This is a genomic window from Phyllobacterium sp. CCNWLW109, from assembly GCF_037203905.1.
GTDB classification, from domain to species: domain Bacteria; phylum Pseudomonadota; class Alphaproteobacteria; order Rhizobiales; family Rhizobiaceae; genus Phyllobacterium; species Phyllobacterium ifriqiyense.
In genome coordinates, this window is record NZ_JBBCBK010000002.1 from 630,375 (window position 1) to 687,606 (window position 57,232).

52 protein-coding genes, 1 tRNA gene and 1 pseudogene are annotated in these 57,232 nt (G+C 53.3%); 25 read left to right on the top strand and 29 right to left on the bottom strand.

Annotated features, from left to right (window positions below):
- The 6 genes from V9K92_RS08295 to V9K92_RS08320 form a co-directional block, all read left to right on the top strand.
- Positions 1–516, top strand: a 516-nt coding sequence (locus tag V9K92_RS08295; protein ID WP_337353757.1) for a hypothetical protein, incomplete at its 5' end; no start/stop codon positions are given.
- Positions 494–982, top strand: coding sequence for an invasion associated locus B family protein (locus V9K92_RS08300; protein WP_337353758.1), 489 nt, complete (start codon positions 494–496; stop codon positions 980–982). The genes V9K92_RS08295 and V9K92_RS08300, both read left to right, overlap by 23 nt.
- Before the next feature lie 261 nt (positions 983–1,243).
- A complete protein-coding gene (locus V9K92_RS08305) occupies positions 1,244–2,779 on the top strand; it encodes a Do family serine endopeptidase (RefSeq protein ID WP_336440944.1) in 1,536 nt (511 codons plus the stop codon).
- A 128-nt stretch (positions 2,780–2,907) separates the two neighbouring features.
- The gene (locus tag V9K92_RS08310) at positions 2,908–3,612 is read left to right on the top strand and encodes a response regulator transcription factor (RefSeq protein WP_115051928.1); all 705 of its coding nucleotides are present in this window, start codon (positions 2,908–2,910) and stop codon (positions 3,610–3,612) included.
- Positions 3,609–5,006 (top strand): sensor histidine kinase, encoded by a 1,398-nt coding sequence (locus tag V9K92_RS08315; RefSeq protein ID WP_337353759.1) that lies wholly within the window; start codon positions 3,609–3,611, stop codon positions 5,004–5,006. Before V9K92_RS08310 ends, V9K92_RS08315 begins: the two co-directional genes overlap by 4 nt.
- Positions 5,003–7,978, top strand: a complete 2,976-nt coding sequence (locus tag V9K92_RS08320) for a bifunctional [glutamine synthetase] adenylyltransferase/[glutamine synthetase]-adenylyl-L-tyrosine phosphorylase (protein WP_337353760.1) — start codon at positions 5,003–5,005, stop codon at positions 7,976–7,978. Before V9K92_RS08315 ends, V9K92_RS08320 begins: the two co-directional genes overlap by 4 nt.
- Positions 7,979–7,988: 10 nt before the next feature.
- Here V9K92_RS08320 and V9K92_RS08325 read toward each other — a convergent pair whose 3' ends face one another.
- Positions 7,989–10,322 (bottom strand): ATP-binding protein, encoded by a 2,334-nt coding sequence (locus V9K92_RS08325; RefSeq protein ID WP_115051925.1) that lies wholly within the window; start codon positions 10,320–10,322, stop codon positions 7,989–7,991.
- Between the two features lie 250 nt (positions 10,323–10,572).
- A complete protein-coding gene (pepN, locus tag V9K92_RS08330; protein ID WP_337353761.1) occupies positions 10,573–13,218 on the bottom strand; it encodes an aminopeptidase N in 2,646 nt (881 codons plus the stop codon).
- Between the two features lie 369 nt (positions 13,219–13,587).
- Here pepN and V9K92_RS08335 point away from each other — a divergent pair, with 369 nt between their 5' ends.
- Positions 13,588–14,511 (top strand): DMT family transporter, encoded by a 924-nt coding sequence (locus V9K92_RS08335; protein ID WP_162802441.1) that lies wholly within the window; start codon positions 13,588–13,590, stop codon positions 14,509–14,511.
- A 3-nt stretch (positions 14,512–14,514) separates the two neighbouring features.
- Here the strand turns inward: V9K92_RS08335 and V9K92_RS08340 are convergent, their stop codons facing one another.
- The 3 genes from V9K92_RS08340 to V9K92_RS08350 form a co-directional block, all read right to left on the bottom strand.
- Positions 14,515–15,762: an MFS transporter gene (locus tag V9K92_RS08340; RefSeq protein WP_115051922.1), complete on the bottom strand. Its 1,248-nt coding sequence runs from the start codon at positions 15,760–15,762 to the stop codon at positions 14,515–14,517.
- 91 nt (positions 15,763–15,853) lie between these two features.
- A complete protein-coding gene (locus V9K92_RS08345; RefSeq protein ID WP_337353762.1) occupies positions 15,854–16,738 on the bottom strand; it encodes a uracil-DNA glycosylase in 885 nt (294 codons plus the stop codon).
- Between the two features lie 16 nt (positions 16,739–16,754).
- The gene (locus V9K92_RS08350; RefSeq protein ID WP_307283687.1) at positions 16,755–17,348 is read right to left on the bottom strand and encodes a hypothetical protein; all 594 of its coding nucleotides are present in this window, start codon (positions 17,346–17,348) and stop codon (positions 16,755–16,757) included.
- 300 nt (positions 17,349–17,648) lie between these two features.
- On the opposite strand from V9K92_RS08350, the gene V9K92_RS08355 reads away from it, so the two are divergent.
- Complete coding sequence (locus V9K92_RS08355) at positions 17,649–19,316, top strand: electron transfer flavoprotein-ubiquinone oxidoreductase (RefSeq protein WP_337353763.1); 1,668 nt, start codon at positions 17,649–17,651, stop codon at positions 19,314–19,316.
- A gap of 36 nt (positions 19,317–19,352) precedes the next feature.
- On the opposite strand, the gene V9K92_RS08360 is transcribed toward V9K92_RS08355, so the two are convergent.
- A complete protein-coding gene (locus V9K92_RS08360) occupies positions 19,353–20,360 on the bottom strand; it encodes an endonuclease/exonuclease/phosphatase family protein (RefSeq protein ID WP_337353764.1) in 1,008 nt (335 codons plus the stop codon).
- 468 nt (positions 20,361–20,828) lie between these two features.
- Between V9K92_RS08360 and V9K92_RS08365 the strand changes: the two genes are divergently transcribed.
- Entirely contained in the window at positions 20,829–21,179 is a 351-nt protein-coding gene (locus V9K92_RS08365) for a VOC family protein (protein ID WP_307283696.1), read from the top strand.
- Positions 21,180–21,193: 14 nt separating this feature from the next.
- On the opposite strand, the gene V9K92_RS08370 is transcribed toward V9K92_RS08365, so the two are convergent.
- Entirely contained in the window at positions 21,194–21,640 is a 447-nt protein-coding gene (locus V9K92_RS08370; protein WP_307283700.1) for a MarR family winged helix-turn-helix transcriptional regulator, read from the bottom strand.
- A 68-nt stretch (positions 21,641–21,708) separates the two neighbouring features.
- Here V9K92_RS08370 and V9K92_RS08375 point away from each other — a divergent pair, with 68 nt between their 5' ends.
- On the top strand, positions 21,709–22,470 hold the full coding sequence (locus tag V9K92_RS08375; RefSeq protein WP_337353765.1) for a VOC family protein: 762 nt from the start codon (positions 21,709–21,711) through the stop codon (positions 22,468–22,470).
- Positions 22,471–22,473: 3 nt separating this feature from the next.
- Here the strand turns inward: V9K92_RS08375 and V9K92_RS08380 are convergent, their stop codons facing one another.
- The gene (locus tag V9K92_RS08380) at positions 22,474–23,982 is read right to left on the bottom strand and encodes an AMP nucleosidase (RefSeq protein WP_336440951.1); all 1,509 of its coding nucleotides are present in this window, start codon (positions 23,980–23,982) and stop codon (positions 22,474–22,476) included.
- Positions 23,983–24,026: 44 nt separating this feature from the next.
- Positions 24,027–24,191, bottom strand: coding sequence for a hypothetical protein (locus V9K92_RS08385; RefSeq protein WP_162802424.1), 165 nt, complete (start codon positions 24,189–24,191; stop codon positions 24,027–24,029).
- A gap of 180 nt (positions 24,192–24,371) precedes the next feature.
- Between V9K92_RS08385 and V9K92_RS08390 the strand changes: the two genes are divergently transcribed.
- Both V9K92_RS08390 and V9K92_RS08395 read left to right on the top strand, forming a co-directional pair.
- Positions 24,372–25,073, top strand: a complete 702-nt coding sequence (locus V9K92_RS08390; protein WP_337353766.1) for a glutathione S-transferase N-terminal domain-containing protein — start codon at positions 24,372–24,374, stop codon at positions 25,071–25,073.
- Positions 25,074–25,986: 913 nt separating this feature from the next.
- Positions 25,987–27,108 carry an ABC transporter substrate-binding protein gene (locus V9K92_RS08395; protein ID WP_337353767.1) on the top strand — a complete coding sequence of 374 codons (1,122 nt, stop codon included), beginning with the start codon at positions 25,987–25,989 and terminating at the stop codon, positions 27,106–27,108.
- 92 nt (positions 27,109–27,200) lie between these two features.
- Here V9K92_RS08395 and V9K92_RS08400 read toward each other — a convergent pair whose 3' ends face one another.
- On the bottom strand, positions 27,201–27,548 hold the full coding sequence (locus V9K92_RS08400) for a DUF2147 domain-containing protein (protein ID WP_115051910.1): 348 nt from the start codon (positions 27,546–27,548) through the stop codon (positions 27,201–27,203).
- 479 nt (positions 27,549–28,027) lie between these two features.
- Between V9K92_RS08400 and V9K92_RS08405 the strand changes: the two genes are divergently transcribed.
- Positions 28,028–28,294, top strand: a complete 267-nt coding sequence (locus tag V9K92_RS08405; RefSeq protein WP_115051908.1) for a tetratricopeptide repeat protein — start codon at positions 28,028–28,030, stop codon at positions 28,292–28,294.
- 248 nt (positions 28,295–28,542) lie between these two features.
- Positions 28,543–28,725 carry a hypothetical protein gene (locus tag V9K92_RS08410; protein ID WP_115051907.1) on the top strand — a complete coding sequence of 61 codons (183 nt, stop codon included), beginning with the start codon at positions 28,543–28,545 and terminating at the stop codon, positions 28,723–28,725.
- Between the two features lie 31 nt (positions 28,726–28,756).
- Here the strand turns inward: V9K92_RS08410 and V9K92_RS08415 are convergent, their stop codons facing one another.
- The 5 genes from V9K92_RS08415 to V9K92_RS08435 form a co-directional block, all read right to left on the bottom strand.
- Positions 28,757–30,745 carry an acetyl/propionyl/methylcrotonyl-CoA carboxylase subunit alpha gene (locus tag V9K92_RS08415; protein ID WP_337353943.1) on the bottom strand — a complete coding sequence of 663 codons (1,989 nt, stop codon included), beginning with the start codon at positions 30,743–30,745 and terminating at the stop codon, positions 28,757–28,759.
- A 207-nt stretch (positions 30,746–30,952) separates the two neighbouring features.
- A complete protein-coding gene (locus V9K92_RS08420; RefSeq protein WP_337353768.1) occupies positions 30,953–32,560 on the bottom strand; it encodes a carboxyl transferase domain-containing protein in 1,608 nt (535 codons plus the stop codon).
- Between the two features lie 17 nt (positions 32,561–32,577).
- A complete protein-coding gene (locus tag V9K92_RS08425; protein WP_337353769.1) occupies positions 32,578–33,450 on the bottom strand; it encodes a DUF1444 family protein in 873 nt (290 codons plus the stop codon).
- A gap of 194 nt (positions 33,451–33,644) precedes the next feature.
- Positions 33,645–34,808 (bottom strand): isovaleryl-CoA dehydrogenase, encoded by a 1,164-nt coding sequence (locus V9K92_RS08430; RefSeq protein ID WP_337353770.1) that lies wholly within the window; start codon positions 34,806–34,808, stop codon positions 33,645–33,647.
- Positions 34,774–35,430, bottom strand: coding sequence for a TetR/AcrR family transcriptional regulator (locus V9K92_RS08435; RefSeq protein ID WP_337353771.1), 657 nt, complete (start codon positions 35,428–35,430; stop codon positions 34,774–34,776). The genes V9K92_RS08430 and V9K92_RS08435 overlap by 35 nt, the downstream gene beginning before the upstream one ends.
- A 135-nt stretch (positions 35,431–35,565) precedes the next feature.
- Between V9K92_RS08435 and V9K92_RS08440 the strand changes: the two genes are divergently transcribed.
- Positions 35,566–36,048: a hypothetical protein gene (locus V9K92_RS08440; protein WP_307283735.1), complete on the top strand. Its 483-nt coding sequence runs from the start codon at positions 35,566–35,568 to the stop codon at positions 36,046–36,048.
- Positions 36,045–36,641 carry a hypothetical protein gene (locus V9K92_RS08445; protein WP_337353772.1) on the top strand — a complete coding sequence of 199 codons (597 nt, stop codon included), beginning with the start codon at positions 36,045–36,047 and terminating at the stop codon, positions 36,639–36,641. Before V9K92_RS08440 ends, V9K92_RS08445 begins: the two co-directional genes overlap by 4 nt.
- Positions 36,642–36,691: 50 nt before the next feature.
- On the opposite strand, the gene V9K92_RS08450 is transcribed toward V9K92_RS08445, so the two are convergent.
- Together V9K92_RS08450 and V9K92_RS08455 are read right to left on the bottom strand one after the other, a co-directional pair.
- Positions 36,692–37,057 (bottom strand): DUF423 domain-containing protein, encoded by a 366-nt coding sequence (locus V9K92_RS08450; protein ID WP_115051900.1) that lies wholly within the window; start codon positions 37,055–37,057, stop codon positions 36,692–36,694.
- A 14-nt stretch (positions 37,058–37,071) separates the two neighbouring features.
- Positions 37,072–38,172 (bottom strand): pyridoxal phosphate-dependent aminotransferase, encoded by a 1,101-nt coding sequence (locus tag V9K92_RS08455; protein ID WP_443094452.1) that lies wholly within the window; start codon positions 38,170–38,172, stop codon positions 37,072–37,074.
- A gap of 211 nt (positions 38,173–38,383) precedes the next feature.
- On the opposite strand from V9K92_RS08455, the gene V9K92_RS08460 reads away from it, so the two are divergent.
- Positions 38,384–38,902: a DUF1236 domain-containing protein gene (locus V9K92_RS08460; protein ID WP_115051898.1), complete on the top strand. Its 519-nt coding sequence runs from the start codon at positions 38,384–38,386 to the stop codon at positions 38,900–38,902.
- 54 nt (positions 38,903–38,956) lie between these two features.
- On the opposite strand, the gene V9K92_RS08465 is transcribed toward V9K92_RS08460, so the two are convergent.
- The 3 genes from V9K92_RS08465 to V9K92_RS08475 all read right to left on the bottom strand — a co-directional run bounded on the left by V9K92_RS08465 (position 38,957) and on the right by V9K92_RS08475 (position 44,353).
- Positions 38,957–39,220, bottom strand: a complete 264-nt coding sequence (locus tag V9K92_RS08465) for a hypothetical protein (RefSeq protein ID WP_337353774.1) — start codon at positions 39,218–39,220, stop codon at positions 38,957–38,959.
- 571 nt (positions 39,221–39,791) lie between these two features.
- Positions 39,792–43,010: an efflux RND transporter permease subunit gene (locus tag V9K92_RS08470; protein ID WP_115051896.1), complete on the bottom strand. Its 3,219-nt coding sequence runs from the start codon at positions 43,008–43,010 to the stop codon at positions 39,792–39,794.
- Positions 43,011–43,132: 122 nt separating this feature from the next.
- A complete protein-coding gene (locus V9K92_RS08475; RefSeq protein WP_307283750.1) occupies positions 43,133–44,353 on the bottom strand; it encodes an efflux RND transporter periplasmic adaptor subunit in 1,221 nt (406 codons plus the stop codon).
- A gap of 180 nt (positions 44,354–44,533) precedes the next feature.
- Between V9K92_RS08475 and V9K92_RS08480 the strand changes: the two genes are divergently transcribed.
- Positions 44,534–45,121 (top strand): TetR/AcrR family transcriptional regulator, encoded by a 588-nt coding sequence (locus tag V9K92_RS08480; protein WP_115051894.1) that lies wholly within the window; start codon positions 44,534–44,536, stop codon positions 45,119–45,121.
- 139 nt (positions 45,122–45,260) lie between these two features.
- Here V9K92_RS08480 and V9K92_RS08485 read toward each other — a convergent pair whose 3' ends face one another.
- Together V9K92_RS08485 and V9K92_RS08490 are read right to left on the bottom strand one after the other, a co-directional pair.
- Positions 45,261–45,425, bottom strand: a complete 165-nt coding sequence (locus V9K92_RS08485; protein WP_337353775.1) for a hypothetical protein — start codon at positions 45,423–45,425, stop codon at positions 45,261–45,263.
- A gap of 170 nt (positions 45,426–45,595) precedes the next feature.
- Positions 45,596–46,120: a hypothetical protein gene (locus V9K92_RS08490; protein WP_337353776.1), complete on the bottom strand. Its 525-nt coding sequence runs from the start codon at positions 46,118–46,120 to the stop codon at positions 45,596–45,598.
- Between the two features lie 17 nt (positions 46,121–46,137).
- Here V9K92_RS08490 and V9K92_RS08495 point away from each other — a divergent pair.
- Positions 46,138–46,229: transfer RNA gene (locus V9K92_RS08495), tRNA-Ser, on the top strand.
- A 43-nt stretch (positions 46,230–46,272) separates the two neighbouring features.
- Here the strand turns inward: V9K92_RS08495 and V9K92_RS08500 are convergent.
- Positions 46,273–47,679: an adenylate/guanylate cyclase domain-containing protein gene (locus tag V9K92_RS08500; RefSeq protein ID WP_337353777.1), complete on the bottom strand. Its 1,407-nt coding sequence runs from the start codon at positions 47,677–47,679 to the stop codon at positions 46,273–46,275.
- Between the two features lie 180 nt (positions 47,680–47,859).
- Between V9K92_RS08500 and V9K92_RS08505 the strand changes: the two genes are divergently transcribed.
- The gene (locus V9K92_RS08505) at positions 47,860–48,420 is read left to right on the top strand and encodes a helix-turn-helix domain-containing protein (protein WP_115051873.1); all 561 of its coding nucleotides are present in this window, start codon (positions 47,860–47,862) and stop codon (positions 48,418–48,420) included.
- An 11-nt stretch (positions 48,421–48,431) separates the two neighbouring features.
- A complete protein-coding gene (locus V9K92_RS08510) occupies positions 48,432–48,956 on the top strand; it encodes a GNAT family N-acetyltransferase (protein WP_307283766.1) in 525 nt (174 codons plus the stop codon).
- 114 nt (positions 48,957–49,070) lie between these two features.
- On the opposite strand, the gene V9K92_RS08515 is transcribed toward V9K92_RS08510, so the two are convergent.
- On the bottom strand, positions 49,071–49,940 hold the full coding sequence (locus tag V9K92_RS08515; protein ID WP_336440964.1) for a LysR family transcriptional regulator: 870 nt from the start codon (positions 49,938–49,940) through the stop codon (positions 49,071–49,073).
- Between the two features lie 110 nt (positions 49,941–50,050).
- On the opposite strand from V9K92_RS08515, the gene ampC reads away from it, so the two are divergent.
- Positions 50,051–51,214, top strand: coding sequence for a class C beta-lactamase (ampC, locus tag V9K92_RS08520; RefSeq protein ID WP_337353778.1), 1,164 nt, complete (start codon positions 50,051–50,053; stop codon positions 51,212–51,214).
- Here ampC and V9K92_RS08525 read toward each other — a convergent pair.
- On the bottom strand, positions 51,181–51,738 hold the full coding sequence (locus V9K92_RS08525) for an AAA family ATPase (RefSeq protein WP_337353779.1): 558 nt from the start codon (positions 51,736–51,738) through the stop codon (positions 51,181–51,183). The genes ampC and V9K92_RS08525 overlap by 34 nt on opposite strands.
- 183 nt (positions 51,739–51,921) lie before the next feature.
- Here V9K92_RS08525 and V9K92_RS08530 point away from each other — a divergent pair, with 183 nt between their 5' ends.
- The 3 genes from V9K92_RS08530 (at position 51,922) to V9K92_RS08540 (ending at position 53,911) form a co-directional block, all read left to right on the top strand.
- Complete coding sequence (locus V9K92_RS08530; protein ID WP_115051869.1) at positions 51,922–52,623, top strand: glycosyltransferase; 702 nt, start codon at positions 51,922–51,924, stop codon at positions 52,621–52,623.
- Between the two features lie 202 nt (positions 52,624–52,825).
- The gene (locus V9K92_RS08535; protein ID WP_307283780.1) at positions 52,826–52,996 is read left to right on the top strand and encodes a hypothetical protein; all 171 of its coding nucleotides are present in this window, start codon (positions 52,826–52,828) and stop codon (positions 52,994–52,996) included.
- 165 nt (positions 52,997–53,161) lie between these two features.
- A complete protein-coding gene (locus V9K92_RS08540; protein WP_115051868.1) occupies positions 53,162–53,911 on the top strand; it encodes a L,D-transpeptidase in 750 nt (249 codons plus the stop codon).
- Positions 53,912–54,142: 231 nt separating this feature from the next.
- On the opposite strand, the pseudogene V9K92_RS08545 reads toward V9K92_RS08540, so the two are convergent.
- The 4 genes and pseudogenes from V9K92_RS08545 to V9K92_RS08560 all read right to left on the bottom strand — a co-directional run.
- Positions 54,143–54,301: pseudogene (locus tag V9K92_RS08545) on the bottom strand (tyrosine-type recombinase/integrase); the annotation flags it as partial.
- 173 nt (positions 54,302–54,474) lie between these two features.
- Positions 54,475–55,419 carry a tyrosine-type recombinase/integrase gene (locus V9K92_RS08550; protein ID WP_115051867.1) on the bottom strand — a complete coding sequence of 315 codons (945 nt, stop codon included), beginning with the start codon at positions 55,417–55,419 and terminating at the stop codon, positions 54,475–54,477.
- 386 nt (positions 55,420–55,805) lie between these two features.
- Entirely contained in the window at positions 55,806–56,822 is a 1,017-nt protein-coding gene (locus V9K92_RS08555; RefSeq protein ID WP_336440968.1) for a porin, read from the bottom strand.
- 46 nt (positions 56,823–56,868) lie between these two features.
- Positions 56,869–57,198, bottom strand: coding sequence for a DMT family transporter (locus tag V9K92_RS08560; RefSeq protein ID WP_337353780.1), 330 nt, complete (start codon positions 57,196–57,198; stop codon positions 56,869–56,871).
- Positions 57,199–57,232 lie beyond the last annotated feature (34 nt).

Below are 57,232 nucleotides of genomic sequence, written 5' to 3' on the forward strand. Positions count from 1 at the left end.
ACGGTTGACCAGTCAGTCAAGACAGTCACCGGCAATCTTGCGACAGTAAAGACGACGGCGGATGCGGCCAAGGTTGGCGCGGATGCAGCAACGACGAAGCTTGCGGGCCTTTCGGATGCGACGGTTCAGGGGTCGATCAACACGGCTGCGACGAAGGTCGGGCAGTCTGTTGCCACAGCACTTGGTGAAGGCACGACGCTGGATAAGGATGGCAAGCTTGTTCTGCCCGACTTCGGTCTGACGAGCCTTGGCAAGGATGCCACTGGCAAGGACATTGCGCAGCCGGTGACAATGCTTGGCGGCTTGAAGGCGATTGATGGTGTTGTCAAAAGCCAGGGCGAGCGGCTGGTGACAGCCGAAGGTACGCTGAAGACGCAAGGCGAGACCCTTGCTGGTCAAGGCAAGCAGATCGGCACGCTACAGCAGGATGCGCTGCTATTTGACGGCACGACCTATAATGCCAACCACGGTGGAACGAAGAGCCGGATCAGCAATGTTGCCGAAGGTACTGGTTGATGCCGACCGTAGAGTCACTGGTGTTGGCGATGGTATTGCCAATAATGATGCGGTCAACAAGGGCCAGCTTGATGTTGTGAAGACGACGGCGGATGCAGCCAAGGTTGGTGCGGATGCAGCAACGACGAAGCTTGCGGGCCTTCTCGATGGCGAAAGCAACTTTGTATTTAGTTGGTCGCTGGCTGCCGACGATAAGGGCAATCCTGCCATGATCATGCGCGTGCCTGCTACGGTAGGCGAAGGCAAGGAGATTACCCTTGCATTTCCTTCGCGCAAAGAAAAAGTTTCCATGACGGTCAGGGGATGCACCCCCACAAATTGCCTTGCCTATCTTCCAGTGGGGCCAGTTCTGCGGCAGGAAATAAGCAAAGGCGGCGCAGCGCGCATTTCGTTTAAAACTGATGCGACGGCGGTAGACCTTCAACTGCCTTTAGATGGTCTCGGGAAGGCATTGGGTGCGATTTGAGGCGGCTCTAATATACCCGTCACGTGGTTTAGACGAAATATAACTGTCCATGATTTGTGGCAGTCACTTCATGCTGTGAACCAAAACAGCTAGAGGCTTTGCGCTATATAAAGCACCGAATAAGGGCACGGACCGGCGTTTCCACCGGGCAAACCTTAAATATTTGTCATGTTGCGGAAATGGTGGGGTAACCTTCTTATATGTATCACTGATGGTACGAACGATCATTAGCCGATCGCATTGCCTAAGGAGAACATCCCGATGTCTAACAATATCAAATCTTCCCGTTACCGTAAGGGTATTGCCGCGGCCCTATTGTCGTCGGCATTGGTCGGTGGCTTTTTGGCGACGGGCCCGCTCAGCGCTATTGTCCCGGCGCAGGCCGAAGCAGTTCGTGTTGAAACTGCCCAGCAGCCCGGTTTTGCTGACGTCGTCGAAAAGGTCAGCCCCGCAGTTGTCAGTGTTCGGGTGAAAAGCGCCGTGAAGGAAACTGCCGATAATGGCAATGGTTTCCCGGGCATGGATCAACTCCCGGATGACCACCCGCTCAAGCGCTTCTTTTACGAATTTGGCGGCCAAGACCAAGATGGTCGTCGCGGCATGGAGCCACGCAAATCCCCGCGTGACCAGAATCGCCCTGAACGAGTCCGCCCAACAGCGCAGGGATCCGGTTTCTTCATTTCCGAAGATGGCTATCTCGTCACCAATAATCACGTCGTTGAAGACGGCTCTGCCTATAGTGTCGTCCTTGATGACGGCACCGAGCTTGATGCGAAGCTGATAGGTAAGGACAAGCGGACCGATCTGGCCGTGCTTAAGGTCGATGACAAGCGCAAGTTCACCTATGTCAATTTCGGCGATGACAACAAAGTTCGCGTTGGCGAATGGGTTGTTGCAGTGGGTAATCCGTTCGGTCTCGGCGGAACTGTAACAGCGGGTATCGTCTCGGCTCGTGGCCGCGATATTGGCGCTGGACCTTATGATGACTTCCTGCAGATTGATGCGGCGGTTAATAAAGGGAATTCTGGTGGCCCGGCTTTCAACCTGAATGGTGAAGTGGTGGGTATCAATACAGCTATTTTCTCACCTTCTGGTGGCAGCGTGGGCATTGCCTTTGCTATCCCTGCACAGACTGCAAAGCAGGTCGTAGATCAACTGATCAAGAACGGTACAGTCTCGCGCGGCTGGATTGGCGTACAGATTCAGCCCGTCAGCAAGGAAATCGCCGAATCTCTTGGTCTTGCCGAAGAGAAGGGAGCGCTCGTTGCTGATCCGCAAGCGAACGGCCCTGCGGCAAAAGCCGGTATCGTGGCCGGTGACGTGATCACGGCTGTCAATGGCGAAAAGGTCAGTGATCCGCGCGATCTGGCGAAAAAGATTGCGGCTGTCGTACCTGGCAAGGATGTTGATCTGACCGTCTGGCATAAGGGCGAGGCGAAGTCCGTCAAAGTGTCGATCAAGGAAATGCCCGGTGATGAGAAGCTTGCTTCGGCAACACCACAGCAGGAAGACGAGCAAAAGTCATCCGCTCTTGATGACTATGGCCTGACTGTCATGCCCGCCGATGACGGCCAGGGTGTTGTTGTCACGGATGTTGATCGTCAGGGCGACGCTGCAGACAAGGGTATCAGCACAGGCGACATTATCGTCTCAGTCAACAACCAGCCGGTCAAGAGCGGCGGCGATATAGATGCGGCAATCGCAGATGCCACGAAAAGCGGCCGTAAAGCTGTGCTTTTGCAAGTGCAGACAAAGGACCAATCGCGGTTCGTCGCCCTACCTATCAGCCAAGGCTGACAGGTGGGAAGGAAATGCTGCGGCGCTGGACCCCACCCGTAAGCGCTGACGCATGGGCAACAGGTCTCTTCAACCTGTTGCCCCTTTTCTTTCTGGTTTCATCGAAGCAATCCGATTAGAGTAAGATCATGAAAATACTCGTTATTGAAGATGATCGCGAAGCTGCCCGCTATTTGGAAAAGGCCTTCAACGAGGCCGGACATTCCGCTGATATTGCAGGTGACGGAGAGACAGGCTATGCGCTCGCCGAACAGGGGGCGTATGATGCTCTTGTCGTTGACCGCATGCTGCCGCGCCGCGATGGGCTTTCCGTGGTGGCCGCACTGCGCGCCCAGGGAAACGATACGCCAGCGCTGATCCTTTCCGCTTTGGGACAGGTTGATGATCGCGTCACGGGCTTGCGGGCGGGCGGAGATGACTATCTCACCAAGCCCTATGCTTTTTCGGAATTGCTTGCCCGAATTGAAGTCCTGCAGCGGCGCTCCAGCCCAAAGGAAGCCGAGACTGTCTATCGCGTCGGTGATCTTGAACTGGACAGACTATCGCATACGGCAAAAAGGGCAGGGCAGACTATTATTTTGCAACCGCGCGAGTTTCGTCTGCTGGAATATCTCATGCGCAATTCCGGTCAGGTTGTCACCCGCACCATGTTGCTTGAGCATGTTTGGGATTATCATTTCGATCCCCAGACCAATGTGATCGATGTTCATGTGTCGCGCTTGCGTGGCAAGATCGAAAAAGGATTCGACACGCCCTTGCTGCACACGGTGCGTGGAGCCGGGTATATGTTAAAAGCCAGCCTCACTGAAGCTACAGCCGGAAGCCATGGATGAGCCGCTTTCGCTCCATGCTGAAAATGACAGCGGTGAGGCTGTCGGCACTCTACCTTCTACTCTTTACAATCTGCGCCCTTGGGCTGGTTTTCTATATGACCAGCTCCTCTGTGAAGCTGCTTACCAGTCAAACGGAAACAGCAATTAATGAGGAGGTCGAAGGGATTGGGCGAGCCTATCAGCGGGGCGGTATAGCCAGTCTCGTACGTGCGATTGATCGTCGGGGCCGTCAGCCGGGTGCTTTTCTCTATCTCGTGGCGGATCCGGCAGGACGCATTGTTGCCGGCAATGTGCAAAGTATCGAAGTTGGTGTCTTGCAAACCGATGGCTGGATATCCCGGCCCATAAGCTATGAGCGCTATAATGAGGGCACTGACCCGCAAACGCACACGGCAATAGCTCGCGTCATTGTATTGCCGAACGGAATTCGCGTTATGGTGGGGCGTGATCTCGGCGAGCCGGAGCAAGTGCGCCTTGTGGTAAGACGGGCGCTTTTCGCCGCGCTGGGTACGATGGGCATAGGCGCATGCCTGATCTGGTTCTTTGTTGGCCGGCGCGCGCTGCACCGGATAGATGAAGTTTCGGTCGCTTCACAACGCATCATGGGCGGCGATCTTGCGGGGCGGCTTCCGGTCAATGGTTCGGGAGACGAATTTGACCGCCTTTCCGAAAATCTCAATGGAATGCTGGCGCGCATACAGGAATTGAATGAAGGCGTCCGGCATGTCTCCGATAATATCGCCCATGACCTGAAGACGCCGCTGACGCGAATGCGAAACCGTGCTGAATCGGCTCTTTCCAACGCGAAAACCACAAAGGCCTATCGCGCTGCTATTGAGGACATGATAGCGGACTCCGATCTTCTGATCCGCACATTCAATGCCATTTTGATGATATCGCGTCTTGAGTCCGGTTACTCCAGCGAGACGATGGAGCCTTTGCCGCTGTCAGTGATCGTAGAAGACGTTTTTGAGCTTTACGAGCCGCTGGCCGAAGAGGCAGGAATTACCTTGTCTCTCGGTGCGATGGACGCAACGCCGGTCAAAGCCAATCGTGAGCTTATCGGGCAGACGATTTCAAACCTTGTGGACAACGCCATCAAATATGCGACCGGGGATAAGCCGGTCGAAGTCAGGCTCTCGGTCGAAAAGCACGATCGGGGGACCGCGATTGTCGTGAGCGATAATGGTCCGGGCATTCCCCCTGATCAGGTTGAACGCGCTACAGAGCGGTTTGTGCGCCTGGAGGAAAGCCGCTCTCAACCGGGCTCGGGACTTGGACTAAGCCTTGCCAAGGCGGTTATGAAATTGCACGGTGGTACATTGGAACTGCACGACAATGCGCCGGGCCTGCGTGCGGTGCTGGCGTTTCCAACGGGAGGGGATAATGGATGATTTTGAAAGATGCGGGCACTGCTGAAGAGCCGTTCTTTGATAGAAAACTTCGTGAACTGGCGCCACTCGACAAAAAGCAGGCTGCAGCATTTCTACTGGAGTTTGTGGAAAGTGCCGATGAAAAAACATGTAAGGCCGCCTCTGCTTTAAAGAAAAACAAGAAAGCAGCGGCTTTTTTATCATCGGTCCTCGATCTCTCGCCCTATTTGCGCAACGCTCTTTTGCGCTTGCCAGCAATAATTGACCCGCTTTTCGATCGTCCACTCGATGTTCGCCTGCAGGAACTCATGCGGGAAATTGCGAGGGTCACCGAAGTAGAAAATGCTACCGAAACGTCAATCATGACGGCTCTTCGTCAAAAGAAACTTGAGGGACACCTTTTAATCGCTTTGGGTGATCTGTCTGGTCAGTCTGACACCAAAGACACGACACTTTTTCTTTCTCAACTGGCCCAAGCTTGTGTCGAAGCCGCAGTGCGCTTTCTTCTGCGGGACGCGCATCATGCGGGCAAGCTAAAGTTGCCGGATGTTCAACATCCAGATAAAAATTGTGGCTGGATTATTCTGGCTATGGGCAAATTTGGCGCATTCGAGCTGAATTATTCGTCTGATATTGATCTGATCGTTTTCATCGACGAGCAAAGCCCCGCAATTACCGACCCTTATGAATGTGTCGAAACTTTCTCACGCTTGACGCGGCGGCTGGTGCGGATTCTGCAGGATCGCACCGCAGACGGCTATGTCTTCCGCACCGATTTGCGGCTGCGACCCGATCCAGGATCAACGCCGCTGGCTATCCCTGTTGGTGCAGCGCTGAATTATTATGAGGGGCGGGGTCAGAATTGGGAACGAGCCGCCATGATCAAAGCGCGCCCTGTGGCCGGAGATATTGAGGCTGGCAAGCAGGTCCTTGCGGAACTTGCTCCTTATGTCTGGCGCAAATATCTCGATTACGCTGCCATTGCCGATGTTCATTCTATCAAACGGCAGATCCATGCCCATAAGGGTCATGGCGAAGTCGCGGTGCGCGGTCACAATGTGAAGCTTGGTCGCGGCGGTATACGTGAGATCGAGTTTTTCGTGCAAACCCAACAATTAATTGCGGGCGGGCGATTTCCTCAGCTTCGAGGCTCGAGCACTGTGGCTATGCTTGGCGCATTGCAGGGCTTGGGCTGGATCAATGCTGAAGCACGCGACACGCTGGCACAGAAGTATGGCTTCCTTCGCGATGTCGAGCATCGCATCCAAATGATCGCCGACGAACAGACGCATATATTGCCCGAAGATGACGAAAACTTCCGGCGCGTCGCCTATATGATGGGCTACCGGGACACGGACACATTTACTGAAGATTTTCGAAAAACTCTTAAAACCGTCGAAACGCATTATGCAGCTTTGTTTGAGCAGGCGCAGGATTTGGCCGGGGAGGCCGGAAATCTTGTGTTTACCGGTGATGTCGACGATCCAGACACTCTGGAAACCTTGGCCAATTTCGGCTTTGAGCGGCCAAGCGATATTTGCCGTGTTATCCGCACATGGCATTTCGGGCGCTATCGTGCCACGCAGTCAGCAGAGTCACGGGAGAGGCTGACCGAGCTGACACCGGTCTTGCTCAAGGCATTTGGGGCAACGAGCCGTGCTGACGAAGCGCTGATGCGTTTTGACGAAATGATCAAGGGGTTGCCAGCCGGCATCCAGCTCTTCAGCCTGCTTCAATCCAATCCGCGCTTGCTCGATCTGCTGGTTCTGATCATGGGCGCTGCACCGCGGCTGGCGGATATCATCACGCGTAAGCCGCATATTTTCGACGGCATGCTTGATCCCGCGATTTTTGCCGATGTCCCGACGCGAGCCTATCTTGCGGAACGATTGACGAGTTTTCTCGGACCCTCAAAGGTCTATGAGGATGTACTGGACAGGCTGCGCATCTTTGCAGCGGAACATCGTTTTCTGATCGGAATAAGATTGCTCACTGGTGCCATCGACGGCGCACGTGCGGGCAAAGCTTTTTCCGATCTGGCTGATCTGGTTATTGATAGCGCGCTCCACGCCGTGATTGACGAGTTCAAAAGCAAACATGGTGAGATCGGCGGCGGACGCATCGCCATTCTGGGCATGGGCAAGCTTGGCAGCCGCGAATTGACCGCAGGCTCCGATATAGATCTCATTCTGCTTTACGATCATGATGTGGACGCCGATGAATCAGATGGTGCAAAGCCCCTGGCATCTTCGCAATATTATATGCGACTGACGCAACGTTTGATTGCCGCATTATCTGCTCCAACGGCCGAGGGCGTTCTTTACGAAGTTGATTTCCGCCTGCGACCGTCTGGCAATAAGGGCCCCGTTGCCACTCACATAGACTCGTTCCGCAAATATCAGCGGACCGAAGCATGGACCTGGGAACATATGGCTCTTAGCCGAGCGCGTCCTGTTGCTGGTGATCCCACTTTTTTCACCGAGATCGAAAAAGACATTTCAGAAATTTTGGCACTTCCCCGCGATATCTCCAAAATCGCCAAGGATGTTGCCGAGATGCGCGCGATGGTCGAAGCAGAAAAGCCGCCCCGTGATGACTGGGATTTGAAGCTGGTTCCAGGTGGCATTATCGATCTGGAATTTATCGCGCAATTTGCTGTACTGACCGGCAATGTAAAAGGCCCGGTCATCGCGCAGTCGACTGCGGAGGTGCTGGGTAAGATCAGCCCGGCTTTGGCTGAGCCTGCAACTGTCGACACTCTGATTGAAGCGGCAAATCTCTATACGGGTGTGACCCAGCTCATTCGCCTTTGCCTGAATGGTGATGTGAAGCGTGAAGACTTTCCGCCAGGACTGGTGGAGCAGCTTTGCCGATCCTGCGATCTGCCGGATTTGCAGCGCTTGGAAAGCCAGTTGCAAGACAGTGCAAAATCGGTGCGGAAGATTTTTGACGGCATTATGGGTGAAGCGCGTAAGCGATCCAGGCAGATTTAGCGTCTTCGTCTTACGCTGCCTCGGCAATATTACGCGTTGGTATACGCACGGACACAATTGTTCCAACGCCTTCCTGTGAGCGGATTTTCAGCGCGCCGCCATGCAACTGTGTCAGCGAGCGCGAAATGGCGAGGCCGAGTCCAGAGCCTGCATGGGATTTGGTGAATTGGTTTTCCACCTGCTCGAACGGCTGGCCGATCTTCTTCATGGCGGATTTCGGAATACCGCAACCTGTATCCTCAATGGTTAAAACCAGTGCCCCGGAAACCTTGCGGGCGCGCACGGAGATGCGCCCGCCCGTGCTGGTGAATTTCACCGCATTGGAGAGCAGGTTGATCAGGATTTGCTTGATGGCGCGGCGGTCAGCATCAAGTGTGACGCATTCGTCGATGCGTGTCTCCACCTTCACATTTTTTGCCTGCGCTTGCAGTGAAACAACGCGTACCGTCTCGCGGATAAGCGGGCAGAGATCGATTTCCTCACGGTCGAGTGTAAAGTGCCCGGCTTCGATCTTCGACATATCCAGAATATCGTTGATGACGTTCAGCAGATAATTGCCGCTGGTGTGGATATCCTGAACATATTCGACATAGCGGTCTGATCCCAGCGCTCCAAATGTTCCCGTATGCATGATTTCGGAGAAACCGATAATGGCATTCAGCGGGGTGCGAAGTTCGTGAGACATATTGGCGAGAAATTCGGATTTCGCGCGGTTGGCAGCCTCGGCCCGTTCCTTCTCCACGGCATATTTGCTGTTGAGTTCGGTCAATTCCAGCGTGCGTTCCACTTCCGATTTACGCGCAAGGCTCAAATCGTGGATCGTGGCCATCAAACGTCGTTCGCTGTCGATCAAGCGCTCTTCATGGACCTTCAGCTGAGTAATATCGGTGCCGACGGAAACCAGTCCCCCATCTTGCGTACGCCGCTCATTGACCTGCAGCCAGCGCCCATCCGCAAGTTGCCGCTCATAGGTAAGCGCGCCATTACGGCCATGTTCATTCGCCATACGCTTTTCAGATGCGACGGCGCGAATACGGGGTTCCAGTTCCTCTCGGCTGATACCAGGCAAGAGGCATTCATTGGCGAGACCTGAATATTCATTGAACTTGCCGTTCGACATGACAAGCCGGTTTTCGGCATCCCACAGCACGAAGGTTTCGGAGATGCTTTCAATTGCTTCGCGAATGCGTTGATCCGCTTGGGCAGTTGCCTGAACAAAGCGGTGCTGTTCGCTGACATCGACAGCTACGCCCACCAGATGAAGATCACCGAGATTGTCAGTATCGGCAACCTGAGCGCGAACGCGCATCCAGACCCAGTGACCCTCTGCATGCCGCATGCGGAAAACCCGGTCCATCTGGGTAATTTCCGCCGCTGCGACCTGTGCCGCGACGCTGTAGAGCTTGTCATCGTCCGGGTGAATGATTGCCGAAATGTCTCCGAGCGACAGAATGGAATCATAGGCCTCATAGCCCAGCATCTCATACATGGAGCGCGACCAGTACACGCGCCCTCGCGCCATATCCCAGTCCCACAAGCCGCTGCGTCCGCGTGCAAGCGCCGTGTCGACCCGCGCTTGCGCGTGTTGATAAAGCGCGTCGGCGTCCTGTGCCCGTGCCGATTGGCTGAAATATGCGTAGAGCACGATCAGCATGATGGTTGCCGTGCCTGCAAACATGGTGACATTCATGGAAACAGTGCTGCGCCATTCGGCGAAAATCGCTTCAACAGGATGCGCAGCCAAAACGGAATAGGCATTGTTTCCGGAGCGTGAAAAGGCGGCGAGGGAGGGCGTGCCTTCAACCTTCACCGGCATGACGCCCGCTCTTGCCCCAAAGAGGAAGAGCGGCTGCCCTTCTGTTATGAATGTTTCAAGGTTCCTGTTACGCCAGTGGTCGCCGCCGTCCGAAGCGGCAACGATATTGGCTTCCGGCGTCGCGATGGCGAACCACATTCCATCCGGAATAAGGTCGTTGGTACGCATATCGCTCAGTATATTCTGCAGGTCGCCCGTGCTGAGCGTCTCGCCCTTGTTCATCCGGTTATCGATGACACTGGCGACATGGCTGGCGGCAATTGACAATGTCGCGCGAGCCGTGCGCTCCGCATCGTCACGCCACGCCAGCAATGACATGGAACGGACGATCGCAAGTACAACAAGAAAAATAATAATGAGCGGTGGAATGGCGCGGCGCAGATAGGGCTCAGCTGCAAGGAGCTTACCATAGGCAGGGTCAGCGAGAAGTTTTATGTGCCCTGAAAGCTTGTTCGAGGACTGCACCCCAGACTTGCTTCCGGCATAATTCTTCCCCGTCGGCGCGCGATACGCGTCCGCATTTGCCATCGAATGGCCCCCTCATTTGCCTTTATATTCAGTGATTTGCTTCGACACGCCGCACATTCGAAGCACCCGTAGTGAATCAAAACTGATTCCGCGTGTCTAGTCCCTTTGTTAAATATTCATCAACACTTGTGGCAGCCGGAATCACAATCAAAAGAAGAGCTTATAAGCCTTTGATAAGACTCAAATTCCCTCCGGAGATTGTCCAGAGGGAATAAAGTGGTGGGCCGGTGGATAAGTTTTTCGCAACCGTTTAGGCCAGCGTGCGCTCGACAATATCGCGCACATCCGTCGAAAGACCGGCAACAGAGGCGATGCTGGCGAGGGCTTCCCGAGCATGTTCGCGGCGTTCCGGTTCGAAGGACCGCCATGAACGCATCGCAGTCAAAAGCCGGGCTGCAAGCTGGGCATTTTTCTTGTCGATTGTCAGGATTGTCTCTGCAAAAAACTGGTAGCCTTTGCCATCTGCACGGTTGAACCCTGTCTGGTTACCGCTCGAAAATGCGCCGATCAGCGAGCGTGTGCGGTTAGGGTTGTCGAGCGAAAAGAGCTGGTGCTTCATCAGTTCATTGACTTTGCCGAGCGCGCTTTCACCCGGTTGCATAGCCTGCACAACAAACCACTTATCCATCACCAGCGCATCATTTCCATATCGCGCTTCAAAGGCTTGCAAAGCGTCGTTGGTCGCAGTGCTTGTGCCAAAGCGCTGGACGAGAACGTTGAGCGCCGCAGCGCGGTCAGTCATATTGTTTGCTTGTTTAAACTGTTTGGATGCACGCTTCGGGTTACCATCGGCAACACTTAAATAATCCAGCAGGACATTGCGCAAGGAACGGCGACCCGCACCTGCCGCATCCGGATTGAACGCGCCGTGATGTTCCAGCTCATTATAAAGCCGTTCAAACTTCTCCCCATGGGCTTCAGCCACGGCAAGAATAAGTGCATCGCGACTGCCCAAAATGGCTTCCGGATCAATATTGGCGCCAAGCTCGCGCGCAATATCGCTTTCGGAAGGAACATTGAGACACAGGGCACGGAAGGCTTCGTCCAAGGCATTATTAAAGGCCAGTTCCCCCAGAAGCCGGATCGATGAGCTTTCAATAGTCGCTGGCTTACCGCCTCGAACGCGTTTCGAATTGCTGGTGAGCTTGGAATTGAGCAGTTGCGTCAGAGCCTGCCAACGCGTCACCTCATCACGGTCATTGCGTGCCAGGAAGGCAAGATCAGAACGTGTCAGCTCGCTGGTCATCGTCACAGGTGCGGAAAAACCGCGCAGCAGCGAGGGAACAGGACGCTCTGTAATCCCGGAAAAGGTAAAGCGCTCTTTGCGCTTGCGTAGATGAATAACATCGTCCTTGACCAATCCGCCCTTTGTTGCGCGTGGCCGAATCTCGCGGCCCTTGGTGCCCAACAGTCCAAATTGGATTGGAATGTGCATTGGTTTCTTGGAGGGCTGACCGGGTGTTGGCTTTAAAGATTGTTCTATCTCAATCTCGAAAGTCTTGGTTGCCTGATCGTAATCATAGGTGATTGCAAGATTCGGTGTTCCGGCTTGATCATACCAGAGCGCGAACTGGCTCAAATCTTCCCCCGAAGCGTCTTCAAATACCTTGATAAAGTCTTCGATGGTGGCCGCATCGCCGTCATGGCGTTCGAAATATAGATCCATGCCTTTACGGAAAGTCTCTGCACCAAGGATTGTACGGATCATCCGTACGACTTCCGAGCCTTTTTCATAGACAGTGGACGTGTAGAAATTATTGATCTCACGGAACTGGCGCGGGCGCACCGGATGGGCGAGGGGACCTGCATCTTCGGGAAACTGATGGGCCTTCAGGCCTTTGACTTCGGCAATACGTTTAACGGCGCGCGAGCGCATATCCGCAGAGAATTCATGATCGCGATAGACGGTCAGCCCTTCCTTGAGGCAAAGCTGGAACCAGTCGCGGCAAGTGATTCTGTTTCCTGTCCAATTGTGGAAATATTCATGGGCGATGACAGCTTCAATACCGGCATAATCGACGTCGGTCGCAGTGTCCGGCTCGGCAAGAACATATTTATCGTTGAAGACGTTAAGTCCCTTGTTCTCCATTGCGCCCATATTGAAATCCGAAACGGCAACAATGTTGAACACGTCGAGATCATATTCACGCCCGAATTTTTCCTCGTCCCATGCCATGGAACGCTTCAGCGCATCCATGGCATAAAGCGCACGGCTTTCCTTGCCATGCTCAACATAAATGCCAAGATTGACTGGTCGTCCGGACGCTGTGGTGAATGTGTCGGTTATAACGCCAAGGTCACCCGCAACGAGAGCGAAGAGATAGGCCGGCTTTGGATGCGGATCGTGCCAGATGGCGAAATGGCGGCCGCCGTCAAGCGTGCCTTTTTCACCCGGATTGCCGTTGGACAGCAGCAGTGGAGCTGCGCTTGTCTCGGCTTCGACGCGAACAGTGTAGACTGAAAGCAGATCAGGCCGGTCCAGATAATAGGTAATGCGACGGAAGCCTTCTGCTTCGCATTGCGTGCAGTAGACATTGCTTGAACGATAAAGCCCGGTAAGCTGCCGATTGGCAGTTGGGTTGATTTCGGTTGTAATTTCCAGCGTAAAAGTCTCGGCCTCAGGCAGTCCGCGAATTTCCAGTCTGTCGGGTGTAACCACATAGGTATTATCGCCCAACGCCACGCCATCGATGCAAATGGATTCGAGCTTTAACTCGTCGCCATCCAAAATGAGCGGCGTATCAAGTGCGACGCCTTCCCTGCGCTCGATTTTCAGCGTGGACTTAACGATTGTCCGCTCCGGGTGCAGACGAAAATCGAGATGTGTCTCAGGAATAAGAAAATCGGTTGGCTTATAGTCTTCCAGATGAAAAACCTGGCCGGTATCGGTACGCATAGATAACTGTCCTTCAAAAGCAATTCCAGGAAAAGTGGGAACCGGTTTTCCGTCCGGAGTTGCGTATAATAAAAAGATGGAACGGCACTGGGGCTTCAATGAAGAAACAGACCGTTTCATTGCGGCGGACCCTAACCGTGTTTTGCATCGCGCACAACAAATGCGGATGTTCACCCGATATATGGCGCAAAAACGCAACGTGATTGGTTTTTGTCTGGCGCCGCCTTGGAAACCGTCCTAAAGATATATCAGTTAAATTTCCATACCCTCGCTACAAATGCTCCAGCTCCCAAGGATTATTCCACTGTGTCCACGATAGTTCACCCTAAAGAAGGTGAACCGCTCAATGCGAACACCACCGTTCGCACAATGAATGTCATGCTCGGAATCGGCCTGAAGATCGCATCAGTATGCGTCTTCGTGGGCATGTCGAGCCTTCTTAAAGCCTCCGATGGTATTCCCGCGGGGCAGCTTGTCTTCTTTCGCTCCTTCTTTGCGATCTTTCCGGTCATCGCCTTCATCGCCTGGCAGGGGCAACTTGCTGTGGCGTTCAAAACCAAAGAGCCTTTCAGCCATTTTTGGCGTGGCTTTGTCGGCGTGAGTGCCATGAGTTTGAGCTTTTACGGTCTGACAAAATTGCCCCTGCCGGAAGCAATTGCCATCAGCTACGCGACGCCGCTTCTGACAGTCGTGTGCAGCGCGATCTTTTTGAAAGAAACAGTGCGCCTTTATCGCTGGTCGGCGGTTGGTGTCGGTCTCATTGGCGTACTCATTATTCTTTGGCCGCGCATGTCGTTCTTTACCGGGGAAAGCGAGTTTGGCGGGGATCAAGCCATAGGTGCCTTGGCAACTTTGGGTGGGGCGGGGCTCGCGGCTATCGCCATGTTGCTGGTGCGAAAGCTGGTACAGACAGAGCGAACGCCAACCATTGTTGTCTATTTTTCAATCGCTTCGAGCCTGATTGCTTTGGTTAGCTTTCCATTCGGCTGGGTGTGGCCTACTGGCTTGCAGGCAACTTATCTTATCATGGCGGGAATTGCCGGTGGCGTTGCGCAGATCCTTTTGACCGAGAGCTACCGCCATGCGGATATGTCGGCCATTGCGCCGTTCGAATATACATCAATGCTGCTCGGCCTTGCCATTGGGTATCTTCTGTTCGGCGATATTCCCACTTGGGAAATGATCATCGGCGCAACGATCGTCATCGGCGCTGGTATTTTCATCATCTACCGCGAGCATCGTCTTGGGCTTGCGCGCGCCCGGGCCAAAAAGGCATCGACGCCACAGGGTTGAGTGTCATTCGTCAGGAACGCCTTCACTAAGTGGATGAAGGTTGAATGTTTCTGGCGTTTGCGGTCTGTCATGGGCGCCTATGGCAAAGTCCGGGCGCTCGGAAGGAGCTTGCGGAGCACGGCGCAAACTGCGCCAGAACGCATAGCCGCCATAGGCAGCATAGGTGATTGCCATGGTGACGAAGAAGCCGGATGGACCGTTCATATCCATAAGGCGGCCGGCAATTTGCGGGCCGATCATGCTGCCAATGCCATAAACGATCAGCAGTCCGCTCGAAATCTTTACGAATTCGCTCGGCTCGGCAAAGTCATTGGCATGGGCGACGTTGAGCGAATAGATCGGAAATAGCACGGTCCCGAATGCAAACATCAGCGTGTAGATCACCCATGGGGTGTTGGGTTGGACAAGGATCATCGTAATTGAGATCAGCACGCCGCCAATTCCCGCCACAACCATGACATAACGCCGGTCAACGAAGTCAGATATCCGGCCAATCGGATATTGGAACAATGCGCCACCGATCATCGAACTTGCGATCATGGTTGCTATGCCGAATGTGGAAAGGCCGATATCCCGGCCATAGACCGCCGAAAGAAAGTTCCAAGCCCCGGCAATGATGCCAGCAAGCAAGGAGCCGACCATGGCAGCCGGAGATTTTCGGTAAAGACCGGGCAGATCAAGCGAAACTTGCGTTAGTGGACGAGGGGACTGTGCATTGGATAGGCCCGTGGGGACAAGCGCTGCTGCGTAGATCAGCGCACCGACCATAAAAAGCACATGGGTAGCGGGATTTCCGAAGGGCAGGATATATTGACCCACCAGCAACCCCAGCATGGATACGATCATATAGATGGAAAAAACCATGCCGCGTGTGGCGTTTGTCACGCGCTCATTGAGCCAGCTTTCGATGACCATGTAGCTTCCGGCCAGCGAAAAACCAGCCAGTGCCCGAAATAATGTCCAGGCCCATGGGTCCATGATCAGCCCATGCATCAGCATAGACATGCCCAGCAACGTCAATAGTACCGCAAAAACCCTGACATGGCCGACGCGCCGCACAAGGCGCGGCACAACGATACACCCACCGGTGAAGGCAAGCGCATAGCCCGTGCCCATCCAACCGATTGTCGTGGGCGACCAGCCCTCCATGCCGGCACGCAGCGGCAGAAGAATGCCTGCCAGCCCTCCTGCTGTCAGCATCAAGAACGTGCTGGTCAATAATGCCGTGATGGGCAAGAGCTGGCGAAACATGATGTTATCCTGATTACAATGAACCTTATCGCGCAGCACAGCTTGGTGCGCCGGAAATTACGACACTGCATCTCCGGTTTTGCGGCAGGTTTTAATCGGTAAGGGCACGTAGCCGTAATTTGACGCTGAGGAAATCCCGCCAAGCAAACTTTTTCTGCGCTGAATTGCGCAGCAGATAGGCCGGGTGGAGCGTTGGCATGACGGGAATTTGATTTCCTGACCCTGTCAAATGGGTTTTCCAATTTCCACGAAGGCGTAAAATGCCCTCAGGAGCATTGGTCAATGCCTTTGCCGCAGGACCACCGAGCGCCACAAGTAATTTCGGATTTGCCAGCTCGATTTGCCGCTCGAAAAAGGGGCGGCAAATTTCAGTTTCCAAAGGCGTTGGCGTTCTGTTTCCGGGCGGACGCCATGGAATTGTATTGGCGATATATACGCTTTGCCTGTCGAGACCGATTGCAGCCAACATGCGGTCGAGCAACTGGCCTGAGCGGCCAATGAAGGGTATGCCCTCCAGATCTTCTTCGCGGCCCGGCGCTTCACCGACAAACATGATCGCCGCTTGCGGATTGCCATCGGCAAAGACCAGATTCTTTGCTGTAAATTTAAGATTACAACCATCAAATGCTGCCAGCTGTTCGCGCAGTTCCTCCAATGTCGTCGCGTTCGCCGCCATCTGCCGGGCCATGGCAATCTTGGCATCATCGGGCACGGATGCCTTGCTGAGCGTTGATGGTGCGGAGGCGCTTGCATCGATGGGCGGTTTTAAGCCGGCGGGTGAGGGCGCATTTGAGCGAGTGGCAACAGGAGCCTGCTGAGTCTGTGCCCGCTTGGTATCAACCTGCGAAAACCTGTCGACAGGCGTGTCGACCAGCGGAGTATCGACTCCCGCCTCGGCATAATAGTGCAAGATTTCGCTTAACGTCGACAATGGATAATCCTTCTCATCCTTGAAGTCGCAAATTGCAGTGTGCATTGCAAGCTCAAGACGTTTAAGAGGAGGGAATGCGTGGGTCCTGCACAAGATAAAATGTACGTTTGGGCGTAAAGTCGGCTATCGGAAAGCCAAAGCTGGCATTCTCGCCGGGATCAATCTTTCCATCGCGGAATATCATCCGGTCATAGGGCTCGAAATCATCGCTGAAACTTGCATAGCCATATGAGTCGATAGCGTCCTTCTTGTCGCCCGGCTGATAGAAGGACAGCCCATCGCCATAGTCGCTTGGCACATTCAATTGCTCCTGCAACTCGAAGCCAAATTCTACCCAAGGGTGACCACTGCCATTGGTTACTTCGACACGCATGTGAAACAGGATGCCGATATCTTCGGCAGGATCTTTAAGATTGGTCTGTTCGGTTCGAATGATCAGGACTGTGGGCGTTGTCGAGTGAAACTCTTCGGTCAGGATAATTGGGTCTTGCCTTGTGCCTTTTCCGCTTACGCCGATAATCGTAAAGCCTCCCATTTCATCGGAAAAAGTATAGCGGCCTGCACTCCACAATTTTCCAGATTCAGCTTGGGCTGCGATGCTCGCGAAAAACAGAACGCAACCGGTTATCAGGCTTAAAGGCCAGCGCAGACTCATCCACCTCATCCGGCCCTCCCAAGCGATTGCGTTCAACGTGGTCGGCAATTTGATTGCAGGATTATGACGGAAAAGAGCGGGGGCGCAACAGCTGTAAGGAACTAGCGAGCGACCTCTCCTGTAGATATATTGACGTTTACGTTAAAGTAAGTATAAAAATATGCTGGCTAGTCGTGGAATGAGGGCAATTGGCCGCATCTGATAGGCGCGACTCATTGTGGCAAACAGTTATTGTTGCGCTACAAATCAAAAAAACGACGCGCCACCGGCGCATAAGGGAATTTACTGCAGGAGGAATGCATGAGCGAGACAATTGAACTTCCAGAGCGCGAGAGCATGGAGTTTGATGTCGTGATCGTCGGCGGCGGGCCTTCCGGCCTTTCTGCTGCCATCAGGCTCAAGCAAATCAACCCCGAGCTTTCAGTTGTCGTCCTTGAAAAGGGCGGCGAGGTGGGCGCACACATCCTTTCCGGTGCTGTCGTTGATCCGATCGGTGTCGATAAGCTCTTGCCGGGTTGGCGCGAAGAGGAGGGGCATCCCTTCAAGACGCCTGTGACCGCGGATCATTTTCTTGTGCTCGGACCAGCGGGCTCTGTGCGTTTACCGAATTTCGCCATGCCGCCGCTGATGAACAATCATGGCAATTTCATTGTTTCACTGGGCAATGTGTGCCGTTGGCTTGGCACAAAGGCCGAGGAGCTCGGCGTCGAAATTTACCCGGGCTTTGCCGCAACCGAAGTGCTCTACAATGATAGCGGTGCTGTCATTGGCGTTGCGACGGGCGATATGGGTATTGAAAAAGACGGTTCGCACGGCCCAGCCTATACGCGTGGCATGGAACTGCTGGGCAAGTACACGCTTATTGCTGAAGGCGCGCGGGGCTCTCTTGCCAAACAGCTTATCAACCAGTTCAAGCTCGATGAGGGCAAGGAGCCAGCCAAATACGGTATCGGCTTGAAGGAACTCTGGCAGATTGATCCTGCAAAGCACAAACTTGGACTTGTGCAACATTCATTCGGCTGGCCGCTTGACATGAAAACAGGTGGCGGATCGTTCCTCTATCATTTGGAGGACAACACGGTCGCGGTCGGGTTTGTCATGCATCTCAATTACAAGAACCCCTATCTGTCGCCATTCGAAGAATTTCAGCGTTTCAAAACCCACCCAGCCATTCGTGGTATTTTCGAAGGTGGAAAACGTCTTGGCTATGGTGCGCGTGCGATTACCGAAGGCGGCTGGCAATCTGTACCGAAGCTATCTTTCCCGGGCGGTGCGCTGCTTGGTTGCTCCGCCGGGTTCGTCAATGTTCCGCGTATCAAGGGTTCGCATAATGCAATGCTATCAGGCATGCTTGCCGCAGAACATGTTGCAGAAGCATTGGCGACAGGCCGGGCCAATGATGAACTGATTACTTACGAAAATGCCTGGCGCACCAGCGAAATCGGCAAGGACCTCAAGCGTGTCCGCAACGTCAAGCCGATGTGGTCAAAGCTTGGCACCATTGGCGGCGTCGCCCTCGGTGGTCTCGATATGTGGCTCAATACAATTTTTGGCGGCTGGTCGCCTTTTGGTACCTGGAAACACGGCAAGAATGATGCGGAATCGCTGGAGCCAGCGGCAAATTACAAGCCGATTGCCTATCCGAAACCAGATGGCGTCCTGACTTTTGATCGTCTTTCCTCAGTATTCCTCTCCAATACAAATCATGAAGAAAACGAACCAGCCCATCTGATCGTCAAGAACATGGCGCTTCAAAAGACTTCCGAGCACGATATTTATGCCGGACCATCAACACGCTATTGTCCGGCTGGTGTTTATGAGTGGGTTGAGGAACCAACCGGCCCGAAATTCGTGATCAATGCGCAGAACTGCGTTCACTGCAAGACTTGCGATATCAAGGACCCAAACCAGAATATCAATTGGGTACCGCCGCAGGGTGGCGAGGGTCCTGTCTACACCAATATGTAGAACTGCAACGACGCGCTACGGTGATGCTGAAAGCCGCTACTCAGACTTTTCAAGCATCACTGTCTGCTGCTCTGGCTCGTTGCCGTCATCGACACCGGCAATTGAAAAGCGCAGCAGAAGCGGCAGGTGGTCCGAGCCTACAGGTTCAAGAGTTTCGACCTGTGTCGAGACAACCCTGTCTGAGACCAGTATGTGGTCCAGCGGCAGGCCAATCCATTTGGCCGCGCGCGCCAGGGTTCCGTTGACCAGCCAGCTTGGGCGCAAGCCCTCTGCAATGCGTGTCTTGCTATATTGTGTGATGTTTCTTAGCGTTTGGCTCCATGGTACAGCATTAAAATCACCTGAAACAATCAACGGTCCTTCGAGATTTTCGAAATAGGGCCGGATTTCCTCGACATTCCAGTCCTGCGCGAAAGGCCATGGCCAATCCAGATGCAACGATGCAATTATGGCGCTGCGTCCGCCAAAGTCGATCCTCGCAATAGCGACGAGACTATCAATACAGATCGGAGTTGAGCCCAATGCGAAGGGACGCCGCGAAAGGATCGCTGCGCCTCCTATTGGGCTGCGATTAGAGCAGTAAAACGTATAAGGATAACGCGCTTCTATGGCTTTAAGTCGGGGGCGCCAATTGTCGGAAACCTCCTGCAAGGCAATGACATCGGGCGACTCTCTACCGATCAACCGGAAAACCTCCGCCTGCTGCTCATTGTCATAGCGCAGATTCAGTTGCAGCAGCTTGTACTGCGCAAGGGGTGTGGGCGTAGCCTCTGCGCCGGGGGCGGTCGGCGGTGTCAGTATTGTAGCCAGGGCAGTCATGCTTAAAACGATTGCCATTATTCCTTCGCGCCAAAGATGAAGAAACAGCGCTGGCAATGCAGACAGAGCCATGAGCACGGCAAGATGCATACGAAAATGCGAAAAAGAATCGAGCGCTGGATGTGCAGCACCGAAAAAACCAAGCACCAGAGGTATGGAAAACAGAACCGGTATCAATACGGCTGCGAGCTTGATCCAGGATTGCTTGTTCTTCGTCATCATCATTCCGCATTAACCCGGCAATTGCGACGCAATCAAGATGCGATTTTCGTTGGATAATAACAACCTGAGCACTGCTGACGGCACAAATTATACAACTGTGCGTTCGTTGTCCTCCATCGGGTTTCCAGCCAAATATCGGGTAGTTTTGAGGGCAGAAACAGTGTGGCCGAGCGAACCGGCCCATCGGGAAGATGGGCTTCCCGACTGGGCATCAGCCTTGCCGTTAAAACTGGAGGTAAACTATGCGGTACATGCCGTTTAGCGTTACTCTTACTGTGAAAAAGACCCGGACTAGCTGGTGGCTCAGCATCCGGGTCCATTTCAAATAGTAAGATATAGAGGGGTGGGCGGAAATCCGCCCCTCACTCCGCTTCCAAATATAGCATCATTGGAACTATTTCCAAGCAACTTGTGGTTGGACTTTCGCTCAGCAAACCTATCCATTAGGTCTTGCGATGATGGAGAATTGCCATGGCTGTAAAACGTATTGTTGCAAACCTGCCTGCGGAAGACCCGCAGGCCTTGCGCTCGTTCTACGAAACTTTGTTCGATCTGCAAGTTGTCATGGATCATGGTTGGATTTTGACTTTTGCCTCGCCGGAAGGAACAAAACCTCAATTGAGCGTGGCGAGCCAAGGCGGCTCCGGCACGATCGTCCCCCGGATATCAATAGAAGTCGACAATGTGGACAAGATCTACGATCTCGTCAAAGCTGCCGGTCATGAGATCGTTTACCAGATAACTGACGAACCATGGGGTGTTCGCCGCTTCTATGTTCGCGATCCATCCGGCGCGATCATAAATGTGCTGGAGCAGAGCTAGTCCCGCATTCTTCTCTAAAGCAACTTCCTCAGATCGTTGAGCAATCGCCCTTGTTCGCCGGGCGTCAAGACCTGTTCAAGTTCGCCATGCGTACTCACCCATATGGGCATCACGGCAGCGAGCAAATGCAATCCCTTATCCGTCAAAGTCAGGAGGCGGCTCCGCTTGTCGCTTGGGTCGACCATGGTCGTGATCAGACCACGTCTTTCCATTGGCTTTAGCGCGGCAGTAAGTGTCGTGCGGTCCATGGCAAGCAAAGAAGCAACAGAACTGAGATTTGGCGGCTCTGGCCGGTTCAATGACATCAGCAAGGAAAATTGGCCGTTGGTCAGCTCGTGGGGGCGAAGCGCTTCATCGAACATTCGCGCCAAAGAGCGAGCGGCCCGCTGAACGGTCAGGCACATGCAGTGATCGCGAACGTGAATAGTGGTTTCGAAAGTAACAGAGATCGTCTTTGACATGATTTATTTATGTTGATATCAACATATTTGTCAACATTCAGATACAGATCGTGGTGGGAGGAATTATCATGAGCGGAAACTTTATCTGGTACGAATTGCTGACGAGCGATACGCAGGCTGCCGAAGCTTTTTATAGCCATGTCGTAGGGTGGGGAGCGGAGGATTCTGCCAACTCTCCTGTGAAATATACATTGCTGACCGTCGACAAGGCTCCCGTAGCGGGACTGATGTCGGCAAAGGATGCGAAGGTGGAGGGCGTTCCGCCCATGTGGTCAGGTTACATCATGGTTGATGACGTGGCTGACTATGTGGAGCGTGTGAAGGAGGCCGGCGGCAAAGTTCACACCGATATTGTGGAGATTCCTGGCGTGGGGACATTCGCGGTTGTCGCCGACCCGCTGGGCGCTCCCTTCCAGCTATTCAAGCCATCCAAGCAGGCCCCCGATAATTATCCTGCGCTTTTTACAACTGGCACCATTGGCTGGCATGAACTTGTGTCGGGCGATGCTGACAAGGCTTTCACATTCTACTCCACGCTGTTTGGCTGGACCAAGGGTGAAGCCATGGATATGGGGCCAATGGGCACCTATCAGATATTCAATGTCGACGGCCAGATGTATGGCGGCATGATGACCAGCACCGACGCTGCCGATGTAAAGCTCTGGCGGTTCTACTTCATCGTCGACAATATCGACGCAGCGGTCGCGCGCATCAAGGAGAAAGGCGGCCAGGTGACAACCGAGCCCATGGCTGTTCCGGGTGATGCCTGGATTATCGAGGGCCGCGATCCGCAGGGCGCATATTTTGCTCTTACCGGACCGCGTAAATAATCCCTATTGGAAAGCCATCTCGAAGAAGCTGCGCAATTTTCGCGAGTGCAGCTTCTCTGGCGGCATTTCAGCAAGTTTTTCCAGTGCGCGAATACCAATCTGCAAATGCTGAGCGACCTGCCGCTTGTAAAATTCAGTCGCCATGCCCGGAAGCTTCAACTCGCCATGCAATGGCTTATCCGAAACACAAAGGAGCGTTCCATAAGGCACGCGGAAGCGGAAACCGTTTGCAGCGATTGTGGCGGACTCCATATCGAGCGCTATCGCGCGTGATTGCGAAAGCCGCTTTACCGGGCCGCGCTGGTCACGCAGTTCCCAGTTTCTGTTATCGATTGTGGCAACAGTGCCGGTGCGCATGATCCGCTTCAGATCATAGCCTTCAAGCCCGGTAACTTCCGCTACTGCCTGTTCCAGCGCAACCTGCACCTCAGCCAAAGCAGGGATCGGCACCCATACAGGCAGATCATCGTCGAGAACGTGATCTTCGCGCACATAGGCGTGGGCAAGCACATAATCGCCCAAAGCCTGCGTATTGCGCAGACCGGCGCAATGGCCAAGCATAAGCCAGGCATGCGGCCGCAACACAGCAATATGGTCGGTTATAGTCTTGGCGTTGGAGGGACCTACGCCAATATTGACCATGGTAATGCCGGAACCATCCTCGCGCGCCAGATGATAAGCCGGCATTTGCGGTAGCCTGCCGATTGGTACGCCGGATGTGGGGGCCTCATCGCCCGCTTCTGTGATGAGGTTGCCCGGCTCGATAAAACGCTCATATCCGCCGCCGCCAGCCGCCATAAGCCCCCGCGACAAGGCGCAGAACTCATCAATGTAAAACTGGTAGTTGGTGAACAGGACATAGTTCTGGAAATGCATCGGGCGCGTGGCCGTATAGTGCGACAAGCGATGTAATGAATAGTCTACGCGCTGCGCGGTAAATGGCGAAAGCGGCATGATACTATCGAGATCATCGGTTTCGTATTCGCCGTTGACAATCCGGTCGTCGGTCGCAGCCAAATCCGGCACATCGAACAGATCGCGCAACGGCAATAGAAAAGCGTCGGCGACTGAGGAGTCGACATGTGTGCCTTCCAGAAATGCGAAGTGAATAGGAATCGGCGTTGTTGATTCCTGCACGGTAACGGGACGGCCATGGTTGCGGATAAGCAGGCGGATCTGTTCTTCGAGATAATTATCGAAAAGATCCGGCCGGGTTATCGTTGCTGAATATTGCCCAGGTGCCGACACGTGGCCAAAGGCAAGCCGCGAGTCGATCTGCGCATAGCTTGATGTTGAGAGGCTCACCTCAGGATAAAAAGCACGAAAATGCGTTGCATCTCCCGCTTCACCTCTTGCTACACTGTCGAAAGCATCCCGCAAAAATTGGGTATTGCGTTCGTAAAGCGCGCTGAGTGCCTGAACGGCGGCCTTGGCATCTGTAAATTCCTCTGCCTCAACATGGGCTGGCATGCTGATGGAGGCTGTTTTCCTGGTTCCGATTCGTTTGTCCATCACCCAATATAGTGATTCAGTGCGACATTTGAAAAGCGGTCAGCTTAAACTCTTTGCAGGCTGACCAGCAAAACCAAACCTATCCCACCATTTGAGGGCGACCGGCTTTCATAGCTTGCGGCAAAAGCAATGACAGGACCGACAAGAATGGCTGAAAATATCAATGCCCTTAAAAACAGCAGCGAGTAATTGGCAGTTGTATTTAACATGGTCGTTTCCCCGAAAGCGGCTTGGCTAGTAATGTCTGAGAACGACTTTGCTCCGGATTAGCTGAACTGGTGCTGATCTTGTTGTTCATCAACTGTTCAACAAGCGCTGTGCGAGCCCCTTGTGAAAGGACAATGGCTGCCTATGTTTAAAATCCAATCGACCCACTCATGGAGACGGATATGACAAGCCAAACCAAGCCGATCGAGCTTTACTACTGGCCCACACCCAATGGATGGAAAATTTCCATCATGCTTGAAGAGCTTGGTGTTCCTTACGACGTGAAGCTGGTGAATATCGGCAAGGGCGATCAGTTCGAGCCGTCATTTCTGAAAATCGCTCCCAATAATCGCATGCCCGCCATTGTCGATCCGGAAGGGCCTGACGGTCAGCCGATCTCCATTTTTGAATCTGGAGCGATCCTGCAATATCTTGGCCGGAAGTTTGGCAAGTTCTATCCGCTGGACGAACGTAAGCGGGTCGCTGTTGAAGAGTGGCTATTCTGGCAGGTCGGCGGACTCGGTCCCATGGCAGGTCAGGCACATCATTTCCGTAATTATGCGCCCGAAAAGATCGAATATGGCATTAATCGCTACACGAACGAGGTCAATCGACTTTATGGAGTGATGAATCGCCGCCTTGAAGGCAGGGATTTTCTTGCAGACGAATACTCCATTGCTGATATCGCCTCCTATGGCTGGACGATTTCTCACGCCAACCAGGGCCAGGATCTCAATGATTTCCCTAATCTGAAGCGCTGGTTTGAAGCGATCCGCGCGCGTCCGGCGGTCGAGCGTGGCGTAGCCGTTGGTAAGGAAGAGCGCCGTAATCTTGCGGACGATAAGGAAGCGCAAAAGATTCTGTTCGGTCAAACAGCCCGCTAATCGCTGACAATAACAAAAAGTAGCCGTAGCTTGCCGTGGCCAAGGAGGCACAAAATAGGCTCTTTTGGGCAGAGAGCCTATTAATTCTGCGCCGACCGTAAAGCCGATGCAACGAGCCCGCAGTCAGACGGGTGGGATACGCCAAGCGGGTGGCCGTAGCCGAGCTGATAAGGCTATAGCCGGGCCGATAAGTCTGCGGCAAAGCTGATAGCTGTGCCAGACTGGTAGCATTAGCCATAATCTGGTTGGCAGGTAAGTCCGAGATCAACTCGTAAGACTGCGCTGAGCTGGCAGCAGTAGCCGAGCCAATACGGCCGGGCAGCCAATAAGTCCGCGGCCAATAATGCCAGGCAATAAAAAGCAGTCATGGAGGGTATCCATGACTGCTTTGCATTCCTATAATTTTTGCCCGTAACCAGCAATACTGGCTCAGACCCTTGGTTCTGCTTCGGTCAACCGAATAAAATACATCCGGATGAAGCCATCAGCGCTAGCGATGTTTGAAATATCGCTGCACAGCCACCCTGAAACTTTTAACAATTACGCGCTGGGAGGATGCGCGTAAAAATTATGGCCTCGTAGATATCGATCGCAGAATAAAATAATCTTTATAATTGATACTAAAACAGCAACATTTAAAATGTAGCCAATCTATACTTCACTTGGATTTCACGCGCAATTATACCTTAGTCTAAGACTGCCACTTTAATGAATTGGCATTTCAGATGCTGGATGAAAGTGTTTGATGCGCAAATGCTTATAAAGCGGTTGCTTTATAGACGCCGATCGATCGATATCGGAACGGCAGCCAGCCCTGCATAGGTTCATTTCAACCATGATCTGTAAATTTTGCTGGCGCACATTCTAATTGCATGTAGGCTCCAACCGCTTTTCTTTAGAAAAAGGGGGAACCATGCCTTTCAAGAAAATTCTCTATGCGGGTCTGATTACCGCTGCTTTCGGCGCCTCATCGGCTATGGCCGAAGATATCGAGATTGCGGTGGCCGGCCCGATGACCGGCCAACTTGCCAATATTGGCGATCAGTTCAAACAGGGTGCTCAGGCCGCTGCCGACGCGATCAATGAAAAGGGCGGCATTATGGGCCGCAAGATCAAGCTCGTCATGGAGGATGACGTTTGCGATCCAAAGCAGGCCGTTTCCATCGCCAACCGCATTGTCGCTGCCGGTATCAAGTTCGTCGATGGTCATGCTTGCTCGGGTTCGAGCATTCCGGCTTCTTCGGTCTATGCTGAAGCTGGCGTATTGATGATGACGCCCGCTTCGTCAAATCCGGAATTGACCGACGCCGCTGCAAAGAATGGCTGGCCGACGATCATGCGCCTCTACACGCGCGATGATGCGCAGGGCGAATTTGTCGGACCTTGGATTGCCGAGAAGTACAAGGGCAAAAACGTCGTGGTTCTTCACGACAAGGGCGCCTATGGCAAGGGACTTGCAGATGCCGTCAAGGGCAAGATGAATGAAGCGGGGCTGAAGGAAATTCTTTATGACGGCATCAATGCCGGTGAAAAGGATTATTCTGCGCTTATTACCAAGCTGAAGGATTTGAAGGCCGATTTCGTTTATTTCGGTGGCTATCATCAGGAAGCAGGGCTCATCCTGCGGCAAGCGGCAGACCAGAACTTCAAATTTCAGCTGATGATGGGCGACTCCATCGCATCTCCAGACTTCTGGGCCGTTTCCGGTCCTGCAGCTGAGGGGGTTATCTTCACCTTCCCAGCCAATCCGCAAGTTCGGCCTGAAGCCAAAGCAGCAGTGGAAAAGATCAAGGCTGGCGGTTTTGTACCTGATGGCTTTACGCTGTTTTCCTACGCCGTTATTGAAACTTTCGCACAAGGAATTGAGCGTGCAGGCGGTGATGATCCGGCAAAGGTCGCGGAAATTCTCAAGGACGGCACGCCCGTGAATACCGTCATTGGCCCTGTCGTTTTTGATGAAAAGGGCGATATCAAGGATGCCAAATACGATATTAATATTTGGCATGATGGAGCTTACGCACCCATAAAGGAATAATGCGGGGACCTTGCTCTCAATGAACTGGGTTTAAAAGAATGGGCAGGCAGGTTCTTTACCTTGCCTGCCCCTTTTCAATCCCGGCCCACAGATTACTGACGCGTCAAGCTCTCGCTTTTGCAGATGAGACCACCCATCACGCATCCGGACAGCGAAAGCGTGTCGCCTTTGGCGCTGGCCTTGCCATTATAAGTCTTGCCCTCATCAAGCTTGTTGACGGTGCCTTTATAAGAGCCATCCTTGCCTGCCATGGAGCCGATGGACTTGCCCTTATATTCGCCGGTCATCACTGTACCGCAATATTTGTCCCCGCCGCAGGATGAATACTGGATAATTGTGCCGTTAGGGCGCTTCCAGGAACCAACGATAGGCTCGTCAGCCATTGCTGATCCAGTCATAAGGGCAAAGCTGGCGCAGGCCAGTAAAATTTTGAGCTTCATAATATCCTCCCGGTGAAGCGAACCAGCTCTCCGCCTGTTCGCAATAGTGCTTACGCGCACGTAAAGGTAATTTAAAATGCGAAGGAAGGGAAGTATGTCCAAACGGCAATTTTCTCCGGGGCAATGGCTTTTATAAGAAGGTTTGACTTGGGCTTCGGCGGGCCCCGAAAATCGGAACTCAATATTCCAATCGGATATGTGGTTAGCAAAGGCTTGAAATCGCTCTGGCGCATTTTAGGCGAATTTTTGACAAACGCCCGTATTGCCTGGAGCATTATATTTAACGAATTCCGAAGTTTACCAATTGTTTTTGTTTTGTTTGATCCCGGTTAATCATGCCCTTTAACAGCAATTTCAAGCCTCTCCTTCATTATCGGAAGCATCAAAAGAGCACGCCAAAAACAAACAGGCGGTTCTCAGAAGTCTGACAGGGCTTTCGTTTGACGCATACGAAATAGGTTCAACAGGGGTTTGGTAAAATGGCACGCTTTGATCTTCAAAATCTGGAAAATGGCCACATTGCTGGTGCGGCTCAGACAGATATTCTTTTTGAAATGGGCATCATGTATGCGACCGGTCGCGACTGTTCCGTCGATCTTGTGGCTGCCCATAAATGGTTCAATATCGCTGCAATCAAAGGTTGTGATCGTGCCGCCAAGCTGCGCGCTGAGATCGGGGCAAAAATGCCAAAGGCTGATATCGCCGTTGCTCTTCGTGAAGCGCGCGAATGGATGACCACTCACTGACTTCGTTTCACAAAGCAATAAAAGTATAAAACTTTAATCAAATTCCGTTTATTGGCGATTTTTGTGGAAAATAATCAAAATTAATTAGCGGGCGCTTGGTTCGGTCGAATATTTTGTTCGACTGGTAAAATAAATGGTATATTTCCGACATAGTGCTTTGACAATTTTCAAGCTTTTCGCGTATTGAAGATGCGGTGAAGTGCTACAACCTGCGCGTGTGCGCGATTGATAATGAAGACGGAAAACATATGCTGGACGATTTGGAGAGGTTGTTATCAAGTTTAATTGACGCTCAAACACAACTCATAACGATGTGTGCCAAATCAAAATCTTTTCCTGACAACAATACTTTGCAGAAGATTGCCACACTTGAGCTCAACATTGCGGCTGTAGAAACTGCTATTGCCAACCTGCCAAAACAGTCCGGATAGGTTCGACTCCGGCGCTGCCTCCACGAGGCGGCTATTCATTCGTCTCAAATCGCACCAGCGATGATTTTTCTTTGACTTGCGAGCTTTCCGTTACGATTTCGGCAATTTTGCCGTCATGCGGCGCGGTGATAGTGTGTTCCATCTTCATCGCTTCGAGCACCAGCAATATTTGACCCTTTTTGACCATATCGCCTGCTGAAACGCGCACTGACTTTACCAGACCAGGCATGGGGGCACTGAGACGGTCTGCGGCATTGCCCGCTGCTTCCGCAAGGAGGAACGGGTCCGTGACGGCAAAGCTTGAAACCGCCCCTTTGGAAAGCACGGCGATGCCATTGGGTATAGCCGCTGTCTTGGCGCGCAGATTGATGCCTTTTCCGGTCACATGCCAGCCGCTTGCATCACGCCGAACCTTCACTTCAATTTTTCCTGCTGGCCCGGAAAGCATGAAGCGCTCATTGTTGAGTATAGCCACGCCATAACGCACGGGCTTTTCTTCCTCAATGAGTGTTACGGGATAGGCGGGGGAACTGAGATGGCTGTAGCCGCGCAGGGTCGCCCATGGGTCATCCGAGGCTGGCTGTTCCAGTAATCCGCTTGCCGCAATGATTGCCAGTTCTTTTGCACCGGCAGCTGTGGCTGATGGCGCCACGAGGCTGGCAAGATCGCGATCAATAAGGCCGGTGTCCACATCACCGCTGCCGAAACCTTCATGACGGATCAGGGCTGCGAGAAAGGCGAGGTTGGTGGTTGTGCCTGCAATCTCGGTTTGCACCAGCGCGCTTTCCATGGCTGCCAATGCTGCTGTCCGGTCGGCTGCGTGGACAACAACCTTTGCAATCATCGGGTCATAAAACGGCGAGATCGTATCGCCTGCGCGCACGCCAGTCTCGATGCGAATATCACCATTGGTCACGTTGTCGGGGAATGCCAGATGGTGCAGCGTGCCGATTGCCGGAAGAAAGCTGCGGGCAGGGTCTTCCGCATAAAGCCGCGCCTCAACGGCATGACCATTCAGTGCGATTTGCTTTTGCGTGAGCGGAAGTTTTTCGCCGGCAGCCACCCGCAATTGCCATTCGACCAGATCAAGTCCGGTGATCATTTCCGTAACGGGATGCTCAACCTGAAGGCGAGTGTTCATTTCCATGAACCAGAAACGGTCGGCTTTTAGACCTTCACTGGCATCGACGATGAATTCGATGGTGCCCGCGCCGGAATAATTGATCGCCAAAGCAGCCTTCACCGCAGCGCTGGTCATTGCCGCGCGCATTTCGGCGGTAATGCCCGGAGCAGGGGCCTCTTCAATCACCTTTTGGTGGCGGCGCTGTAGCGAGCAATCACGCTCATAAAGATGCACGGCATTGCCGTGATTATCGCCGAAAACCTGAACTTCAATATGGCGCGGCTTGGCAACATATTTTTCAACCAGCACACGGTCATCGCCGAAAGCGCTTTTTGCCTCACGCCGCGCACTACCCAGCGCCTCGGCAAAATCGTCGGGATTGTCGACCTTGCGCATGCCTTTGCCGCCGCCGCCAGCGCGGGCCTTGATCAGCACTGGATAGCCGATTTCCCGCGCTTTGGAGGCCAGAACCACCAGTTCCTGCGCTTCGCCGTGATAGCCTGGAACAACGGGCACCCCGGCCTTTTCCATCAGGCGCTTGGCGGCATCCTTTAACCCCATGGCACGAATGGAATCGGCGCTTGGGCCGATGAAAACCAGTCCTGCTTTCACCACTGCATCGACAAATCCGGGATTTTCCGAAAGAAACCCATAACCGGGGTGGATGGCCTCGGCTCCCGTGGCAAGCGCCGCTTCAATAATGTGGTCCGCCCGCAGATAGCTGTCCGTGACCGGCGCGGGTCCGATATTGACCGCCTCGTCCGCCATGGCGACATGCAGGGAGTGCGCATCCGCATCGGAATAAACCGCAACGGTGCTGATCCCCATGCGCTGCGCCGTGCGAATGACGCGGCAGGCGATTTCACCACGATTGGCAATGAGAATTCTGGAAAACATTTTTGTCATTCTTGCATCTCGCTTGTTCGGCATGTGCATTTTGCGTGGTTCGACAGGCTCACCATGAGGGAGGTTGCCGCTTTGCCTGCACGCTGGAGTATCTGGGGCTTTGCAATCCTCAGTTTTCCCTCATGGTGAGCTTGTCGAACCACGCTGGACCGGATTGCTAATGTGGGCTTTATTATGAGCATTGGAGTTGCCATCCCATCACATCCGGAACATGCCAAAGCGCGTTTCTTCCACTGGTGCGTTCAGTGCGGCGGATAGGGATAGCGCCAGCACTTCGCGGCTCTTTGCCGGATCGATGATGCCGTCATCCCACAGCCGTGCCGAGGAATAGAGCGGGTGGCCTTCGCGCTCATATTTTTCAAGGATAGGCGTACGGAAGGCTGCCTCTTCTGCGGCGGACCATTCAGTCCCCTTGCGCTCAATTCCCTCGCGCTTGACCAGTGCCAGAACCGTTGCCGCCTGTTCGCCGCCCATAACGGAAATGCGTGCGTTCGGCCACATCCACAGGAAGCGCGGCGAGAAGGCGCGTCCACACATGCCGTAATTGCCAGCGCCAAAGGAGCCGCCAACGATCATCGTTACTTTCGGCACCCGGGCAGTAGCAACCGCCGTCACAAGCTTTGCGCCATCCTTGGCGATACCGCGTGCCTCATAAGAGCGCCCGACCATGAAACCGGTAATGTTTTGCAGGAAAACCAACGGGATGCCGCGCTGGGTGCAAAGCTCGATGAAATGCGTACCCTTGAGCGCGCTCTCCGAAAACAAAACGCCATTATTGGCGATGATCCCGACCGGCATGCCGTAAAGATGGGCAAAGCCGGTAATCAGCGATGTCCCGTAATTTTGCTTGAACTCGTCAAACTCCGAGCCATCGACAAGCCGCGCGATAAGTTCACGCGCATCGTAAGGCTGGCGCAGATCTGTCGGCACAATGCCGTAAAGCTCATGCGGATCATAAAGCGGCGGAATCACTTTGCGAAGGTCGAGCCCTATCTCTTTCTTTCGATTCAGGTTTCCGACAATGCGGCGGGCAATGGCAAGCGCATGCGCGTCATCCATCGCATAGTGATCGGCCACGCCGGAGTCGCGCGTATGGACTTCCGCTCCGCCTAGGTCTTCTGCTGAAACTTCTTCCCCTGTGGCTGCTTTGACGAGGGGAGGACCGGCCAGAAAAATCGTTGCCTGTCCCTTCACCATGATTGTCTCTTCCGACATGGCCGGCACATAGGCGCCGCCCGCCGTGCATGAGCCCATCACCACAGCGATCTGCGGAATGCCTGCCGCCGACATATTGGCCTGATTGTAGAAGATGCGACCGAAATGCTCGCGGTCAGGAAACACCTCATCCTGATTAGGCAGATTGGCGCCGCCACTATCGACCAGATAGAGGCATGGCAGATTATTCTGCATGGCGATTTCCTGCGCCCGCAAATGCTTCTTTACTGTGAGAGGATAATAGGTGCCGCCTTTGACCGTCGCATCATTAATGACGATCATGACTTCCTTGCCGGAGACACGCCCGATCCCGGCAATCATGCCAGCCGAGGAGATGTTGTCGCCATACATATCCCACGCTGCAAACTGACCGATCTCCAGAAATGGTGAGCCGCTGTCCAGAAGCTGCGCAAGTCGTTCACGCGGCAAAAGCTTGCCGCGCGAGCTATGCCGCGCGCGCGCCTCATCGGTGCCGCCTTTGCTGACCACTTCCGCTTTGGCGCGAATATCATTGACCAGTATCTGCATCCGCTGTGCATTGGCCTTGAAGGTTTCGGTGTCGGTAGAGATTTGCGAGGTCAGAATGCTCATGCGTTTCCTTTAGGGTGCTATTTCAACGGCCTAAAAATCTGAATTCTGTTATTGCGACGTGTGTAGACTTCGTCAGACAGCAGGCTGAAACCTTCCTTGAAGGTAATCCTGATAACGTCACGGGCTATGTTGGCGGCGCCCGGAATTGCTGCGTCAATGACAAATAATTCGTCCATGCGCGGTACAACAAAGATCGCGCCCTCGGGATATTTATTGTCGAGAGAATCCCAAAAACTATCGAGCAGTACAAGCGAGGTGGAAAGAAAAGTATTATTGTCCACCTGAAAGCGGTCTACCACACCTGCAACATTGTCTTTCTGAATTGCTGATAGTTTTTGCGTTACATTCTCAAGCGAAATATCGCGCAATTCCTCCAAGGAATAATCGGGTAAATCCTGAACGGAAAGAGGAGACATCGCTTCGGGAAGATCGACCATATAGACGGCATGAAGCTTACCGGCGATTTGCTCGTGCTTTATCTTAACGCCGAGCTTTGCAGTTTCTTCTACATATTCCTGTGAGCGAAGAACAATCACAAGGTCGTTGATATCATTCGGCGTCGATTTGCCGGAATCTAAGATCTGCACGCGCTGTCTTATGGCCTCCAACACATCCGGGTCGCCCTGCGCCTGTATCCGCCCATAAAGATTGGCAAGATCAAAGCCGAATTCCTTGTCCTTATATTTGCCGGTAATAAGCGCAGCCATTGTTTTATCGGCAGTGATATCGGTCATGCCCGGCATTTTCTTCAATATCTCGATCACATAGAGGCGGAGTTCTTCCATGCTGGAGAATTTTCGCGATTTGGCAAAAGTCGCGCCTGATGATGAGAGGAAGGCGAATGCTGGAACAAATGCCAGTAATTTTCTTCGGTTAAGTAAGATTTTCATGAAAAATTCCGATCTGAAAATAGGTAATAAAAAGCGAAAAAATATAGTCTTCCGCCCAGCAAAATAAACGCTGAACGGTGCATATTCCAGACGGTGTCCGGAATGGTTCAATTGATATGGCTGAGATAAGATCATCTCTTTCTGCCGGTCCTCATATCAATACTTGATTGATCAATGATGATTGCCGAAATTGATTAAGCACTTTCGGCAAACATTTCCCGCCCGATTAGCATGCGCCTGATTTCGCTGGTGCCTGCGCCGATCTCGTAGAGTTTGGCATCGCGCAGCAGACGTCCGGTCGGGTAATCATTGATATATCCATTGCCGCCAAGCGCCTGGATAGCCTCAAGCGCACACCATGTTGCTTTTTCGGCTGCATAGAGGATGCACCCGGCAGCGTCCTTGCGTGTGGTTTCGCCGCGGTCGCAAGCCGAAGCCACCGCATAAACATAGGCGCGTGATGCGTTCATTGTCGTGTACATGTCGGCAAGCTTGCCTTGCATCAATTGGAATTCGCCAATTGGCTGGCCGAATTGCTTGCGTTCATGCACATAGGGAACAACCACATCGAGACAGGCAGCCATAATGCCGATTGGGCCACCAGCCAGAACAACGCGCTCGTAATCAAGGCCGGACATCAGGATTTTCACGCCCTTGCCCTCTTCGCCGAGCACGTTTTCAAACGGCACTTCGCAATCCTCAAACACCAGTTCGCAGGTATTGGAGCCGCGCATACCAAGCTTGTCGAGCTTTTGTGCCGTCGAAAATCCTTTGAAGCCTTTTTCAATCAGAAAGGCGGTCATGCCGCGCGAGCCGGCAGAAGGATCAGTCTTGGCATAGACGACAAGCGTATTTGCGTCAGGGCCATTGGTGATCCACATTTTATTGCCGTTCAGCACATAGCGGTCATTCTTCTTGTCAGCACGCAGCTTCATGGACACCACATCTGAGCCAGCACCGGGTTCGGACATAGCCAGCGCGCCCACATGCTCGCCGGAGCATAGCTTTGGCAGATATCGCTCTTTCTGCTCAGAGGTGCCCCAACGATTGATCTGATTGACGCAAAGGTTGGAATGAGCACCATAGGACAGGCCAATTGAAGCTGATGCGCGGGAAATTTCTTCCATGGCAATGGCATGGGCCAGATAGCCAAGACCCGAGCCACCGAAATCCGGGTCAGCCGTCATCCCAAGCAGACCAAGCGCACCCATCTCCTGCCAAAGATGCATTGGAAACTGGTTGCTCTTATCCGTTTCTTCCGCCAAAGGCGCGACCTTTGCTTGCGCAAACCGCTGCACAGTCTCGCGCAATGCTTCGATCTCGTCAGAAACTCCGAATTTTAGGCCCGACTGGTACATCACGTCCTCCCTTTGCGATTGTTTCGATCTTCTTGGCACCAACAAGGCGCAATCCCAATTCGACATAATTTTCGGCAACTTCGCTGGCCGTCAGCCGGTCATCGGCACGAAACCACACATTGACACCCGTGGTCATGGCAATGATTGCCCGGGTTGTCAGCGCTATATCGGCAATGTCAAACACGCCTGCCTCAATCCCTTCATCCAGAATATCACGCAGACTGCCTTCATAGGTGGAGCGGAGCTTGACAATTATTGCAAGATTATCGGGGGAAAGGCTGCGCAGTTCCATATTGGCGATGTGAACATCGTCGCGGCGCTCCACATGGTACTGGATATGGAAGCGGATAAAGGCGGCAAAACGCTCGCGCACTCCTTGCGCCTTTCCGTTTTCCTGCTGCCATGCGCCCAGCAGCCGCTCCATATGATCCCGCATCACTGAAAAGAGCAATTCCTGCTTGTTGGGATAATAACGGTAGAAGGCGGCAGGTTGAACGCCCACTTCTTCCGCCAGCTGGCGCATCGACATGGCCTCATAGCCAATACGCGCTATCAGGCGTTTGGCTGCGGCATCAATAGCGCTGCGGGTTTTCTCTCCATCTGATCCGGTCGTGCGTGCCATGGTGAATTAATAAAACGAACGTTCAATTAATTCAAGGGTCATATTAGACCTTCGTCCAATTGGAGAAGGCGCATTGATGCATATAGGATTGGACTCATTGCGAACGAAACCTCATTTCCAGAGAGTTGATTTTTAATGATAAATGCGCGCCTTTCTCGTGGTGTCCTAGCCATTTCGGCCACGGCACTTGCCTCCCTTGTTCTCGCTTCGCCTGCAAGTGCGATCACAATGAAAGAATGCAGCGTCAAGTATAAGGCGGCGCAAAGCGCTGGCGAGGCGGAGGGCGTATCGTGGAGCGAATTCCGCAAGGCCCAGTGCTTGAAATCTTCGAATGAAGATGCCGCCGCAACGACGGACAAAAATTCAAAGAAGGTTGCGGAAGAAAAGCCAGCAAAAGCTGAAAAGAAAACCGAAGCAGTGTCTGGCGAGATGAATTTCCCGCCCGCCATATCCGCCAAATTTGCCAGTGAAAAGCCGGCAAAGGCGCGAATGCATACATGCCTGGAGCAATACCGCGCAAACAAAGCCGCCAATACGCTCGGCGGAACAAGCTGGATTGAAAAGGGTGGTGGTTACTACAAGCAGTGCAATGACAGATTAAAAAGCGCCAAGCCATGACTCAATCTGCTGCACGTTTAGGTCGCTTGAAGTCCGGCGATGGCGGTGGCACATTCCATGGCATGGAAACACGTGTCGCATTTCTGGAAAAATCATTTGAGAAGACGGATCGCAAGCTCGACACCGTCATCCGGGATGTTTCAGATTTGAGGGGCGATGTTATCGTTTTAAAGAGCGACGTGGCTGGACTGAAAAGCGATGTTTCCGGCCTGAAAAGCGATGTTTCCAGTCTTAAAATCGATGTTTCCAGCCTTAAAAGTGATGTAACCGGTCTGAAAAGTGATGTAACTGGTCTGAAAAACGATTTTTCAGGGCTCAAAGATGATGTTGGTGGTCTGAAAGGCGATTTTACCAGTTTCAGAATTGACATGGCATATCTCAAAGCCAAAGTTGATGCGCTCCCCTCGGCAATAGCCTTTGGTGAGCTTTCAGCAAAAGTCGATAGTCTGCCGTCTGCCCAGGAGTGGGGAGAATTACGCGGGCGTGTTGAAAGCCTCCCTACCACTGGTAAACTTGCCAGTATGCTTGCCATAGCAGTTGGTTCGATCGCGATTATCAACAACTGGCCAGCCATTATTGCTGCGATTTTTTGACGTAGATCGTAACGTATTCGCGGATAGGGCTGGCGTTGCGTGTTTGAGCGTTAGCGCGGTGACTTGAAATCCAGCGCCTTGAAGACTGTTGCGGCCACCACGATCCAGCCAAGGATAAGCAGCGAGCCTCCAAGCGGTGCGGCAAAGGCAAACAGCCTGTCTCCGTTCAAATCCCGGGAAACCAGATCGCCGATGAAGAAAAGCAGCCCCAAAATCAGGATTAGTCCACCTAAATAAGAAGCGCGGCTGAGCTTTCCGAGCAAAGAGAGCGACAGAAATGCCGGTGCATGGATCAAAAGGATCGGCGCAATAGTTGCCATATGGCCGCTGGTGCTGTGGGCCGCCGCTGCATAGGCTGCAATGCCCGCCGCGCCGAACAGGCCGCCCAAACCCACAAAACCCCGATTTATTTCCACGCTCTTCTCCCTGTCTAGCTTGCGGCCTGCAATGCCAGCGGCAATTGCTGCTCGAATATATCGAGTTCAGCATCAAGACCGACGCTGACCCTGATGCAACGGTCAAGCCCCGGTGCCATTGGTTTGCGCACGAAGACATCCCGTTCGATCAGTCTGTTCAATACGGAAAGTGCGTAAGCCCCATCTTTTCCGCAATCAATGGTAACGAAATTGGTGGCTGACGGGATGGCCTTCAATCCGTTCGCTTCGGCTATTGTGCTTATCCGGTCTCTTGCCGCTATGATCTTGCCCACGACCTGTCGCAGATAATCCTGATCTTTGAGCGCTGCAAGCGCTGCAATCTGAGTCAGCTTGTTCATGCCGAAATGATTGCGGATTTTGTCAAAAGCAGTGATTTGCTGTTGCGCGCCGATAGCATAGCCGCAGCGCATACCAGCAAGACCATAGGCCTTGGAAAAGGTGCGCATCCGCAAAACATTGCTCCGCGATATATCGATTGCGGGTTTGGAGCTGGCAGGAGCAGTCTCACCATAGGCTTCGTCGAGGATAAGCATTGTCGTTGGCGGGAGTGCATCTATGAAACGTTCAACGTCGTCTGCGTCCCACCAGGTCCCCATGGGATTGTCGGGATTGGAAAAATAGACGAGCGGCGCATTCTCGCGCTTTACTGCATCGAGAAGCGCGCTCAAATCTTCTCTATCGTCGCGATAGGGAACAGTTATCAAGCGCCCGCCAAATCCAGCCACATGGAAATTGAACGTAGGATAGGCACCCAGCGACGTTACCACGGGGGTACCCTCGCTGACATATTGACGAACAGCCAGCCCGAGCAAAGTATCAACGCCTTCGCCCACGACAATATTGGAGGGGGCAACATGCAGATGACTTGCCAATGCATGCTTCAGGTCGAAGTTTTCCGGATCAGCATATTTCCAGGACTCGGCGGCATGTTTCTGTATGGCAGCGATGACGGATGGGGCAGGGCCAAAGCCATTTTCATTCGCCCCGAGACGAGCACGAAACAGGCCGTTGCGTTTGCGCTCAAGCGCTTCCGGCCCAACAAAGGGCACTGTTGAGGGCAGTGAATCTATGAGGGGAACGAGCTTCGGGTTCATAAGCAAAGCGATAGCAGTTTTCCTGAGCTAAACCAGCAAAACTTAACCTGAAATCCCAGGAAATCCGCTAATTTTTTCGTTGTGCCGACATCTGTTTGGCATGCTTATGTTTCAGCCTGTCGCACGACGTGTGCCGCAAATTTGGAACCAAATCTGTCTCTTCAAGGTTTTGCAGCCAGTGGGACAATGAAGATAACAGAGAGGCCACGAAATGAAAAAGATTCTTGTACTGACCGCAGCGGCGTTGTTTGCCACTTCCGGTCTCACATTTGCGCAGGACACAGTGGTTGTTGAAGTTCCACAAAGTGCACGGGACTATGTGATTGCCAACCCGTCCGATCCTGTCGTGATCGATGATGAACTGTCACAAGGCTATGTTGTGCCGGAAGATGTTGTAGTCAGGGAAATTCCTGAAAGTCCGGGCTATGGCTATATTTATGTGGAAGGTCGCCCCGTCATCGTGTCGATGAACGACCGCCGTGTCGTATATTTGTCTGATGCAGGCGGCCCAAGCGCTGGTAGCGCATTTCCGGACGAGGTAATCACCTATGTCGAAAAACATCCAAGTGATCCGGTTGTCATCGAAGGTGAGCTGACAACAGGTGTGGTTGTCCCTGCTGACGTTCCGCTCGTTGAAGTGCCGGATCAGCCTCGTTACTCTTATATCTATGTGGATGACCGTCCGGCATTGGTCGAAAGAGAAACGCGCCGGGTTGTCTGGGTGCGTTAAGGCTCGATTTTAGTGGGAGAGAGAAGCGTCGCCGGTTAGTTCCGGCGGCGCTTTTTATCGCCACCTACGATGATATCTATTGCCATAGAAGATGATAGGCGGATTATTGAAACGCATCTCGTCAAACTGAGCGCGTGATGCAGCGCGACGATCCAGTTCCAGATTGAGCAGGCAGGAGGCAAAGCCATCTCCGCCGCGCTTGAATCCATAAGATGAACAGGTTTGGCTATCGATTGCACGGCGCTCTTCAGGTGTCATCGTGGTACAACCGGTTATCACAAATGCGGCGAGCAGTACCGATCCAATCAACAATCTCATAATATCCTCCACTGCAAATGGCAGTCATTCTTGCAGTAGATTTATATCATTGTGTTAGGGAAACGAATAGCGATCAGAGGTCGTGCCAGACTGGAACAGCAATCGCGGTAAGGGCTCTACACAAATAGCAGGCCAATAATCATCAAAATGACAATCGCCCCTGCCATTACTGGCAGAAGCGAAAAACTCGATGCAGTGGTTTGAGGTTTCAATACCAATTTGGCAAAGCTAGAAGAACGGTGGCAGCTACTTGAGTAACCACCAGAAATGTAACCAGAGGAATAAAACCGTCACTGATTTTGCGGTTGTCATTGGCAGCGCTTGTCATGTGCATCTCCCGATTTGATGGCCTCAAAATACTGAAGTCATGATCGTTAGGGCCGAACATCGGCATGGTCACAAGACTGTAACATCCTGAAATCTTTTGTCACCCCTAAAAGCGCACAAAAACGAATTCCAGCAGCTGTCTCGTAGCCTCGATAAAAACTTCGGTTGAATAAAGACCGTCATTCCAAAGGCTTAGAGGAAGTGGCGCAGGCAAATAAATTTATCTGCGCCACCGTATATTTTGTTACTCAGCCGGGGTTGCTGCAGGCGCAATTGCGCCCGAATCATGGCTGGAGTCGCCTTCGAAGGTGCTGGCGTGATGGCTCTTGAGCGGACGGTTGCCCGTCATCGCACGAACAAGAACATAGAATACCGGCGTGAGGAAAAGGCCGAACAGCGTCACACCGATCATCCCGGCAAACACGGCCACGCCCATCGCGCTGCGCATTTCCGCGCCCGCTCCTGTGGAAGTGACCAGAGGGACGACACCCATGATGAATGCCAGCGAGGTCATCAGGATGGGGCGCAAACGCAATCTGCTTGCCTCGATCACCGCCTTGAACGGTGTCGATCCGGCAAATTCCAGTTCGCGTGCAAATTCCACGATCAGGATGGCGTTCTTGGCCGATAGCCCCACAAGCACGATCAACCCGATCTGTGTGAAGACATTATTGTCCCCACCCGTCAGCCAGACACCGCTAAGAGCGGCAAGCAGTCCAAGCGGCACGATCATGATGATCGAAAGCGGCAGGGAGAGGCTTTCATACTGGGCGGCAAGAACCAGGAAGACCAGGAGGATCGATAGCGGGAAGATCAGATAGGCAGAATTACCCGCAATAATTTCCTGATAGGTCAGTTCTGTCCATTCAAAGCCAATACCTGCGGGCAATGTTTCTGCTGCGATCTTCTCCACGGCGGCGCGAGCCTGACCGGAAGAGAATCCCGGCGCAGCATTGCCGTTTACATCGGCAGCAAGGAAGCCATTATAGCGCTGGGCGCGGTCTGGTCCGGCTGTTGACGTTACCTTGATCAGCGCCGAAAGCGGGATCATTTCTCCTGAGCCGGAGCGAACTTTCAGATCGCCAATATCCTCTGCTTTGGCCCGGAAATTCGACTCCGCCTGCATGCGGACGGAGTAGGTGCGTCCGAACTTGTTGAAGTCATTGACGTAAACCGAACCCAGATAGATTTGCAGCGTATTGAAAATCTCCGGCAGGGATACGTTGAGCTGGCGCGCCTTGGCGCGGTCAACATCGGCGTAAAGCTGTGGCACGTTGATCTGAAAACTGGTGAACAGCCCGGTCAATTCAGGAGCAGTTGCAGCCTTGGCAAGGAATCCCTTGGTTGCACCGTCCAGCGCCTCATAGCCGAGACCATTGCGATCTTCGATCTGCAGCTTGAAGCCGCCGATAGAACCAAGACCCTGAACCGGGGGAGGCGGGAACACCGCACTGAACGATTCCTGAATTCCTGCCAGCTTCTGGTTGAGCTGCATGGCGATGGCGCCAGCACTCAGCTCAGGTGTTTTCCGCTCCTCAAATGGTTTTAGCGAGACGAAAACCACGCCGGCATTGGAGCTATTTGTAAACCCGGCGATGGATAGGCCCGGAAAGGCAATCGTGCTTTCCACACCCGGGATTGACAGAGCCATGTCGCCGATACGGCGGACAACAGATTCTGTCCGGTCAAGCGTTGCGCCATCTGGCAGCTGCGTGAAGCCAACCAGATATTGCTTGTCCTGTGGCGGCACGAAACCGCCAGGTACAGTGCGGAACATCAGCGCTGTTGCACCAATGAGCACGATATAAATGCCCATCATAACAGTCTTGCGCGAAATCACGCCGCGTACGCCCTTGCTGTAGCCGTTTGCACCACGCGTAAACACGGAGTTGAAGCCACGGAACAGCCAACCCAGCGTTTTGTCCATGAACCGCGTCAAAGCATCTTTCGGCTGGTCATGTCCTTTGAGCAGCAAGGCGGCAAGGGCAGGAGAGAGCGTAAGCGAGTTGAACGCGGAAATGACGGTTGAAATGGCAATTGTCAGCGCGAATTGGCGGTAAAACTGCCCTGTCAAACCGGTGATAAAAGCCAGCGGAACGAACACGGCAACCAGCACGAGTGCAATCGCGATGATCGGTCCGGAAACTTCGCGCATGGCCTGTATGGTTGCGGCACGCGGCGCGAGGCCATTTTCAATGTTTCGCTCGACATTTTCCACCACCACGATGGCGTCATCGACGACGATACCAATAGCCAGAACCAGACCAAACAGGCTCAGTGCGTTGATGGAAAAACCAAACAGATGCATGACAGCGAACGTACCGACAATCGATACAGGCACCGCAATAAGCGGGATGATCGAAGCGCGCCATGTCTGCAAAAACAGAATGACCACGAGAACGACCAGCAGAACGGCTTCAAGCAGCGTATGGACAACGGCCTCGATGGAGGCGCGAACGAACTGCGTCGTATCGTAAACGATCTTGTAGTCCACGCCTTCCGGCATGGTCAGCTTGGCCTCTTCCATCGCAGCACGAACCTGATCGGCGATCTGGATCGCATTGGAGCCCGGAGCCTGGAATACAGGGACTGCCACTGCCGATTTGTTATCAAGCAGGGAACGCAAGGAATATTGCGCTGAACCCAGTTCAATACGCGCAATATCCCGCAAATGCGTAATCGCGCCGTTCGGCGCGGTTTTGACGATGATCTGGCCAAATTCTTCTTCAGTGGCCAAACGCCCCTGTGCATTCACTGAGAGTTGCAGATTGACGTCGTTCTCATTTGGAGAAGCACCGATCGTACCCGCTGCCGCTTGCACGTTCTGAGCTCTGATCTCGCTCAGAACATCAGTCGCGGAAAGACCGAGCTCCGCGGTCTTTTGCGGATCGAGCCAGATGCGCATGGAATAGTCGCCTGATCCGAACAGCTGCACATCGCCAACACCGTCAATGCGGGCTAGGCGATCCTTGATGTTGATCAATGCGTAATTGCGCAGATAGGTGATGTCGTAGCGATCGTTCGGCGAAATCAGATTGACCACCAGCATCAGGTCCGGCGAGCTTTTTACCGTGGTGATGCCAAGCGCCCGCACTTCTTCCGGCAGACGAGGCTCTGCCTGTGAAACGCGATTTTGGACCAATTGCTGTGCCTTGTCCGGATCGGTGCCAAGAGCGAAGGTCACTGTCAGCGTCAACTGGCCGTCAGATGTTGCCTGGCTGCCCATATAGAGCATGCCTTCAACGCCATTGATGGATTCTTCCATTGGCGTTGCAACTGTTTCTGCGATGACCTTCGGATTTGCGCCCGGATATTGCGCGCGCACCACGATCGATGGCGGAACCACGTCCGGATATTCGGAAACCGGCATCGTCGTCAGCGCGATAAGGCCGCCGAGGAAGATGATGAAGGACAGGACCCCCGCAAATACCGGGCGATCAATAAAGAAATTGGAGATGTTCATAGCGATTCCGCCTGCCGATGAGCGCGTAAGGCCAAAAACCGTTTTCGGTTTCTGGCCGGTGCTACACGCATTTCAAATACTGCCATGCCGTGCCTCAATTTAAGCACACGGCGCAGCAGATCTTATTGTTTGACGTTGGCCTGCTCGGCCTGCGCCTGCAACTGGTTGGATGCATTGGCGCCCATGGCCACCATTTCAGGTGCTACAAGAGAACCTGGCCGTATGCGCTGCAGTCCATTGACGACCACCTTGTCTTCCGCCTGCAGGCCGGATGTCACGATCCGAAGGCCGTCAGCCTTGCCGCCCAAAGAAATCTCGCGATATTCAACGACATTTTGCGGGTTGACCACCATCACGAACTTCTTGTTCTGATCTGTGCCGACAGCTTTCTCATCCACCAGCAATTCCTGGCGTTCATTTGCCTGACCCATGCGAACCTTGGCGAACTGACCGGGCATGAGGCGACCATTGGCATTGTCGAAAACGGCGCGCACTTTGACCGTGCCACTGTTTGTTTCGACACTGTTATTGATGAGCTGGAGCTTGCCTTGAACATCGGCCTTGCCCTGCACATCCATCTGAACAGGAATGCGGTCGACGAAATCGCGGTTGTTCAACCCTTCAGGAAGATCGGCAAGGGCATTGGCCACAACGTTTTCATCGGCTTCGAAGCTTGCATAGATGGGACTGATCGAGACCAGAGACGTCAGCAATGGCGCAGCCGGTCCGGCGGCAATCAGATTGCCTTGCGTAATCTCGATGCGTCCAACACGGCCGCTGATCGGCGCGCGGATATCCGTATATTCGAGATTGAGCGTTGCTGTCTTGAGCACTGCCCGCGCAGCTTCAAGGTCGGCGAGCGCGCCAGCTTCGACATTCCGGCGCTGATCGTAATCACTCTGGGAAACAGTGCGGGAATCGATCAGGCGTTTGCCGCGTTCCAGCTCGTTCTTGGCAAAGGCCAGTCTCGATTCAGCCGCGCTTACCTGCGCTTTTGCCCGTGCAACTTCTGCCTCATAGGGAGCCGGGTCAATCTTGACGAGCAGATCGCCTTGTTGGACTACCGAGCCTTCCTTAAAGTGAATGGATTGAACAGCACCAGCAACGCGCGAGCGCACATCGACCTGATCAACCGCTTCGAGACGGCCTGAAAATTCGTTCCACTGGCTGACAAGCTTGGGCTGTACTATCGCAACGGAAACGGGGGTCGCCTGCGCAGGGGCCGCCTGCTCGCCTTCCGCATGGCTTTTGCTAAAGTCGAATATCTGGGTGCCGCCGGCCACGCCAAGCGCCAGAACGAGGCCGCCAATGGCGAGATTTCTTTTGAGTGTGCTGATTGACATCGTGGTCATCCTGCTTGAATTTTTCACCATTGGGAGGATGGTGAACGGGAATCCGGTTGACCGAATTCTTCATTGACGTTCCATACCGATCGGTATAGAACAGCGATATAAGGCTGCGGTACAGTAGCTGTCAATGGAATTTTATACCGAACGGTATAATTCTTTTAGGGAGTATTGTCCATGGGACGCCCGAGGGAATTTGATGCGGACGATGCTCTGCAGACGGCCTTGGAACTGTTCTGGCGCAAAGGTTATGAAGGTACGTCGATCACCGATCTGACTGACGGCATGGGTATAACCAAACCCAGCCTTTATGGGACCTTTGGCAATAAGGAAGAACTTTTCCGTATGGCGCTTGAGCGCTATGAGCAGAATTACATGGCCTTCTTCTGGAAAGCGCTGGAGCAACCTGATGCGCGCTCGGTAGCGCGCGACGTCTTGTTTGGCTTCGCCAATGCGCAGACCTGTGATTGCAATCCGAGTGGTTGCCTTGGAATAAATGCTGCCATGGGATGCAGCGAGGCCGCCGAGGCGGTTCAAAAAACAATTATTGAACGGCGGCAGATTGGCCAGAAGGCGTTGACGAGGCGGTTCGAACGCGCCAAGCGCGAGGGCGACCTGCCATCCGATAGCAATCCGGAAGACCTGGCCCGCTATATCCTCACCGTGTCGCAGGGAACTGCGGTACAGGCTGCCAGTGGCATAGGGCGTGAGGAAATCCATCGCCTTGTCGATATTGCCATGCGGTCCTGGCCGGGGTCTAATTGACCGCTGCATCAATATTGCTCCACGCACTATTTGTTTTGCAATAAGCCCCTGTATTTCCGGTTCCTCAAACCCGCCCAACAAAAAGCCCCGCTGACGGATATCCGTGCGAGGCTTTTTAAACTTTGATGAGATTCAGATTTTACTGATGCTGCTCTTTCAATGGGACCTTACGCCGGGGAGCCAAATTTTCCATCTGCTGCTTCTCTTCAACGGAAGGCTTCTTTTCGGCGATAGCCTGACGCAGCATTTGCCACTCTCTTTCGTGACGGAGGTAAATGTCCTGCGGAACGGTAGGTGTCGTCATTCTGCACTCTCCAATTGAGGTCTGTAGCCCCTATAATGTTGGAGATAGGGCGCCGGTTCCTAATTCTCAATTCAAGATTTGCGACTTTCATTTACACTCCGCATAGTTGCGAAAATCGCCTGTGCCGCGCAGTAAAATTACAAAAAACACTCGATTTTTTGGCCGAAAAATCACGGCTGTTTTTTCAACCGATTTAGAGATTCATAGCCAATCCGGACCTTTTCAGCGAGAGTGAGCAACTTGTCCTTGCATGTTTTCGAATCAAGATCGCCAGGCTGCTTTGGTGATGCGATGACATCTCTAAGCCAGCCGCGCACGGTTTGATCAGCCTCTTCAGACGACTTGCCAATGGCTTTGAGTACAGTTTCGCTGCTTTCAATGGCTGAATAATGGGGTTCACGTCCAAGCGATGCCTGGCACTGGTAGGATGTTATGACCAGTGCCTTTGCGTCGGCGGTGACCTGACCTTTGCTTGCGCCAGTTGTGGTGCAGGCGCAGATGCCCGTCAGAAGCAGCACCATCACGATCTTGCCTGAAAATCTCATACCATCCCCCATCCAGAAGTGCAGGCTATTCATCTGATCGGGCGATGTCGAGGGACGAGACAAATTTGCTCTGTTCAAAACCCGTTGCAGCGCAGGATTTCGATTTTTGAGGAGCATTTGAACAAAACCCTTGCCAACAATGGGTTTCATCTTTAGTCAGCGTCCTCGGAGAGGTGGCCGAGTGGTCGAAGGCGCTCCCCTGCTAAGGGAGTAGACCCGTTAAACGGTCTCGAGGGTTCGAATCCCTTCCTCTCCGCCATTAAACGGCTCAAGTTGATTTGATGCCGAAGAGCGGATGAAGCTCACGACAGGGCAAAAATTCTGACCTCTCTGCCGATACCCTGAAGCTCCGCCATTCTGGAGGCCGATGTGATTCCGCTCTCACGGAGGATCTCTAAAACCTGGGCATCCCCGACAATCGCTTCCGTCGTCATGATCACATTGGGATCGGCAAGGCCCTGGACACGGGAGGCGATGTTGACGGTCTGGCCGAAATAGTCCTGCCGGTCGTTCAGGTTGACTGCGAGGCATGGTCCCTCATGGATGCCGATCTTCAGGAGTAGATCGTCGCTGCCGTGTTCGGTGTTTAACCGAAGCATCGCCTCTCGCATCCTGAGCGCAGCCGCCACCGCGCGGTCCGGGCTCGGAAAGGTCGCCATCACGGCATCTCCTATGGTCTTGACGACCGCCCCGGTCTCCGTAGCGACGATCTCGTGAAGAACCCGGAAATGCCCCCGCACGAGATCGAAGGCTGCCAGATCTCCAACGCGTTCGTAGAGGGCCGTCGAACCCCTCAGGTCGGTGAAGAGAAACGTCAAGCTGGTGATCTTGAGACGCTGGTCGACATCAAGGGTATCGATCCGGTATATGTCGCGGAAACTCTGGTTTGTCAGCAGACGCTTGGCTGTCAGAAAAGGTCGCCTGCGGCCCAAAAGATCGTGCAGTTCATCGCCTGCGACGCAGACATTCGGTACCACTCGGCGATCGGTATGGTTCTCGAGCGTGAGCCGTAGCAAGCCAGGACGGAGGGTGATCGTTTCGTTCAGCGCATGCGCCCGACTGATGACCATCGACAGGGTTTGACGTTCGTCGGTCGGCTCGCCCTTCACGTCGATGAACTGCGCTGAGTGCGTCACCGCATCGAAGATGATCACGAATTGCGCCGGCAGTTGCAGCGAGACGAAAGCCTTTTCGCCCGGAGCAAGCTCGATCATCTCCAGCTGAATGCGTGCGAACCGCGCTTCGAGGTCCTCCGGTAGGTCAACCCCGGAGCTGAAGAATATCTGGCGGTAATATTCGAGCGGAGGCAGCCGATCGGGATCGTGGGCGGCAATCCTGCGTACTCTCGGGCTGACCGTGAACGTGACCTCGACCATCTCGTCGAGGGTAGGTTCGTATCCGGCCGCACAGAGCGCACAATGGTAAGTCTCGTGGACGACCCCTTTGAGGGATGCGCCGCTGTCAAGGACGCCGCCGCATCCCGGGCAAAGCACGTTCCAGGTCATCTCGAACGCGCCTATGCGGGCTGCATGGAGAAGCGCTGCAATGGTTTTCTCTTGATCAAGATGGTGCGTATCGGCGAAGGCGAGTGCATTGATGCGATTGAGATCGCGATCCGAGCCGTGTCTGACAACGTTCTCGATGCATTTGACCGTCTGCGGGTCAGCCGCTTGTCGCAGGGTCGCAAAAAGTACGTCCACTTCGCTCATTAGACAAGTCTCCGTCTGCAGAACCCACGGCGGACGACGCCAGGACCAGGATCATAACACGGGAATGTTCCAATAGAAATCTATGGGCATGGATATTACTCGCCCGAGCGACTTTGTCCTTCCAGACGAGACAACATTTTTGCATTTGCGTTTGTCCATAAATGAGATTAAATCTCAAATATGGGAATTATCATACGCGACCAAAATCACGCTCTTGCTGAGCACCTGCGCAGTTTGCGGATGAAACGCGGCCTGACATTGCAGGATCTGGCGTTGAGCAGCGGTGTCAGCCGGGCCACTCTATCGAGGATCGAGAAGGGCGAGGTCAGTCCGACGGCGGAGACGCTTGGCCGCTTGGCTTCCGCCTTCGCGCTGCCACTATCACAACTCTTGACGCCGCTCGAGCCGGATTACGTTCCGCTACTGCGCCGTGCTGATCAAAGTATTTGGCTGGACCGCGAAAACGGGTTCTCCCGCCGCACCCTCTCGCCTCCAAGCGGGCGGCTGAAGCTGGAAATGATCGAGTGCGAAATCGCGCCCAATCAGCACATTGTCTATGACAGCCCGGCTTTTCCGGGCCATGAACATCATCTTGTCGTCTTGGCTGGTTCGCTCACGCTGATCGTCGATGACGTTCGGTATGAACTGAGCAAGGGCGATTGTCTTCGCTATCAATTGCGCGGCGGATCGTCTTTCGCGACCGGCGATCAACCCGCCCATTATATTATCGCTATGGCTTAAGGAGCCTCGGAATGGAAGTCCAGATTATCGAACTTGATGCTCGCGCGATCGAGGAAAGGTTAGAAGACCTCTCACAAATTCTCGCCCTGACCGTGGGGCAAGGCGCAGCGGTCAGCTTCATGGCTCCGCTGTCCGTCGAGGATGCGAGCCTGTTCTGGTCCAAAAATGTCCAACCCGAAGTCGTCGCCGGACGAAGAATCCTCTTTGGTGCAGAACGTGCGGGAAATCTTCTTGGCACCGTGCAACTTCTCACCGCCATGCCTGATAATCAGCCCCATCGATGTGAGATTGCCAAGATGATCGTCCACCCGCAAGCTCGCCGGCTTGGTATTGGCCGAACTCTTATGAACCATGCCTTGAGCAGGGCTCGTGAGCTTGGAAAAACGCTTGTCACGCTGGACACACGAACCGGCGATGTTGCTGAACCCCTTTATGCCTCCACTGGTTTTAAGGTTGCAGGTGTAATCCCGGACTTTGCGTGGAATCCGGACGGAAAGGCGAAACACGCGACCACCTACATGTTTCGCCATATCTGATACTTGCGACCAAGGCGGGCGGTGGTTTGCCCCTGCTTTTGGCCGTTTCAGCAGGTTATGGTTCAAGCAGCCCGCTATAGCGCAGATCCGGCCATTCAGTGCCCGACGCTGCCCTCAAACCTGCGCCGTAATCCACCCTGAAAATGCTTCCATGGCCGGGGTAGGGAGGCGCGATTGCAGCCGCGTCAGCCAATAGCTTCCGAGTGAAATCGAAGTCTGGAAAGGTTGCTTGATTGCGCCGGATGAAAGTTGCCGCGAAAACATTAACGGGGGAGCCAACGCAATGCCGATCCCTTGGAGCGCGGCCTCCATCATGGCGAGCGAGGAATCAAATACGATCCCTTTGCTGAGTTGCGGCGAGGCAGCCACCCCAGCCGCCTCAAACCATCGGCTCCATTCATCCTTGCGGTAGCTTCGCAGCAGGGGCTGATTGGCGATATCTCCCGGCTCCTGCAGTTTCTCCGCCAGCTCCGGAATGCAAAGCGGCGATAGCGGCGCCTCAAAAAGGCGAATTGCCTCTGTTCCATGCCAGGAGCCGTCGCCAAATCTAATGGCAAAATCCAGCCCTTCTGCGGCGGTGTCGACGCGATTATTATTGGTTGATATCCGCACATCGACAAAGGGAAATTGCCGCTGGAAATCCGGCAATCGAGGCAGCAGCCACCCCACGGCAAATGTTCCGACAGCGCCAAGAAAAAGCAGCTCGCGCACATGGCCGCCCTCTATGCGTTCAAGCGTATTGGCCAACTGGTCAAAGGACCCCGTTACAACGGGCAGGAGCGCTTCTCCCTCGGCAGTGATTTTTAGTCCACGCGGAAGGCGTTGAAAAAGCTGTACGCCAAGCCGCGTTTCAAGGCTTTTCACCTGCTGGCTGACAGCAGCCTGCGTCACGTAAAGTTCGATTGCTGCTCGTGTGAAGCTCAGATGCCTTGCAGAGGCTTCAAAGGCCCGAAGACCATTCAGGGGAAGAAAGGGACGAACCATATCTGACCTAGTTTTTCTTATGTCAGATACCAGATATCATCGTTTGTTTTCAGATTACAGTGCCAATAGAGATTTGCCTGGTAGCGATCACGGCACAAGGAATTTGCATTATGAAACGGAAAATTGCCACAGCTTTGGCGGGCTCTCTCTTGATCACGGGCGTTTCGGCTACGCTTAGCCATGCGGCCGATGATGCCAACAGGATTAAATCTCTCGTAGACGCCGCAATCCGTCCCGTTATGGATAAGAACGCTATACCAGGCATGGCTGTCGGCGTCATTGCTGACGGAAAGTCCTATATATTTGAATATGGCGTTGCTTCCAAAGACACCGGAACAGCGGTCACGCCTTCGACGATTTTCGAGATCGGATCAATCAGCAAAACATTCGTCGTGACCCTCGCAACCTATGCGCAAGCCAATGGCCAGATTTCGCTGTCCGACCCCACCAGCAACTATCTTCCTGCGTTTAAGGGCACCGAATTTGGCAAGATTCCGCTGCTGCATCTGGGTACGCATACGCCAGGGGGCTTTCCCTTGCAGGTGCCGGATAACGTCAAGAATGACGATCAGATGATGATTTATCTGAAGAACTGGAAGCCTGCCTATAAGCTTGGCACGACCCGGACCTATGCGAATCCAAGCATCGGGATGCTCGGCGTGATCACTGCCAAAGCCATGAACAAAGATTTCACCTCTCTCATGGAAGGCACTTTATTCCCGGGGCTCGGTCTCGCCAGCACCTATATTGACGTGCCGAAAAGCAAAATGAAAGATTACGCGCAAGGCTATACGAGCAAAGACAAGCCTGCCCGTGTAAACAAGGCTGTTCTGTCCTCGGAAGCCTATGGGGTGAAGACGACTGCGCCAGACATGGTCCGTTTCATGCAAGCAAATATGAACATGGTCAAGCTGGAGAGCAAGCTGCAGCTGGCGATTGCGGATACGCATAAGGGCTATTTCAAGGTTGGAGCAATGACCCAGGATTTATTATGGGAACAATATAGCTATCCTGTTTCGTTAAGTGCTTTGCGACTGGGTAATTCGCGAGAAATTTCTTCAAAGCCGGTGCCTGTTGAACAGATCAATCCACCCACGGAACCGCGTTCTGATGTGTGGATCAACAAAACTGGTTCAACCAATGGTTTTGGTGCCTATGTCGCATTCGTGCCCGAAAAGAAGATCGGCATTGTCATTCTGGCGAACAAATATTACCCGAACGAAGAGCGTATCAATGCTGCTTATGAAGTTTTGACCAAGCTGGACTCCAAATAATATCTACTATCGAGAAGCGCTGCTTTGATAGCTTCCAGCGTCTGGACGCGGTTCAGCCCGGCCATATCGATAGCGTGGTTTTCGAGATCACCCAGCGATGAAAATTGCTGATGCAAAGCGCTGATCGGCCCGGGGTCGGTCAGCGTATTGCCGCCCCGCAGCCGGCATCGCTCGATCGCCTCATCCAGAAGAGGCCGCAAAACAATATAGTGGAGCGGTGCAGTGACCTTGCGAAATGCTTGCAGGAACCAGGGGCCGATGATGCCGTCTACAACGACGAAGAAGCCGCCTTCGGCATAACCCTCAGCCACGCCCGCCAGGACCTTGATGACAGTCTCGTTTTGCGCATGTGCCTCTGGCAGGTAGGGCTGTATCAAGCCGCTTTTTATATAGTGCCAGAAGTCATCTGAATGCAGATGAACGGCCGGAATGCCGGATGCGGTAACAAGCAGCTCTGCGGCAGTGCTTTTCCCGGAACCCGGAGGCCCGGTTAGAATCAGAATGTGACCAGCCAGATTTTTCATGCGTTCCTCAAAACAGGTTTCATTCATGCCCGGAAGCCGCCGGTTGGGCTCATGGCATGAAAAAAACATACTCACAGTTGCATGTTGCGCGAACTACACCATGACTTGACTATTTCGGTCATATAAACAATTTTCTCGCCAAACGCAGCATGGCACTAAAACCAAACATGCAAAGGAAGCATCATGGATAGGTCACTTGATATCTACATAGGCTGGGATTCCCGCGAGCCCATCGCATATGAGGTAGCAAAATCCACCATCCTGAAAAACGCATCGATCCCGGTGAATGTACACCCGATCGTGTTGCAGGATCTCGTTGATAAGGGCGCTTATACGCGCGATGTCGACCCGCTCGCTTCAACGGAATTCACCTATTCGCGCTTTTTTACGCCCTATCTCGCCGGTTATAAGGGCTGGGCCTTGTTTTGTGATTGCGATTTTCTGTTCTTCTCCGATGTGGCAGAGCTTTTGCAGTATCGCGACGAGAGCAAGGCTGTAGCCTGCGTCAAGCATGACTACCAACCGAAGGCCGGGGTCAAGATGGACGGCAAGGTGCAGACCACCTACCCACGCAAAAACTGGTCATCCTTCATGCTGTTCAATTGCGAACATCCTTCGACGCGCCAGTTGACACCCGAATTGATCAACCGTGAAAGCGGCGCATATTTGCACAGGATGCAATGGGCGCAGGACGACGAAATCGGTGAAATCCCGACAGAGTGGAACTGGTTGGAAGGCTGGAACGAGAAGCCAGCAAGCGGATATCCGCATGCCGTGCATTTTACCAATGGCGGTCCATGGTTCAAAGATTGGCAGAATGTCGACTATGGCGATATCTGGACCAAAAAGGCATTGGAAATTGACCCGGAATTCAAGCCGATCTAAAGCAATTCCAGGAAAAGTGCGAAGCGGTTTTCCGTCCGGAATTGCGTAGACAAAGGTCAATTCCAGGAAAAGTGCGAAGCGGTTTTCTGTCCGGAATTGCGTAGACAAAGGTCAATTCCAGGAAAAGTGCGAAGCGGTTTTCCGTCCGGAATTGCGCAAGCAAACACGCTTTACACGCAAACAACTATGGTGGAATGCAATAATGGACGGCGGCGACCTGGCGCAGTTCCACCACAAGTTGAAAAGCAACTTCGGCTTCCGAATGAAACCGTATAGTCCTCAAAATGCTGCTGTAACCTTGACCATGCGGCAGCTTTTGCCAACCAAACAGGCTGGCAACCACGCCGTCACTCCTTCGTCGGTTCCTGACTAAATCCCTCGACCTTGCCGGCCAATCCCTCCGGCAGAACAATTCGATGGGCAAAACTTGCTCTAGCATGACTTGGGGCATGGTCCCGATCACATCTATATGTTTAGACATGATGGCCGCAACGCAACTATTTAGCGTTCGAATCTCATCCCGTGAACGTGTTGGAACATGACCAGATCCATTCAATTATCCCGCCGCACTTTTGTTTTCGGTTCCATGGCCGCGAGCGCTGCTCTTGGCGGATGCACAACGACAGCGACAACGCAGCATGCCGAAATCGCGCCGCCCAAGCCGCGTCCCGTAAAGCAATCCTTGCCGACAGGATTAGCTTCCCCATCGGAACTTGAACTGCGATATGCCGCACTTCAAGATGGGGGACATTCAATTCCTGCGATACCCTTTCAGCAGATGGATCCGAAATATTATCGTCAGCGCGTGACAGACCCCACCGGCGAACCCGCAGGGACGGTTGTTGTCGATACGGTCGGGCGCTTCCTTTATCTGGTGGAACCGGGCGGAACAGCAATGCGCTATGGTGTTGGTATCGGCCGCGATGGTTTTGCCTGGCAAGGTGAGGGGATTGTTCATTGGCGGCAGCATTGGCCACGTTGGAAGCCGCCGGCAGACATGATTGCAAGACAGCCGGAGCTCGCAAAATACTCCGTCGAAAATGGCGGAATGGAGCCGGGAGTCAAAAATCCACTCGGTGCGCGCGCACTTTATATATTCCAGAACGGGCAGGACACGCTTTATCGTCTTCACGGATCACCGCAATGGCGCTCGATTGGCAAGGCTACGTCGTCTGGTTGCGTGCGCCTGATCAATCAGGATGTGATCGATCTATATGACCGTGTGCCGTATCACGCGCGAATCGTCGTTCACCAATCTCCCCTTGGGGCGCCGCAAACTCAGGTTTGATAAAAGCGGGTCAGCATCGGGAGGTCTTCCAAACGCCAACCAAAACGGTTCTGCCCGGTCCAGCATTGATGAAATCAGCTGGACCGGCATATATCAATGGCAATCGCTGCATCCGATGATCGAACCGAGGCTTTCCGACAATTTTTCCGGATTGAACCCCGGGCCCCAAGATAGAATCCGTATGAATAGGAATAGTCCTCAATATAATTCGATAACCGCACAGCGAACCCCTTATCCACGTTCCAGCACAGCCACACAGGAATCCAGATCATTGGTTGCCAGATGCGCGTAGCGCATGGTCATCGACAAGGTTTGATGGCCGAGCCAAATCTGCACGCGCCGGATATCAATATCCCCGCGCACAAGACGCGATGCGCAGGTGTGACGCACTTTATCACGATTGTTTCCAAGAGCACGTATCACCGCATTATGAGGATCGACCCAGCTTTTGAGATGCGGGTTTACTCTCTCGCAATTTTCTGAGCTTGAACACAGGACCTAAAATAGAATCCGCATGATTAGGAATAGCCCTCAACATAATTCGATAACGGGATAGCGAATCCCTATCCACGTTCCAGCACAGCCACACAGGAATCCAGATCATTGGTTGCCAGATGTGCGTAGCGCATGGTCATCGACAAGGTTTGATGGCCGAGCCAAATCTGGACACGCCGGATATCAATTCCGCCGCGCACAAGACGCGATGCGCAGGTGTGGCGTAAAATATGCGGAACAATCTGATCGTCACTGCCAAGCCCGACTTCTGCCTTTGCCTCATTCCAGATTGCCCGAAACCGCACTTGATTGAGCATGGCGAAAGGGCCCTTTAGTCTGCCATGCGGGATATGGACGGTTTCTTGTGCGCGAGCGGTGAGGGGAACCGTGCGGCTGCGCCCTGATTTGGTTAGCCAGAATGTCGAACGGGCATCCTGCAAATCATTCCATGAAAGGCCGATAGCCTCGCCGAGCCGGCACCCGGTATCAACAAGGAATATGCTCAACCGGTAGCTGTCTTCGCAACGCAACCTTACAGCGGAGAATAGCCGCGATTCCTCATCGGTTTCGAGGAAGCGGATTCGGCCCTGCCGTTCTTTTTGCCGCCGGAATTCCGGCAGATTATAGATGTCGCCCATTTTTGACGCTTTCCTGAGCAGCTTGCTTAAAGCGGCCATCTTTCGATTGATGGTCGCATTGCTATTGCCACGTTCGCGCAGGGTTCCGATCACAGAATCAAGCATTTCTTGCGTAAAAACGCTGAAACGCTGGCCGCTCAATATTTCACTCATCTCCCCGAGGAACGAACGCACATTGGTTTTGTGCGAGCCTTCATCCCAAAGGATGCTGATATATTGCGCAGTCAAATCACTCAACGAATGTTCCCTGACCAGCTTCCGGGTGCCATTATCGGCTGCCGAATAGTTGAGATCATAGTCAAAGCGGACGGAAAATGCAGATCCAAATGCGGAGTCACAAAAAGGCGGGGCAATAGCGGCTGCTGAAATCGTCATGAAAATCGCGCTCTGGTCAATAAAACACTAAACCGGGAAATATATGCCGAGTTGTAGCGGTCTTCATGAAAAGCGCAATCCGTGTAGCCGTGCCTCTTTAGGCTAATAGACTTTCGTTTGATAAAGCCATAACCGGCCGTATCAAGTTTCAACCCTTGAGGTCTCTGTCCAACCATTTCTCATCTCCTCGGCCTATGGCCGGTCTGGAATCCTTTCTTCGCTTAATGTCTGTGCGTCGCTGGTGCAGACCCCAAACCACAATGGTTCTGAGCGGGGTTCTTACACCATTCAAAATCGCGAGCGCTGAAAATGGCTTGTTGGTTTATATTTTGAGAGGAAAAGCCAACGCCGGGAAAACCCGGCGTTGGTAGAAGATAATCGAAGGATTAGAAGTTGCGCTGGAAGCGGATCACACCGCCGAACGCATCATCAGAGCCCTTGGCATCTTTATAGTCGATCTCTGGAGTAACAACGAAGCCAGGAACCAGCTCATATGCAACATTCAAAGATGCTGCGATAATGTCTGCTTCATCATAGGCAACCTGGGCATTAACTTTTGCGTTGTCGGAAACCTTGGCAGTTACACCGCCCCAGATTGCATAATCGCCGGTCCACGCACCGTAGTAATCATCGGCTTTAACGTCAGACTGATAGCCGCCCATGACGAAGAAGGATAGCTGATCAGTCGCCTTGATGTCCAAACGAACCTTGCCAGCGAATTCTTCAACAACGGAATCATAGCCAATAACGCCGGAAACTGAACCCCAGGCCTGTTCGAACTTCGCACCAGCAACAACGTGTGGCAGGTAATCGTTGATCAGGTGATCCTTGTCACCTTGTTCCAGACCGATGATAGCCGAGAAGCCGTTGCCGCCAGCGAAGGTGTAGCTGACCTGATTAGTCTTATCGCCGTCATAATCAACCATGTCGTCGTTGATGACGTTTCCACCATCTGTCCAGCTACCAAATGTTGTATCGGTTACACCGATGCGGAAGCCACCAAGTTCGATATAGGCGTGAGGAAGTGCTGCTGCTTTGTCGGCGCCTTCATCTACTGTGAATTCGGTTGCGATATACGACTTGAGTGTACCAAGCTCGGTTTCCGAACGGGCATCAAAACGTACAACGCCGCGCGAACGGAACTTGTAAGTGTCAATGTCGGGATTCTTGTCGGTGTTGCGCCCCCAGAGATCGCCACCCTTTACATCGACGCGAACATAACCATCGACCTTCAAGCAGGTTTCGGTGCCTGGGATGTAGAAGAAGCCAGCGCCGTATGTGTCGCAAACGCGAACATATTCGACAGGCTCTGGTTCAGCGACAACAACTGCGTCTGCAGCGCGTGCGCCTGATACTGCAACGAGGGCTGCAGCGGAGCCGAGAAGTAGGCTCTTAATGTTCATTTCTGACCTCCAGTCAAGATTCGCTGGAGGGGATGCGCGAAAGGCTTTAGTGGCCAACCGAATTTGAAAACAGATTAACCACCAGAACACCGGCTATAATGAGTGTCAGGCCAATGATCGCGGCAAGATCCAGGGGTTGCCGAAACCAGAACCAGCCAACAGCTGCGATAAGGACAATGCCCGCGCCGGACCAGATGGCATAGACCACGCCGACTGGAATGGTTCTGATCGGGATTGAAAGCAGATAGAATGCGGCGCCATAGCCGAAGATGCATACAAGCGAAGGCAATAGGCGCGTAAAGCCCTCAGCCTGCTTGAGCGCGGATGTGGCGATGACTTCAAAAATTATGGCAGCAACGAGGTAAACATATGTCATGTGGGGACCATCAAATGAACGCATGGCAACGCAC

Excerpts from the sequence above, each read along its gene's own strand:
- V9K92_RS08300 (WP_337353758.1), top strand. The coding sequence starts at position 494 with ATGTTGCCGAAGGTACTGGTTGATGCCGACCGTAGAGTCACTGGTGTT.
- V9K92_RS08305 (WP_336440944.1), top strand. The coding sequence starts at position 1,244 with ATGTCTAACAATATCAAATCTTCCCGTTACCGTAAGGGTATTGCCGCG.
- V9K92_RS08310 (WP_115051928.1), top strand. The coding sequence starts at position 2,908 with ATGAAAATACTCGTTATTGAAGATGATCGCGAAGCTGCCCGCTATTTG.
- V9K92_RS08315 (WP_337353759.1), top strand. The coding sequence starts at position 3,609 with ATGAGCCGCTTTCGCTCCATGCTGAAAATGACAGCGGTGAGGCTGTCG.
- V9K92_RS08320 (WP_337353760.1), top strand. The coding sequence starts at position 5,003 with ATGATTTTGAAAGATGCGGGCACTGCTGAAGAGCCGTTCTTTGATAGA.
- V9K92_RS08325 (WP_115051925.1), bottom strand. The coding sequence starts at position 10,322 with ATGGCAAATGCGGACGCGTATCGCGCGCCGACGGGGAAGAATTATGCC.
- pepN (WP_337353761.1), bottom strand. The coding sequence starts at position 13,218 with ATGCGTACCGATACCGGCCAGGTTTTTCATCTGGAAGACTATAAGCCA.
- V9K92_RS08335 (WP_162802441.1), top strand. The coding sequence starts at position 13,588 with ATGAATGTCATGCTCGGAATCGGCCTGAAGATCGCATCAGTATGCGTC.
- V9K92_RS08340 (WP_115051922.1), bottom strand. The coding sequence starts at position 15,762 with ATGTTTCGCCAGCTCTTGCCCATCACGGCATTATTGACCAGCACGTTC.
- V9K92_RS08345 (WP_337353762.1), bottom strand. The coding sequence starts at position 16,738 with ATGCACACTGCAATTTGCGACTTCAAGGATGAGAAGGATTATCCATTG.
- V9K92_RS08350 (WP_307283687.1), bottom strand. The coding sequence starts at position 17,348 with ATGAGTCTGCGCTGGCCTTTAAGCCTGATAACCGGTTGCGTTCTGTTT.
- V9K92_RS08355 (WP_337353763.1), top strand. The coding sequence starts at position 17,649 with ATGAGCGAGACAATTGAACTTCCAGAGCGCGAGAGCATGGAGTTTGAT.
- V9K92_RS08360 (WP_337353764.1), bottom strand. The coding sequence starts at position 20,360 with ATGATGATGACGAAGAACAAGCAATCCTGGATCAAGCTCGCAGCCGTA.
- V9K92_RS08365 (WP_307283696.1), top strand. The coding sequence starts at position 20,829 with ATGGCTGTAAAACGTATTGTTGCAAACCTGCCTGCGGAAGACCCGCAG.
- V9K92_RS08370 (WP_307283700.1), bottom strand. The coding sequence starts at position 21,640 with ATGTCAAAGACGATCTCTGTTACTTTCGAAACCACTATTCACGTTCGC.
- V9K92_RS08375 (WP_337353765.1), top strand. The coding sequence starts at position 21,709 with ATGAGCGGAAACTTTATCTGGTACGAATTGCTGACGAGCGATACGCAG.
- V9K92_RS08380 (WP_336440951.1), bottom strand. The coding sequence starts at position 23,982 with ATGGACAAACGAATCGGAACCAGGAAAACAGCCTCCATCAGCATGCCA.
- V9K92_RS08385 (WP_162802424.1), bottom strand. The coding sequence starts at position 24,191 with ATGTTAAATACAACTGCCAATTACTCGCTGCTGTTTTTAAGGGCATTG.
- V9K92_RS08390 (WP_337353766.1), top strand. The coding sequence starts at position 24,372 with ATGACAAGCCAAACCAAGCCGATCGAGCTTTACTACTGGCCCACACCC.
- V9K92_RS08395 (WP_337353767.1), top strand. The coding sequence starts at position 25,987 with ATGCCTTTCAAGAAAATTCTCTATGCGGGTCTGATTACCGCTGCTTTC.
- V9K92_RS08400 (WP_115051910.1), bottom strand. The coding sequence starts at position 27,548 with ATGAAGCTCAAAATTTTACTGGCCTGCGCCAGCTTTGCCCTTATGACT.
- V9K92_RS08405 (WP_115051908.1), top strand. The coding sequence starts at position 28,028 with ATGGCACGCTTTGATCTTCAAAATCTGGAAAATGGCCACATTGCTGGT.
- V9K92_RS08410 (WP_115051907.1), top strand. The coding sequence starts at position 28,543 with ATGCTGGACGATTTGGAGAGGTTGTTATCAAGTTTAATTGACGCTCAA.
- V9K92_RS08415 (WP_337353943.1), bottom strand. The coding sequence starts at position 30,745 with ATGTTTTCCAGAATTCTCATTGCCAATCGTGGTGAAATCGCCTGCCGC.
- V9K92_RS08420 (WP_337353768.1), bottom strand. The coding sequence starts at position 32,560 with ATGAGCATTCTGACCTCGCAAATCTCTACCGACACCGAAACCTTCAAG.
- V9K92_RS08425 (WP_337353769.1), bottom strand. The coding sequence starts at position 33,450 with ATGAAAATCTTACTTAACCGAAGAAAATTACTGGCATTTGTTCCAGCA.
- V9K92_RS08430 (WP_337353770.1), bottom strand. The coding sequence starts at position 34,808 with ATGTACCAGTCGGGCCTAAAATTCGGAGTTTCTGACGAGATCGAAGCA.
- V9K92_RS08435 (WP_337353771.1), bottom strand. The coding sequence starts at position 35,430 with ATGGCACGCACGACCGGATCAGATGGAGAGAAAACCCGCAGCGCTATT.
- V9K92_RS08440 (WP_307283735.1), top strand. The coding sequence starts at position 35,566 with ATGATAAATGCGCGCCTTTCTCGTGGTGTCCTAGCCATTTCGGCCACG.
- V9K92_RS08445 (WP_337353772.1), top strand. The coding sequence starts at position 36,045 with ATGACTCAATCTGCTGCACGTTTAGGTCGCTTGAAGTCCGGCGATGGC.
- V9K92_RS08455 (WP_443094452.1), bottom strand. The coding sequence starts at position 38,172 with ATGAACCCGAAGCTCGTTCCCCTCATAGATTCACTGCCCTCAACAGTG.
- V9K92_RS08460 (WP_115051898.1), top strand. The coding sequence starts at position 38,384 with ATGAAAAAGATTCTTGTACTGACCGCAGCGGCGTTGTTTGCCACTTCC.
- V9K92_RS08465 (WP_337353774.1), bottom strand. The coding sequence starts at position 39,220 with ATGAGATTGTTGATTGGATCGGTACTGCTCGCCGCATTTGTGATAACC.
- V9K92_RS08470 (WP_115051896.1), bottom strand. The coding sequence starts at position 43,010 with ATGAACATCTCCAATTTCTTTATTGATCGCCCGGTATTTGCGGGGGTC.
- V9K92_RS08475 (WP_307283750.1), bottom strand. The coding sequence starts at position 44,353 with ATGTCAATCAGCACACTCAAAAGAAATCTCGCCATTGGCGGCCTCGTT.
- V9K92_RS08480 (WP_115051894.1), top strand. The coding sequence starts at position 44,534 with ATGGGACGCCCGAGGGAATTTGATGCGGACGATGCTCTGCAGACGGCC.
- V9K92_RS08485 (WP_337353775.1), bottom strand. The coding sequence starts at position 45,425 with ATGACGACACCTACCGTTCCGCAGGACATTTACCTCCGTCACGAAAGA.
- V9K92_RS08490 (WP_337353776.1), bottom strand. The coding sequence starts at position 46,120 with ATGAAACCCATTGTTGGCAAGGGTTTTGTTCAAATGCTCCTCAAAAAT.
- V9K92_RS08500 (WP_337353777.1), bottom strand. The coding sequence starts at position 47,679 with ATGAGCGAAGTGGACGTACTTTTTGCGACCCTGCGACAAGCGGCTGAC.
- V9K92_RS08505 (WP_115051873.1), top strand. The coding sequence starts at position 47,860 with ATGGGAATTATCATACGCGACCAAAATCACGCTCTTGCTGAGCACCTG.
- V9K92_RS08510 (WP_307283766.1), top strand. The coding sequence starts at position 48,432 with ATGGAAGTCCAGATTATCGAACTTGATGCTCGCGCGATCGAGGAAAGG.
- V9K92_RS08515 (WP_336440964.1), bottom strand. The coding sequence starts at position 49,940 with ATGGTTCGTCCCTTTCTTCCCCTGAATGGTCTTCGGGCCTTTGAAGCC.
- ampC (WP_337353778.1), top strand. The coding sequence starts at position 50,051 with ATGAAACGGAAAATTGCCACAGCTTTGGCGGGCTCTCTCTTGATCACG.
- V9K92_RS08525 (WP_337353779.1), bottom strand. The coding sequence starts at position 51,738 with ATGAAAAATCTGGCTGGTCACATTCTGATTCTAACCGGGCCTCCGGGT.
- V9K92_RS08530 (WP_115051869.1), top strand. The coding sequence starts at position 51,922 with ATGGATAGGTCACTTGATATCTACATAGGCTGGGATTCCCGCGAGCCC.
- V9K92_RS08535 (WP_307283780.1), top strand. The coding sequence starts at position 52,826 with ATGGACGGCGGCGACCTGGCGCAGTTCCACCACAAGTTGAAAAGCAAC.
- V9K92_RS08540 (WP_115051868.1), top strand. The coding sequence starts at position 53,162 with ATGACCAGATCCATTCAATTATCCCGCCGCACTTTTGTTTTCGGTTCC.
- V9K92_RS08550 (WP_115051867.1), bottom strand. The coding sequence starts at position 55,419 with ATGACGATTTCAGCAGCCGCTATTGCCCCGCCTTTTTGTGACTCCGCA.
- V9K92_RS08555 (WP_336440968.1), bottom strand. The coding sequence starts at position 56,822 with ATGAACATTAAGAGCCTACTTCTCGGCTCCGCTGCAGCCCTCGTTGCA.
- V9K92_RS08560 (WP_337353780.1), bottom strand. The coding sequence starts at position 57,198 with ATGACATATGTTTACCTCGTTGCTGCCATAATTTTTGAAGTCATCGCC.